The sequence below is a fragment of the Solemya velum gill symbiont genome (assembly GCF_002020255.1).
GTDB lineage: Bacteria > Pseudomonadota > Gammaproteobacteria > Chromatiales > Chromatiaceae.
In genome coordinates, this window is sequence record NZ_MPQG01000020.1 from 1 (window position 1) to 43,615 (window position 43,615).

Below are 43,615 nucleotides of genomic sequence, written 5' to 3' on the forward strand. Positions count from 1 at the left end.
TGCTCCTCTAACTTTGGTCGGTGAGAGAAGCTACCTATGCTACCGCAGCTTGCCCTCTAACCAACTCTGTTGAGTTGCACTTGGAAATTGAATTCACGGGATAAAAAACGCCTTTTATATTGTCTAACCCAGTCACAGACATATAATGGATAAAAACAGGATTATTAACCTTGGATACCTACATGACATACAAAATGATTCTTGCCGCTCTACTCTCAGCCACCATATTAACTGGCTGTACAACTGTGGCCGTTACGGGGGCTGTCGGCGGAGCTGCAACAATTCATGACAGGCGCACAACAGGTGCGGTAATGGACGACTCCCAGATTGAACTTGAAGCCATAGGCATCATGAACGACCATCCGGAAATTGATGAAGTCGCACAGATCTCACCCATCAGTCATAACAGGCGACTGCTGCTGATCGGCCAGGCCTCCAACATGGAAGCGGCCCGCCGCTATGCAAAGCTGGTCGCCGCGATTCCGAATGTACGTGCCGTTTTCAACGAAGTTGAGCAAGGCGCACATGCAAGCTTTGGTGACCGCACCTCGGATGCCTACATGACCACCAAGGTCAAACTCTCACTCACTGGCATGGATATCGAAGGCTTCGACATCACGCGCGTTAATGTCAGTACCTTCCTCGACCGTGTCTACCTAATGGGTCTCGTCACCAGGAGAGAAGCCGCAGCCGTTACCGACAGGGTACGTGGCATCAGCGGAGTCAAAAAGGTGATCGATATTTTTGAATACATCGACAGGTAATTCACCCTTGTCTCCGGATTTTCTCGAGCGCCTGTGCAAAATCGCTGGCGCTGACAATGTTCTTAGCGAAGCCGGGCAAACCTGGGCTTACGGATATGACAACAGCAGGCGCCAGGCTCAACCGGGTGCTGTTGTACATGTTCAAAACGCGGCTCAGATCGAGGAGATTGTCAGGCTCTGTCATGAAAGCGGGGTTTCGATCACGGCTCGCGGCAAAGGCACAGGCACCACCGGCGCTACCGTCCCCCTCGATCACGCCCTGGTCCTCAGCTTCGAACGCATGAACCGTATCATCGAGATCGACACCGCCAATCGCCTTGCTCGTGTCGAACCCGGGGTGACCAACGGCGAACTTCAGGCAGCACTGAAACCCCTCGGTTTTTTCTGGCCACCCGACCCCACCAGCGCAGCCGTATGCACCATCGGTGGCAACCTTGCATATAACTCTGCTGGCCCACGTGCGGTCAAGTACGGTACACCAAGGGAGAACAGCCTCGGGCTCAAGGCGGTATCCGGAAGCGGGGAGGTATTTGCAACCGGATGCAACACCACCAAGGGCGTGGTGGGCTACGACCTGACACGCTTGCTGATTGGCAGTGAAGGTACGCTGGCAATCATCACCGAGGCGACACTCAAGCTGACCCCGCTTCCCGAAGCAAAATGCACCATGCAGGCAACCTATCGAGATATAGAGTCAGCAGCCCAGGCAGTTGCCGCCATCATGGCTCAACCGGTCATCCCCTGTGCACTCGAATTCATGGATGGTACCGCTATAAAAATGGTGCGCGAGCATGCTGACCTCGGATTGGACGAGAGTGTCGGCGCACTCCTGATGATCGAAGTCGACGGAACTGAGAAGAGTATTGCCGAGGCTGCCGAAGCAGTCGCAACTGCTGCAAAATGCGGCAACTGCCTCTCTGTCGATATCGCCCAAACCGACGAGGAAGTGCAAAAACTGTGGAAGACACGCAAGGCGCTCTCCCCCGCTCTGCGCACAATTGCACCAAAGAAGATTAATGAAGATGTGGTTGTTCCAGTCTCATCGATTCCTCAACTCATCGCTGGACTGGAAAAGCTCTCTGCTAAACATGACATCATGATCGTGAACTTCGGCCACGCTGGCAATGGCAACATTCACGTCAACCTGCTGGTTAACCCGGACGATGAAGAGGAGATGAAGCGCGCCCACAAATGCCTGGATGCTGTATTCGACCTGGTGCTGTCTCTCGATGGTACATTATCCGGAGAACACGGCGTGGGGCTCGAAAAGCGTGACTTCATCGATAGGGAGATCGACCCGGTCGCACTGCGCCTGATGCATGACATCAAGAAGCAGTTCGATCCGGCCAATATTCTCAACCCCGGCAAGACCATTCCGCCACTTGAGTCAGATACAGGTAGTTAAAAACCCCTGTTTTTACACCTTGAAGTTAGCCGCTGGCAGTTCATACTTTGACTGACAGTAATACAAAACAGTAACAGACAACCAGAGGATGAGTTATGGCAACCTATGAATGTTCACAATGCGGCATGGCAGTCAATGCAACCTGTGCAAAATGCGATGCACCCCTCGTTAACGACACGCTCAAACTTGAAGACGGCAGTGAAGTGCAAGTATCCAAGTGCCCCAATGGCCACGGCATGATCAAATCCCCTCTCTGCTGTGGACAGGATATGACCTGCACAACCAGCTGAACTTAAGATTTGAAGCAACGCCGCTCCATGACATCCATGTCACCGCGGCATTCACTACGTCCTGTACATAAAAAAACCGCGTCATAAAGACGCGGTTTTTTTATTCTTTAGACTGACTCCGAATCAGGAACAGCCGCCACCAGCAGAACCACAGGTTCCACAACCAGCGCCGTCAACCGGCTTCAGGTTATTGAAGACAAAGCTGGCATCGCCGTTGCCACGATCGACAAAATCGATTTCAACGCCTTTCAGATACTCCATGGTGCCATCATCGACAATCACCTTGAATGTGTTACACGCCAAAACCATGTCGTTTGAATTCAACTGGTCAGTAAAGCTCATGCCAAAGCTGATGCCGCTACAGCCGCCAGGTGTTGCATAGACGCGAACGCCCTGAACATCATCTTCGATCTGGGTAAAAAGTTCAGCCATCTTGCCCTGTGCTGTTTCAGTCAGGCTCAGGTCGGTATCGGTTAACAGGTTTGTGCTCATCAATCTCGCTCCGGGGAGAATACTAATCCTATTATTATAGCAGTATCTGTCGATGAATGGCCTGCGTGAATTACTGCAGGAAAATATAGGTAATTTCGGTCTATAATGGTCGTGCATGTCAAAAAAATAAACAGACCCTTATGGAGAGAAACATGAAGAACGCCATCATCATGCTGAGCGCGGCACTGATTCTGCTGGTAGCACCGCTGGTTTCTGCTGAAAACAGCACAGAAATCAAAGGTTACGTAATACACCACAACGCTATTACCACAGACATACTGACGCCTGAAATCGCGCGTCACTACGGTATTATCCGCAGCCGCAATCGCGCCATGCTGAATGTCTCTGTGATGAGAAAGAAACAGGACGCACTGGATGAGGCAGTTCCGGCCGAGGTCAAGGCGTATACAACCAACCTCTACGGCCAGCAGAGGAAACTTGTTTTGAACATGGTCGAGGAAGGCAGCGCCATCTACTACATCGGTGACTTCCTGGTGCGTAACGGCGACCGCCTCAATTTTCATATCGACGTAAAACCTGAAGGCGAGAGGAATTATTCACCCGCCACTTTTACCCAGGAATTCTATACGGAGTAACTGCCAGCCGATCTCCCTGGTTCTCTGAATCACCCGGGCAGGGCCTAAAAAACGGCCCTGCTCAGGGTATAAACCCCGAAAGCAATCAACATCAAACCTGCAACTGTGCGCATACGCGGCTGTTGTACAAAGCTGACAAAGCGATTGGCGAACAAGCCGGTTGCCAGCAGGTTGGGTAGAGTCCCCACCCCAAAAGCGAGAAGCAGCAAGGCGCCATTGATCGCACTGCCGCTGGCCAGCGCCCAGATCAACATGCTGTAGACAAGTCCGCACGGAAGCCAGCCCCACAACATCCCCAGCAGCAAACCCTGCAACGGATTACGTACCGGAAGCAGACCCCTGCCAAGTGGTTCGATCAGCCGCCAGAAGTATCCGCCAACTATCTCGACATGACGCAACACCCTGCTCCAGCCGCCAATATAGAGCCCCAGCAGTAGCATCATTATGCCGGCAACGACTGCGAGAACAGACTGCATCAACTGCACCTGCTGTAGCGGCAATGAAAGTTGCCCGAGGGCACCGAACAGCCCCCCGGCAACTCCGTAGGAGAGCAGGCGCCCACTGTTGTAACTGAACAGCATTGGCAGCCTGGCCGCGGGTCTGGCGCCTGGTGACGCTATACTCAGGGCGCCAACAATACCGCCACACATACCGACACAGTGCACGCCACCGAGAAGCCCGGCACTAAATGCTCCAATCAGTGAGATTGCCTCATTCATTCGCCTGCTCTACCTCTGTATGACGGTTGGCGAGCCACACAAGGAGGAATACCGGCACACCAATCAGGGAGGCGCCAAGGAAGAATTGCTGATAGCCGATAGCATCAACAATCTGCCCCGAGTATCCACCCAGCAGTTTCGGAAACAGGGTCATCAGTGAACTGAATATCGCATACTGAATGGCAGTAAAAGAGAGACTTGTGAGACTCGACAGGTAAGCGATGAAAGCGGCACTTGCCAATCCGGCAGTCAGATTGTCCGCACCGATGACAACATAAAGCAGTGGCAAATTACCGGGCGCCTGTGCCAACAGGATAAACAACAGGTTGGTCACAACCGTGAGGACGGCACCAAGCATCAGCATGCGCATGACGCCGAATTTAAGTGTCAGAAAGCCGCCGAGGAACCCGCCAAGTATCGTCATCCAGATACCGAACACCTTGGTCACGGTGGCGATCTGCTGCTTGGAAAAACCCATATCCTGGTAGAAGACGTTGGATATAACACCAAGCACGATATCGGAAACACGGTAAAAACCGACCAGCAAGAGGATCAGCAGCGCAGCCTTGCCATAGCGATGAAAAAAGTCGGCAACCGGTGCGATATAGGTATCCCGCACCATTTCACGGCGTGCAACACCAATAACAACAACCAGCCAGGCAGCGCCCAGCGCCGCACCAAGAGAAACAGCCAGTCGCAAGGTCTCGCCTGCAAAGCCTGCCAGTGCCTTGTGTTGACCCTCGGCACCAGCCAGCGCTGCCTTGAGCCCGACTACCAGGTCACTCAGCAGCAGAAAACTGCCGATAAAGGTGCCTACAAAAATAATAAACAGCAACACGAAACGCAGGTAATCGCTGACATGATGAAAATAGGAGGATTCACCGCGTGCTACGGGCTCGCGAACCAGCAGCGTCGTCAGCACCCCGATACCCATAAAAGCTGCCATCGACAGGTAGGTCCATTTCCACGCGGAGTAGATGTAAACCTCCTTGGTGGTACCCAATCCTGCTGCTATATATAGCGCCACTGCACCGGCAACCAGCATGCCGATACGATATCCCGCGACATAGGTCGAAGCCATCAGCGCTTGCACATCCTTTTCCACCGCCTCGATACGATAGGCATCGATAACAATATCCTGGGATGCCGATGAAAAACCGAGCAACACTGCGGCAAAAGCCATCACCGAGAGGCCGGATTGGGTCGCAGGGTCACTGCTCGCCATCAGGATGATGGCAGTTATTACGGAGAACTGAGCCAGCAGCAGCCAACTGCGCCTTTGTCCGAGCAGCTTTGTCAGCGCCGGAATCGGCAGCTTATCGACCAGCGGTGCCCACACGAATTTGAAGGAGTAACCCAGTGCCGCCCAGCTGAAATAGGTGACGGCACCACGTTCGACACCGGCCTCACGCAGCCACAATGAGAGGGTGGAGAAAATCAGTAACAGCGGCAGACCGGAGGAGAAACCCAGGAACAGCATGGCGCTGACCTGTTTCCAGTTACTCCTCAGCAGATCCAGTCCGCCGCGTGTTGATGCAATCACTCAGTATGATACTGCTTGCTTAGTGAATGTACGGCCTCTACCAGTGCAGCAGCGTGCTCGGGTGGAATCGTCGGGTGAATGCCATGTCCCAGGTTGAAGACATGCCCGCTTCCCTTGCCATAGCTCTTCAGAACAGTCGCAACTTCTGCGCGAATTCGCTCAGGTGAGGAGTAGAGTACGCATGGATCGAGATTGCCCTGCAGGGCGACCTTATCGCCAACACGCTCGCGCGCATCATTGATATCAATTGTCCAGTCGAGACCCAGGGCATCAGCGCCTGATGCAGCCATATCCTCCAGCCACAGGGCACCGCCCTTGGTGAACATAATGACAGGCACTTTACGTCCATCATTCTCACGCTGGAGACCGTCGATAATCTGCGTCATGTAGTTGAGAGAGAACTCACGATAGTCACGCGGAGTCAGTACACCGCCCCAGGTATCGAACAGCATAACTGCCTGTGCTCCCGCGGCAATCTGGCCATTCAGGTAACTGGTTACCGATTGTGCCAACTTGTCGAGCAACAGATGCATGGTTTCAGGCTGCTCAAACATCATGCCCTTTGAGAGCGCGAAATTCTTGGTACTGCCACCCTCAACCATGTAGGTTGCCAGCGTCCATGGACTGCCGGAGAAGCCAATCAGCGGTACACGGCCATCGAGTTCACGCCGGATCACCCGCACTGCGTTCATAACGTAGTCGAGCTCATCTTCCGGATCGGGAATCGGCAGCGCTTCAACCTCAGCCTTAGTGCGCACCGGGCGTTCGAACAGCGGTCCCTCACCTTCACCAAAGTAGAGTCCCATGCCCATGGCATCGGGGATCGTCAAAATGTCGGAAAAGAGAATCGCTGCATCCAGCGGAAAGCGTTCGAGGGGCTGAATTGTCACTTCGCAAGCAAGTTCCGGATTCTTGCACAGCGACAGAAAGTCACCTGCCTTAGCGCGCGTTTTACGGTATTCCGGAAGATAGCGACCTGCCTGGCGCATCATCCAAACGGGGGTCATATCAACAGGTTCGCGCAGCAGCGCTCTCAGGAAGCGGTCATTTTTTAGTTCTGTCACTGGAAGATCAATCATTCATGGGTACAATGGAACGATTCTAACACGGACTGGCCAGGATTCAGCGCATGATTGAACCATTTGAGGGAGAGAATCCTGACATACAGGCTGACTGCTGGATTCATCCCAGTGCCGTCATCATCGGTGATGTCACTATCGGCAGCCAGTCAAATGTCTGGCCACTATGTGTCATACGTGGTGATGTCAATTCAATCAGCATTGGTGAACGGACCAATATCCAGGATGGCAGCGTACTGCACGTCACCTCGAAACGCGAGGATAATCCTGGTGCCGCTCTCGCTATTGGCGACGAGGTCACTGTTGGCCACAAGGTAATGCTACACGCCTGCACGATTGGCAATCACTGCCTCATCGGTATGGGCGCCATCATCATGGACAACACTGTTGTCGAGGATAATGTCATCGTCGGCGCAGGCAGCCTGGTTCCCGAAAAAAAGCGACTCGAAAGCAAGCATCTCTACATGGGCAGTCCGGTCAAAAAGATCCGCCCACTGACTGAACAGGAGCTTAGCTGGCTGAAACGCTCAGCAGCCCATTACGTCAAACTGGCAGCTCGCCACGAAAACCCGGCATCATCATGAAAAAAATTCTCTACGCATCACTCCTTCTCCTGACACTCAATGGCTGCAGTGAACTGGAACAGGTTCTCACTGAACTTGAACAGGCTATACCTGAAAACAGCAACAGTCAGAGTCTTACCTATCATGACATCCGACCGGTATTCTGGGGCCAAGTCTATAGCAATGGAGGCAACACGCTTTACTGCGAACAATCGTTCGGAAAACGACACGGCCGGAACATTAATATTGAGCACGTCTTCCCGATGAGCTGGGTCACCAAGTCGCTAAAATGCGGCACACGTAACCAGTGCCGAAACAGCAGCGACAGGTTCAATCGTATTGAAGCCGACTTGCATAACCTCTATCCGGCACTCGCAGAGATTAACGATCTCCGTGGCGCCATGTCCTTTGTCATCATCAAGGGTGAAAAGCGGGTGCGCAAAGGTTGCGATTTCGAGGTCGACAAACGCAGCTACAAGGCTGAACCCCGCCCTGAAGTGCGCGGTAATATCGCGCGTGCCATGCTCTACATGGCTGACAACTACAAGGAACTTAAACTCTTCAAAAGCCAGCGCAAACTGATGGAGAAGTGGCACCGGGAAGATCCGCCGGACAGCGAAGAAAAACGACGCAATCGCCTGATCGAGTCGATTCAGGGCAACCGCAATCCCTATATTGGCTAATTTCCTGCCTGCCAGGCAGGAATCAGCATCAATAACAGTTAAATCAGCTATAATTGCCGGCTATTTTCCCGATTGCTAGTCAGATGTCAGACAAAACCACTCTTATCAAAGAAGCCCTTTCGCAACGCATCCTGATTCTGGATGGTGCCATGGGCACCATGATCCAGCGCCACAAGCTGGAAGAAGCCGATTTTCGCGGCGAGCGTTTTGCCGACTGGCACTCAGACCTCAAGGGCAATAACGACCTGCTCGTACTGACCCAGCCGCACATCATCCGTGACATCCACGAAGCCTATCTCGAGGTAGGCGCCGATATCATCGAAACCAACAGTTTCAATGCCACGCGCACCTCGATGGCCGACTACCAGATGGAAGAGCTGGCCTACGAGATCAATCTCGAATCGGCAAAGCTGGCTCGTGAGGCAGCGGACAAATACTCTACCGATGACAAGCCACGCTTTGTCGCCGGCGGACTCGGTCCGACCAGCCGCACCCTGTCGATTTCACCAGATGTCAACGACCCGGGGTTTCGCAACGTCACCTTCAAAGAGCTGGTTGATGTCTATGTCGAGGCAGTGCGTGGACTAATTTCGGGCGGCGTCGACCTGATACTGATCGAGACCATTTTTGACACCCTTAATGCCAAGGCAGCCATTTTTGCCTGCCAGCAGGTTTTTGAAGAGGATGGTATCGAGTTGCCGGTCATGATCTCCGGCACCATCACCGATGCATCCGGCAGAACTCTCTCAGGCCAGACCACGGAAGCCTTCTACAACAGCCTGCGCCATGCAAATCCTCTGTCGATAGGACTCAATTGCGCGCTCGGTCCGGACCTGCTGCGCCAGTATGTCGAAGAGATGTCACGTGTTAGCGAGACCTGGGTCTCAGCCTATCCGAATGCCGGCCTGCCGAATGAATTTGGCGAGTATGACCTTGATCCTCAGTCAATGGCCGAACAGGTTGCAGAGTGGGCGCAATCCGGTTTCGTCAACATCGTTGGCGGTTGTTGTGGATCCAGTCCTGATCATATCAAGGCGATTGCAGATGCAGTCAACGGCCTGCCGCCGCGTAAACTGCCGGAAATTCCTGTCGAGTGCCGCCTCTCAGGTCTCGAACCACTCAACATCGGCAAAGAGTCGTTATTCGTCAATGTCGGTGAACGCGCCAATGTTACCGGCTCGGCAAAATTCAAGCGCCTCATCCTCAACGAGGAGTATGACGAGGCGCTCGACATCTGCCGTAGCCAGGTTGAGAACGGCGCACAAATCGTCGATGTCAACATGGATGAGGGCATGCTCGATGGCATAGCAGCAATGACCCGCTTCCTTAACCTGTGCGCAACCGAACCGGATATTGCCAAGGTACCCATGATGATCGACTCTTCCAAGTGGGAGATCATCGAGGCCGGTCTACAGTGTGTGCAAGGCAAGGCAGTTGTGAATTCCATCTCCATGAAGGAAGGAGAGGTCGCTTTTATAAAGCATGCAAAACTGTGTCGCCGCTATGGTGCTGCAATCATTGTCATGGCATTTGACGAGGAAGGCCAGGCCGACACACAAGAACGCAAGGTTGAGATCTGCGAACGAGCTTACAAACTGCTCACAGAGACAGTCGGCTTTCCGCCTGAAGATATCATCTTTGACCCCAACATCTTTGCCGTGGCAACCGGCATCGAGGAGCATGATAACTACGGCGTCGATTTCATCGAGGCAACACGCGAAATCAAGCAACGCCTGGCGCACACACTGGTTTCTGGTGGCGTTTCCAATGTCTCCTTCTCGTTTCGCGGTAACAACCCGGTACGCGAGGCGATTCATGCCGTCTTCCTCTACCATGCCATCAAGGCCGGTATGGATATGGGCATCGTCAATGCAGCCCAGCTTGCCGTCTATGATGAACTGCCTGCCGAATTGCGTGAAGCTGTCGAGGATGTGGTCCTCAACCGCTCATCCGATGCCGGTGAGAAGCTGGTCGAGATTGCACCAAACTACATCGACTCCGGTGACGAGCAGGAGAAGTCAGATCACGCCGAGTGGCGCGAATGGAACGTTGAGAAACGCCTTGAGCATGCGCTGGTCAAGGGTATTACAGAATTCATCGATGAAGATACCGAGGCGGCACGCCTCAAACTGGGCAAGCCTCTGCTGGTTATCGAGGGCCCGTTGATGAACGGCATGAATATTGTCGGCGACCTGTTCGGCGCAGGCAAGATGTTTCTGCCACAGGTGGTCAAGTCTGCACGCGTGATGAAAAAATCGGTGGCTTACCTGGAGCCTTTCCTCGAGGCGGAAAAGGCTGATTGTGCCCCGCAAGCCAAGGGCAAAATTCTTATGGCGACGGTAAAGGGTGATGTCCATGACATTGGCAAGAACATCGTCGGCGTGGTGCTGCAGTGTAACAACTACGAAGTCATCGATCTCGGTGTCATGGTGTCAGCAGAAACCATCCTGCAAACCGCCCGTGATGAGAATGTCGATATTATCGGTCTTTCAGGTCTGATTACACCGTCGCTTGACGAGATGGTGCATGTCGCCAATGAAATGACACGCCAGAGCTTCAACATACCCCTGATGATCGGTGGAGCGACCACCTCGATGGCACACACCGCTGTCAAGATCGAACCAAAATATGCACATGGCGCTGTTTATGTAGCTGATGCTTCGCGTGCTGTCGGTGTTGCATCACAACTGCTTTCCAGTGATCAAAAAGCTGCTTTTCTTGCCGATACGAAAGATGAGTACGAAGCTGTGCGCCAGCGTCGTGCCAGCAAGGAGAACAAGCAACAACTGCTGCCTTTCAAGCAGGCACAACAGAATCCCACCCCGATCGACTGGGAGAGTTATACACCTGTCCAGCCAAACAATACGGGCATCACTGTACTGGATGATATTCCAATCAGTGAACTGGTCGATACCATCGACTGGACCTTCTTCTTCCATGCGTGGCAGCTCAAAGGGCGTTATCCAAAAATCCTTGATGATGCCGAGAAAGGAGAAGAGGCACGCAAGCTGTTTGCCGATGCACAGAAGATGCTGCAACAGATTATTGATGAGGAGTGGCTCTCGGCAAAAGCAGTTGTCGGACTCTTCCCTGCCAACAGCCATGGGGACGACATCACCCTCGAACTGCCTGACGGCAGCCACAAGCAACTGCACTTCCTGCGTAAACAGGGCAAGCAGCCGGCTGGTCATTACAATGAGTCGCTCGCCGATTACATCGCTCCCGAATCATCCGGAAAGCAGGATTATCTGGGTGGTTTCGCCTGCACAGCCGGCATAGGTATCGATGAAAAGGTCAGGGAGTTCGACAAGGATCACGACGACTATAGCTCGCTGATGCTCAAGGCACTTGCTGACCGCCTCGCAGAATCTCTTGCCGAGTGGCTGCATCACAAGGTACGTACCGAGTTGTGGGGATACGCAAAAGATGAGTCCCTTAGTAATGATGACCTGATTGCCGAGAGGTACCAGGGCATACGCCCCGCAATCGGTTACCCTGCTTCACCGGACCACACAGAGAAAGATATCCTGTGGGAGATTCTCGATGCAGAAGCCAATACCGGTATCTGGCTGACTGAATCGAAGGCGATGGTACCCACTGCAGCTGTCAGCGGTCTCTATTTTGCACATCCACAGGCACGTTATTTTGCCGTTGGTAAACTCAATCATGATCAGGTTGCAGATTATTCGGAACGCAAACAGATGGAATTGAAAAGCATGGAACGCTGGCTTGCCCCTAATCTCGCCTACGATCCTGACGCTTAACCCGGTCTGATCGATGGAAGTCCTGTCGCTGTCACTGCCCTTCTTCGGACTCATACTCCTCGGCTGGGCATCGGCAAAGGCAACCTCCTACGGCGAGGAAGGGCTCAAGTGGATGAGCTTTTTCATCATCTATATCGCGCTGCCTGCACTCTTCTTCCAGCTCATCCGCAAAACACCACTTGAGGAACTGGCGAATCCCGGATTCATCATCGGCACCAGCGGCAGTACCCTGGCTATTTTTTTGCTCGCTTACCTGTTTGGGCGCTATTTCAGTCGCAATAACAATACCGAAAGCACCATGCAGGCGGTTGCAGGCAGCTATTCCAACATCGGATATATGGGACCGGGCCTGACCCTCGCCGCATTCGGCGAGGCTGCCGTGGTACCAACTGCCCTGGTCTTCTGTTTCGATAACGCCCTGTTGTTCACCCTGACACCATTGTTTGTCGAACTCGGAAAACAGAGTGAACATCACATCGGAGCAGTGCTCCTGCAGGCCACTAAAAAAGTTCTACTGCATCCTTTCATCATGGCAACAATTGCCGGTGTACTGGCGTCGGCTATTAACTTCGAGCCACCGCAGTTTATCGAGAATATCCTCAACCTTCTCAAGGGCGCAGCAGCACCATGCGCCCTGTTTGTTCTTGGCGTCGTCATCGCCGGGCGCAAGGCACACCTCAACAGCATTGATATTCCGGTGACTCTGCTGATCAAGCTGATACTGCATCCCCTGCTGGTTTACATACTATTAACCTGGATAGGTGATATACCTCCCATTTGGCTCTATACCGGTGTTCTGATGTCCGCCTTGCCGCCAGCGCTGAATGTATTCATTCTTGCGCAGCAATACGATGCCTTCATTGAGCAGGCATCATCAATCGTGCTGATCGGCACCATCATTGCTGTATTCACTGTCACTGCCCTGCTCTATGCTATTCAATATGGCTGGATCTGACCGCACACTTCACCTGGTTAGCGGCGACATGGCATGGTGCCATGCGCAAGCCGGGAATATTCTGGATGATCTCGATCAGCACAGGGTGCTCCTGCTATCGAACAGCCTTGACGGTCTTGCTACCAGTCACTACAGGCAGATTCTGGGGAAAGAGTTTGATTGCATTATCTATGACTGCTTCAGCGGGCTCGATGCAGATGCGCTAGGTTCAGTCTGCGGCACTGTTCGAGGTGGCGGTGCACTGATTCTGCTGACACCGCCCCTGACTGACTGGAGCAACTTCAAGGATCCTGACTACAGGCGCCACGGTTATACCGATAATGAAAAACCACAAGGCCTGTTCATTCAACGCCTGGTACATCTGCTGTTGAACTCCGATGCTGCCACCAGTCATAAGCAAAAAGAGAACAAGCAGGTCAATATCAGCCTGAAACCGGTAACAGCAACCGCAGCAACTGACGACCAGTTGCATACCATCGAGGCAATTGAGCGTGTGGCACTGGGTCATGCAAAGCGCCCACTGGTAATCAAGGCAGATCGTGGTCGCGGCAAAAGTGCCGCCATTGGAATTGCTGCTGCCAAGCTGCTTGAAAAAGACAAGCGCAACATCCTGGTTACTGCACCGTCATTTGCAGCCGTGGAAACTTTGTTCCGGCATGCGGCAGACAATCTGCCCGGCTTTGCCATGCAGCAGCAGGCATTGACCCATGCAGACGGGCGAAGACTGGCTTTCATTGCGCCGGACAAACTGGTTCATGACAAGCCGGCATGCGACCTCTTATGTGTCGATGAGGCTGCAGCAATACCGGCACAACTGCTCGAGGCGATGCTCAAACAGCAAAACCGCATCCTTTTCTCGACAACCGTACACGGCTACGAAGGTTCCGGTCGCGGTTTTGAAATCCGCTTCAGCAAGGTACTCGAGAGACTTACCCCACAGTGGAAAACAACAAGTCTGAAAGCACCAATCCGCTGGCGTGATGGGGATGCACTGGAAGCACTGCTCAATGACCTGCTGCTGTTCGATGCAGACCAAACAGCATTCGATACAGACATGCTCGACTCTTCCGACCTGGTCATCAGCTGTGTCACTCAGCAGGAACTATTCAAAGATGAGGCTGCACTGCGTGCCTTCTTCGGCCTCCTGGTCACGGCACATTACCGCACCCGCCCCTTCGACTTGCGCCACCTGCTTGATGGCAAACAACTACGCTTGTGGAGAGCTACAATCAACAACCGACTGGTCGGTGCTCTTGTGTGTGTTGAAGAGGGAAATATCGACGAACAACTCGCTCAAGGAATTCGCAGCGGCAAGCGCAGACCAAAAAACCAGCTGGTTCCGCAGACTTTGCAACAGCATCTTGGCGTGGACCAGGCACTGGAGACCAGCTATCTGCGCATCATGCGCATCGCTGTCGCCCCCGGACTGCAACGCAAAGGTATCGGCAGACGACTTCTGCAAACAGCAGCTACAGATTACAGTCAATCAACAGACCTGCTCGCCACCTCGTTCGGAGCAACTGCTGAGCTACTCGATTTCTGGCGCACAACAGGTTTCACACCAGTGCGCATCGGACTCACGCGGGATGCATCAAGCGGTTGCCATTCAGTGCTGATGCTCGCGCCACTCTCAGGTAATGGTGAAATGCTGATGCAAAACTGCCAGGAACGTTACCTTGAAACACTTCCGTACCTGCTGCGTGGAGGCTTAAGTGATCTCGAAACGAATATTATCCAAAGAGCATTTCCACACACCTCGGATGCGCTTACAAAAGAGAGCAGGAGCAGGCTTGAGCTATTCAGTACACATGCCCTGTCACTCGATGCTGTGCTGCCAGACCTGCACCAGTTAACCCGACTGCTTCTGTCCGGAGAGAGACACATCGATATCAAGCCGGAACACCTTGCCTGCCTTGTGAGTTATTCACTGCAGGAAATCGACAGCAAAGATGTTGCGACCAGGCTGGAAATAGCAGGGAAATCGGCTGCCGAAAAACTATTGCGTGACGCAACGACGGAAGGATTGCAGCGACTGCAATAACGCACCAAAACCTGGAAGCCTCTGACCCACCCCCTTACTTGATAAGGTTGAGATATTCCATACGAGTCGCCTGCGACTTGCGAAATGCTCCCAGCATCACCGAGGTCTTCATTACAGAATTCTGTTTCTCGACACCACGCATCTTCATACACAGGTGCTCAGCTTCAATAGTTACCGCCACACCTGCAGGATTAATCGCCTGCTCAATCGCGTCGGCAATCTGTATGGTCATATTTTCCTGGATCTGCAAGCGACGCGCATACATATCGACGATACGGGCGATCTTGGACAGGCCGATCACCTTGCCCTGCGGCAGGTAGGCAATATGTGCCTTGCCGATAAAAGGCAGCATATGGTGTTCGCACAGGGAGTAGAGCTCGATATCCTTGACGATAATCATGTCGTCGGCATCGCTGTCAAAGATCGCCTCGTTGACGACATCATCAAGAGACTGGCTGTAACCGCGGCACAGGAACTGCATGGCCTGCGCGGCACGTTCAGGGGTTCTTATCAGCCCATCGCGCTCGAGGTTCTCACCAACATTCTCAATAATGCCGGCATAATGGTCTGTCAGTTTATCCAGGGACATATTGGCTCCGTGCAATTGGATGAAGGACAAATTCTGCCCTATAGGCATTGATTGTATGCGACTGCACCCCGCACTCAAAGCCCGGAAAAATTCTGGAAATAGTGTTTCTGCGTTATCCTATAGGAATGTTTAGCAATTCGACTCCTAAGACAGCGTGAGATTACGCACCGTCATCCTGCTGACGCTACTGCTGTTCGCGGTCGTCCCGACACTGCTGTTTGTCGCTTTCAGCTTCCCGTTGATGTTTGACCGGATGCAGAGTGTTTATCACCAGGCGCACCTGCAGACGCTGCGTGCCGACTTTCGTGATCTCGATGAGCACCTTGCCGGACGCCGTGAAATGACTCGCGTCCTTGCAAAGTTGCCGGAACCAGGTGTCGTGATCGGTGCCAACTCGACAGACCAGGCTCGCATTAATGACAGCCGCCAGCGCTACACCGGCTGGGTTAACGCGGTTTTCGGTGAGCAGCTTGACGTGGTTGGTATCTCCTTCATCGACCGAGATGAGAAGAAAAGCTTCTGGCTCTCGCGTGAAACAAGCACCTCTCCATTTTCGCAGACCCAGGTACAACCCGATCAACCTGACAGCCGCCTGTTACAGGATGCAATGGAAGCGGGCCGATCAAGAGTACTGGTTTCACCTGTCTATACCAGTGATGATGAGCAAGGACGTCCACATCCACGCATGCACCTGGTTGCACCGATTCATGCCAATGATGAGAAAGCTGTTGCGCTTGTCATTACCACCATTGATATCGGCGGTCTTGCCAACGCCTATCGCAGCACCCTGTGGGTCGATGTAAAAGGGCGCTATATCGGCGCAACCGAGCAGGCCGGCAACAATGCCTTCGATGATTATGTCGGACTCGAAACACTGCTCACAGGCAATCGAATCAGTTTGTGGCAAGACCCGGACAAGGGACAGATCATCTGGATACCCATGTTCCGCTCCGCAGACGGTGAACCTTTGTGGGTTGGTCGCGTTGTCGGCCAATCACCGTTCACCGACCTGCTGCAAAACCTGCTGGTGCGTGGACTATTGATCAACCTTCCTGTTCTGATCGGCATCTGGTTTGTTGCACGCCGGGTCACCCGCAGCATCGATAGCATCGGTAACAGCCTGGGTCAGGGTGTACAGCGCATCGTCTCGGACAATAGCGAGGTTAACTTTAACTGGAAACGACCGATCGAGTTGAAGGAGGTTGGTGAAAACCTCAGTCGCTTGTCGGTAACCCATGCGCGCAACCAGCGTAATCTAGTCTCTCACACGCAGGAACTGGAAGAGAGCAACCGTTTCAAGTCAGAGTTTCTTGCCAATGTTTCGCATGAACTGAAGACCCCGCTCAATTCGATCCTTGTTCTGTCGAAACTACTCAAGGAGAGTGAAGAGCTGGATAGCCAGAAGCGTGAGCAGGCCGCGGTCATCAATACTGCAGGACGTGATCTCTACCGTCTCATCGAGAACATCCTCGAATTGAGCCTGCTCGAACGCATGGAGCAATCGCCCTCTCTCGAAGAGACGGATCTCAAGCAACTCATTCTAGACACGGTCGAGTTGATGCGTCCTCAGTATGAGGAGAAATCCCTCACACTGGAGACCCGCTTTGATATCGCCTCTGTGCCGATGATTGTCACCGACAACAACAAGCTCAAGCAGATTCTACGCAACCTGCTCGCCAATGCGCTCAAATTCACCGAGCAGGGCGGCGTCACCATCAGTGTCAACATCGATTACTCGGAAGTGTCTCACTCCCAGCCGGTTCATATCTCGGTACAGGATACCGGCATGGGCATTCCTGCAGAGGAGCAGAAACGCATTTTTGAAGCCTTTCGCCAGGCTGACGGCTCCATCCGGCGACGCTTCGGCGGTACTGGTCTGGGCCTCAACATAAGCCAACGCCTTGCCCATATGATCGGGGGGAAAATCAGTCTCGACAGTAAACCTGGCGAAGGTGCCCGTTTTACAATCTCCCTGCCGCTGGAGTACAGCCCCCTGATCGCACCTGACGAGGAAACAACACCTGCGGTGGAGGAACAGGCGCCTGCAGTAGTCACAGAAAAGATGCCTGATTACCAGGGAAAACATGTACTCATCATTGATGATGACGTCGACAACCTGCTGCAACTCTCGCGCATTCTTTCGCAGTGGAACATCGAGGCAATCATCGCTTCTGATGATGAGGAGATACGGGAAGCCCTTGTCGAAAACCCGGATTGCCTGCTGACATTGGTCAACCTCAAACTTTGTGAATCGAACAAGTGTGATAGCATTCATCTGATCGAGGAACAATCGTATCAGTGCACCCTGGTCGCAATCGGTGATGAAGAACACATAGATATGTCGAGCAAGCGCTTTGAACATGTTCTGACACCGCCTTTCGACGCAGAAAAACTGAAAGAGCTGATCGATCACAAATTGCAATCAATGAAGACTGATTAACAGGTATGCCAGACCACAGTAACTTTACACTCCTGATTGTCGATGACAATGCCGCCAATCTCTACAGCCTGCGTTCCCTGATCTCAAGCCATCTGCACGCCGCTGTTATCGAGGCGGATTCGGGCAAACAGGCAATTGAAATTGCATCCGAACGGGATGATATTGACCTGATTGTTCTGGACATCCAGATGCCGGAAATGGATGGTTTTGAAGCAGCAACACTGCTCAAGATGCGCAAAAAAACGCGCGACATCCCGATTATCTTTCTGACGGCGGCTTTCAAAACCGAGGAGTTCCAGCAACGCGGCTATGATCTTGGCGCGGCCGACTACCTGCTCAAACCGATTGACGACAATCAGTTGATCAACAAGCTCAGCACCTATTTTCGCCTGATCGAAAAAGAGCGCAATCTGAATCGCGTACTTGAACAGAAAGTCGCTGAGCGTACCGAACAGCTTCACCTGGCCAATCAGCACCTTGAAAAAATCCTCAATACCATGGGCGAGGCACTACTGGTGCTCAACAGGGAGGGGGTCGTCACTCGCACGAACCCGGCCGCCCTTGAGATGCTCGGGTATAATGAAGATGAACTGATCGGCATGTCGATCGGTGATATTTTTGAAGAAGAGAGCGATGAACAGGCCAAGGCGTTCTTGGGCACCTGGCTGGAGGCATTGATTCGCACCGGTGCACTCAGTGCGATTGAGGCCGCTTTCATCACCAGCACTGAAAAACGTATCCCAATCCTTTTTTCACGCACCGCTATCAATGATAATGCCGGTGAGGTTGAAGAAATAATCTGTATAGCCAAGAATATGAGTGGCTACCACAAGCTGTAAACAGCAGGAAATAAGCATGAGTGACACAGACAATACCGACACTCCGGTCAATGAAGATGCAACCCTGACCGCCAATGCACTCAAGGCAATGGCACACCCCCTGCGCTGGCGCATTCTCTGCACGCTTGGGGACCAGGAACTCTCTGTCGGCGAGATCGTAGAACAAATCGGCACATCCCAGAGCAATATCTCCCAGCACCTTGACCAGTTGCGCAACAAGCACATCCTGGTCTCGCGCAAGGAGGCCAACAGAATCTACTACCGTATTCGTAACGAGCAGCTTCTGGAACTGATCGGCACCATGCGCAATGTGCTTTGCCCGACAAATCTGAGTGACATCTAAGGATAATAAACCACATTTATTACAGGGGTATTGACATCCGCTTCATTAAAGCTTCTTATTGATCTATAGATTAATTTCTACTATATTAGATTTTTCTAATATATATGGTCCGGAGCTCACTGATGAACAAGGTAATACTGGCTGTTACCCTATTGCTGACATCCATGGTACAGGCTGCAGAGCCGAATGCAGGTTCTGCATCGCTGGAGCTTGCCAGTGCTACGCTGGAGAGCATGCCAAATCACCAGTACCTGGATGGCACGGTAGAAGCCGTCAACAGGTCAACTGTCTCGGCGCAAACCAGCGGACAGGTTAAAGAGATTCTTGTCGACGTCGATGACTTTGTCAGCAAGGATCAGGTCATTGTTCGCCTGCATGACACCCCCCAGCGTACCGCTCTCGAACAGGCAGAAGCACAGTTCAAACAAGCCAATTCAGATCATGAACGTATTGCCAGCATTTTCAAGAAAGGCGTTGCTACTGAAGCTGAAATGGAAAAGGCAGAGACGGCACTGACCAGTACAAGGGCAGCTCTCGAAAGCGCCCAGGAGCAACTCAACTACACGGTAATCAAGGCGCCCTACACAGGCATTGTCATGCAGCGGCATGTAGAACCTGGCGAAACAGCCAGCCAGGGAACACCACTGATGACCGGTGTCTCGCTGGAAAAACTGCGTGTCAGCGTGGATGTACCCCAGACTCTCATCAACAAGGTGCGTGAATTTGACACTGCCTTTATCCTCTCCGGTGAGGAGCCGCCCATTCCCGTTACAAAAATCACGGTATATCCCTTTGCAGACTCGACCTCAGGTACCTTCGAGGTGCGGCTCGAGCTGCCGGAAACAAAACAGCAACTCTACCCGGGTATGTTCGTCAAAACAGCATTCCTGACCGGTCAGCGCGAATTTCTGACCGTACCCACTTCAAGCATTGTCTACCGCTCAGAAGTAACAGGCATCTACGTCGTCAAGGAGTCTGGCGCTGTCTCCCTGAGGCACATCCGTGTCGGCAATCATTTTGGACAACGCACCGCGATTCTCGCTGGCCTCGAACCGGGTGAGCAGGTTGCCCTGGACCCTGTAGCTGCTGGCATCATGGCACGCCAGGCAGCGGGAAAAGAGTAATAGCATGAGTCAGAATCTAGGCATATCGGGCAAGACTGCAAAACGCTTTCTGACCACCGAAATCACTCCGCTGCTGGCACTGCTTGGCATTCTTCTTGGCCTGTTTGCGATCGCCGTAACACCGCGTGAGGAAGAGCCGCAAATCAATGTCACCTTTGCGAATATATTCATTCCCTTTCCCGGCGCCACTGCTGTCGAAATTGAACAACTGGTTATGACGCCTGCAGAACAGGTTCTCTCTGAAATCGAGGGAATCGAGCATGTCTATTCGACCTCTCGCCCCGGCATGGCAATGATCACCGTACAGTACCGGGTTGGCGAGGATCGTACCCAGGCGATTGTACGTCTCTACAACAAGGTTTTCTCAAACCAGGACTGGTTACCAAAAAATCTTGGTGTTGGCACCCCCATCATCAAGCCCAAGGGTATAGATGATGTTCCCATCGTCACTGCAACCCTCTGGTCAAGCAACCCGTCAGTTGGTGCATATGAACTCGGCCAGGTTGCGCACACCATAGAGGCAGAACTGAAACGCGTACCTGGTACACGTGACATCTACACAATTGGGGAACCGGAGCGCACGGTCAAGGTCACACTCAATCCGCAATCCCTGTCTGGTTACGGAATTGACCTCGACGATCTGCGCAATAGCCTGCGAGCCGCCAATTCCACGGCCGACGGCATCAGCGTCACCAGCGCAAACAGAGAGCTGTTAATTCAGGCTGGCACCTTTCTCACATCAGCATCTGAACTCGGTGGGCTGGTCATCGGTATGCATGACGGGAAACCAGTTCACCTGCAGGATATTGCAACCATCAGCGAAGGACCGGATCATCCGCAGCAGTATGTGTGGATCGGTGCAGGTCCGCAGGCAGCCTCTAACGGCCTTGACCTCAGTGGTACGCAACCGGCTGTGACAATTGCGGTGGCGAAGAAACCGGGTACCAACGCTGTGAATATTGCCAAACGAGTCATAGACCGCTTCGAAGACATGAAGGGAATCTTTATTCCTGAAGGCGTCGAGGTAACTATCACACGCAACTACGGTGAGACAGCTGATCACAAGGCACGCAAACTGATTACCAAGCTGATTTTTGCAACCCTGTCGGTCATCGGCCTGATTGTTATTGCGCTTGGCTGGCGCGAGGCACTGATTGTCGGCGGGGCAGTTGCCATTACCCTGCTGATCACCCTGTTCGCCTCATGGGCGTGGGGCTTCACCCTCAACAGGGTTTCACTCTTCGCGCTTATTTTCTCAATCGGTATTCTTGTCGATGATGCCATCGTGGTTGTAGAGAATATCCACCGCCACCTGGCGATGGGAGCAGAGAACCTTCTGGAGGCTATACCCAAGGCTGTCGATGAAGTGGGTGGGCCCACCATACTGGCTACCTTCACGGTAATCGCCGCACTGCTGCCAATGGCTTTTGTCAGTGGGCTCATGGGCCCCTACATGTCGCCGATTCCGATTAATGCCTCGATGGGCATGCTGATCTCGTTGGCCGTCGCTTTTATTATTACGCCATGGTCTGTTAACAAGGTTCTGGGTAACAGTCATCACGCTCATGCTGTTGCCGACGAGTCACAGGAACACAAGCTGACGCCCTTCTTTGCACGAATCATGTCACCTTTTCTGGATGACTCCCGCGGTCGTGCAAACCGCTGGAAACTGCTGATAGCCATCCTGCTGTTGATCGCAGCTTCTGTCTCGCTGGGCTTCTTCAAGCTCGTCGTACTGAAAATGCTGCCATTCGACAACAAGTCCGAGTTCCAGGTTGTTCTCGACATGCCGGAGGGAACTGCACTTGAACAGACCACGCGCGTTCTCAGCGAAATAGGCGACTTTATCGCTACCGTACCAGAGGTAACTAACTACCAGGTCTATGCGGGTACTGCGTCACCGATCGGTTTCAATGGACTGGTGCGCCAGTATTATCTCAGGGAGGGTGCCCACCTTGGTGACATCCAGGTCAACCTGGTCGACAAGAGTGAACGCGATCGTAAAAGCCACGAGATCGCCCGCTCGGTTCGCGAGCCTGTACAGGCTATCGCACGTCAATTTAACGGTAATGCGAAAATTGTCGAGGTACCACCCGGGCCACCGGTGATGTCACCATTGGTTGCCGAAATTTACGGTGTCGATTATGCCGGTCAGATCAGGACCGCCAAGGATGTACGCACTCATTTTGAGTCAACTGCAGATATTGTCGATGTCGACGATATGATTGAGACACCGTCTGAAAAACGCATCATTATTATCGATCGCGCCAAGGCTGCTCGCCTCGGCATTGCACAGAGCAGTGTCGCGGCAGCGCTTGCCACCGTACTTGATGGTGAAGACGTGACTTATATGCACGGCGCCAACCTCAAGTACTCTGTACCTATCCGGCTCGAGTACAGCGAGGCTGACAAGGCGAATCTTGATGAGGTGATGTCGTTGAAAGTCCGCAGCCAGAGTGGCGCCCTGGTGCCCATTTCCGAGATCACCACGGTTGTCAGTGGCGCACGCGAGTTCACCATCTACCATAAGGACCTGCTGCCGGTCGTCTATGTTACCGGTGATATGGCGGGTGATTTAGACAGCCCGCTATACGGCCTGTTTGATATTGCTGGAAAAATTGATGAGCATGACGAATTTGAACAGTGGTACCTGACGCAGCCTGACAATCCCTATAACTACAGCCTCAAGTGGGATGGGGAATGGCAGGTCACCTATGAGACTTTCCGCGACATGGGCGCTGCCTATGCTGTTGGCCTGGTTCTGATTTACCTGCTGGTGGTCGCACAGTTCCGTTCCTACCTTGTGCCACTGGTCATCATGGCGCCGATACCTCTGACCATTATCGGCATCATGCCGGGTCACGTGATAGCACAGGCACAGTTTACTGCGACCTCTATGATCGGCATGATCGCTTTGGCCGGTATCATCGTGCGCAACTCGATACTGCTGGTTGACTTTATCAATCAGCAGGTCCGGGAAGGTGAGGATTTCAGGAAAGCCGTGATTAACGCAGCTGCGGTACGTACACAACCTATCGTACTGACTGCAGTTGCAGCGATGGCAGGTGGCTTCTTTATTCTGGACGACCCGATTTTCTCTGGTCTTGCCGTGTCGCTGATCTTCGGCCTGCTGGCCTCGACCATACTCACGCTAGTGGTGATACCGGTCGTCTACTTCGCAGCGATGCAGAACAAGTTGCAGCGTCTGCGCGCCTGATTGTCAGCGTACGCCGGCGATTCCGCTGACACGCGGGTCGCTGGCAGCACTGACCTCTCCTGTCAGCTTGTCCAGCGTCACCGCCTGCATATTGCCGTAGACCGGATTCTCTTCGCCATAGGAACCCATGCGCTCAGAAAATTGATGCCCCATTATGCCGAGTTCCCAGTGTGCATCCTCGCTGATCGCATCTTCTTCATAGGTAATGGAATCGGGCAGGTACTGGTGATGAAAACGTGGTTTGCTGACGATGGCATGCGCATCACCACCTTTCATGAATTCCAGTGCACCAAGTAATACCATTGTGATAATCCTGCTACCACCTGGTGTACCCAGTATCGCCAGTCGCTGATCATTTTCAACGAATGCCGGGGACATGCTCGACAGCGGACGCTTGCCGGGAGCGATGGAATTCGCTTCAGCACCAATTAGCCCGTAGACATTGGGCGAACCGGGTAAAGCGGAAAAGTCATCCATCTCGTCATTCAGAAGTACACCGGTCCCCGCTGCCACGTAACCGGATCCGAATGGATAGTTAATGCTGAGAGTTGCAGCAACACGGTTCCCCTCTTTGTCGAGTATGGAGAAGTGTGTTGTATCACGCCCCTTTGCACTCTCGGCGGTTGCAACAGGCAGAAAATCACTGGGCGTTGCTATCTCTTCCTTGATCCACTCTTTTCTCAGCGAAGCTGCATGACTCTTGTTAATCAGCTTGCTGACAGGCACATCAACAAAATCAGAATCTCCCAGGTACTCGGCCCGGTCACGGTAGGCCAGGCGCATCGCTTCGACAATCAAATGTGTGCGCATAACCTCATCCAGACTGTCGAGGTCATACGGCTCCAGAATATTGAACATGGTTGCCAGTGCCACTCCCCCGGATGAAGGAGGCGCTACAGTGGTCACTTTCCAGCCCCTGTAATCAAAACTGATCGGCTCCCGTTCAATAACCCTATAGTTTGAGAGATCCTGCAGGCGCCAGATGCCACCATTGCGGCGTACCTCTCTGACCAGCGCAGTGGCAATCCTGCCACCATAAAATCCCGCCCTGCCCTGCTCCGCCAGCGCACCAAGCGTCTGTGCCAAATCGCGCTGTATAACCAGGTGACCAAGTGGTGGAACCTCTTTGTTATGCAGGAAAATTCTTGCGCTCTCACTATCGCGCGTCAACAGTTTGAGACGCATCGATGCCATGCGTTGATAGTGAGCATCAACCTCAAAGCCTGCTTTCGCAAAAGCGATTGCAGGAGCTAGCGTCTGCTTCAGCGGTAACTTTCCATACTCCTGTGCGAGCTTCGCAAGGGCCGCAGGGATACCAGGAATTCCAGCCGACAGCGGTCCCTCCAGCGAGTCAGATGTCGGCTTGCCATCTTCACCCAGATACATGTCACGTGTTGCTTCGAGTGGCGCTGTCTCACGCGCGTCCAGCATCACCTGACGATCATCACTCGCCCTGTGCAAGAGGTAAAAACCACCCCCGCCAAGTCCGGATGAGTAGGGTTCGACAACCGCCAGTACCGCAGTCACGGCCACTGCTGCATCAAAGGCATTGCCGCCATCACGAAGAATCTGCAGGCCCGTGGCAGTTGCATAGGGATGAGCCGAAGCGACAGCCACCGAGTTAACAATAACGGGGGGTGCAACAGGCTCTTTAGCAGAGATGCCACTGCTTACGAGAAGAACACACAACGATACAAGCAAACGCATTAGCAATCCTTTCCACACAGCGCTGTGGGAAGACGATGACGAGTAGAGAGCGCCTCGGCGACGCGTACCCTGAAGTAATAATCTGACGGCTGGTTGATCAACAGGCTGAATGGCTGCCAGCTTCCATCGCGCTTGAGAAAGCCCGCATAACAGCTAATGCCACGCAATGTACCTGTTTTTGCCAACACCTTGCCTTTATGGTTCGGAAGCAGTTCACGATAAGGCTTAAACTCCTTGACCACTTCCAGCAACTGCCTGGCACTGAGGTGATTTTCACGTGATAGTCCAGCCCCTTCAACCACCTTGAACTCCTTCCATTTAAACCGCTTCCTGATCCATTTTTGCATCCGTTGCTGGGCTTTGTTCATATCCAGCGGACCCTTGTCACCAGCCATCAGCAGGAAGAGTGAATTGGCAATGAAGTTGCTCGAATGCTCCATCATTGCAGCCACCACCGTACTCAGGGTGCGGCTGTTTTTGTGAGTATAGATCGGTTTGAGTCCATGCGGAACCTGTCCGGCAGAGAGTCTGTTTTTAACAGCAACTCCAGCGAGACGTAACTTGGCTGCCAGTAATTCTGCGAAATAGCGCGGCCCGTTCTCCTCGCTGATGAGATTGACGCGTCCGCGACTCTTCTTTTTTGCATATCGCCTGGCAATTTTTTTGCCAAGCGCCGTCATGGGTGTTTGCGGCTCTGCCGAAATGATTTTATTTGCTGATTTCTTGTAGCTTACGGTATTGAAATTGGCCGCGAGTGAAGAGATCGGTGCATCGTAGGGATTATCGCTGCTTGAGCGCCCACCAATCTTCAGGTCACTATCGAAAAGCGTTGCATCGGTACTGATGCCATCAAGCTTGTGAACGCCCTGTTCCTGCAATGCTGTAACAATCAGATCGAGCTCTTCGGAAACCAGGAAGGGATCACCGCCACCCCGAACCCAGAGGATATTATCCTGAAGATAAAAACGGGTTTCGAAACGATGCTCTTCACCCCAGTGCTCAAGTGCAGCAAGCCCTGTCAGAAGTTTCAGTGTCGAGGCTGGAATCATCTGGCGACCGGCCAGTTTGCTGGCAACTGTTTTACCATTCTCTTCGAGCAACAGGCTCGCATTCGGCATGGCCGCAAGTCTGACCAGCGGATCCTTCTGGGCAGCCTGTAGTGGCTGACATAACAAGAGCAGCAAGAAAGGAAGGAGAAGGCGTGAAAAAAGAGACAACATCAGGAGCCTGCGAGATAGTCCAGAAACAGGCCGGCAAAGACAATCGCACCGAACCAGTTGTTATTCAGGAATGCCTGGAAACAGGCTTTTGGCTCGCGCTCACGTATCAGCCACTGTTGATAGATAAACAGGGCTGTCGCCACCGAGATACCGGCAACATAAAATGCATCTCGCCCGGTAATGAGGCCGACCCACATCAGCAGAATAATCATCAGCCCCTGTAGCACGCCGATAATCAGGCGATCGTACTCGCCAAAAAGGATTGCACTCGACTTGAGGCCGATCTTTAGATCATCTTCACGATCTGCCATCGCATACATGGTGTCGTAGATCAGCGCCCACAAAACAGTAGCCAGGAAGAGCAGCCAGGCCGCCAGCGGGATCTCCTCTCGCAAGGCCATGTAGGCCATCGGAATCGCCCAGCCAAATGCGATGCCAAGCACCAGTTGCGGGAGGTTGGTGTAGCGCTTCATGAAAGGGTAAACAGCTGCTGTTACAACTGCGGCAAAGGAGAGCAGAATGGTTCCGGCATTGAGAAACAGCACCAGGAAGAAAGCAGCCAGGGAAAGGACCGCAAAGACCTTTAGCGCCTCGTTTGGCGTGATTTTACCTGCCGCCAATGGCCGCTGTTTTGTGCGCTCCACATGGCCGTCGAAATCACGATCGGCATAGTCGTTGATTGCGCAGCCGGCCGAGCGCATCAGGACAGTTCCAGCAACAAAAATCAGAACAACGAACCAGTGTGGTGAACCCTCGCCTGCAAACCACAGTGCCCACAGTGCAGGCCACAGCAACAGCAAAATACCGATTGGCCGGTTAATCCTGATCAGTTCGCCATACAGGATCAGCTTGTTGCGGATTTCGGGGTTCATGCCTTTTCACTCACGATCGTGGGAAGAAATATTTCATGTACCAACAGGGGCTGACCCGCATAACGGAAACGCGTTCTGCGCCCCCAGAGTATATCGGCCGGTTCAGCAAGCGCCTGGTTTGCGCGCCGGAACAGACGATTGTTATTACGCAACTCGGCCACCTCGAATAGCTCCCTTTGTGTCGATCTGTCATTAAAAAGGACCGCGCCGAGTGGACGATTCCCCAGCACAGTTAACCCACGAACCCGTCCCTTCATGCTACTGACGGGAATCACAGTCCTGGCAAACACCAGCGGCGTTGAATCACACCACAGCTCTACCTCGCGTACAAGTCCACGTTCACCCATCGCCATCATTAATACCTGGCGTTCGGATTCAAGCGGCCGTGTCCACTCCTGGTTCAACAGGCGCACATGAAAACGTCCACTGCAATAATCTGTCAGTCGCTGTGTCAGTGAGTCCGGATCGCTCAGCCATGCCTCGACATTCCCCGGCACTGATCTCAGGTGCAGACGCCTCATTGGCATCCACACTGCTTCACGTTTGCTCATTTATCAAACAGCCCGGGCAGTCATCGCTATATTCATGCGTACATCTTATCGCACTACGGCAATAGCAGACAGTGAAAGCAACCAGTGCACATCATGGTAAAATCACACCAGAATTTTAATTTGAAGGCTGAAAAACATGTTTAACCTGCTGAGACTGCTGCTCCTCGCCATAATTGCTCTTGCTGTCGTGATTTACCTGCGCCCTGACCTGCTTGAACAGGTCGGCATCCAACTCCCGCAACAGCAATCGACTCCGCAGCCCACTGCACCACCTGTTGCTGAAACCGAACAGGCACCAGCTCCTGCTCCAGCACCTGTTGAACCCCCTGCTCCCGCGGTTCAGGCCACAGTGACAGAAACACCGCGTGAATCTATTCCACAGGAACAACCTCAGGAGAGCGAGCCAGTCGCACCTGCCGAACCGGCTGCTTCCCAGGCAAGTGACGCAACTGCTGTTGCCGCACCGGACACCATCGAGCAAGAAGCAAGCCAGGCAGCTGATTCCGCTGTAGAAGCCACCCTGGAGCCAAATGCAATGACTGAAGTTCCTGCAAATGAAGTAATCCCACAGCAAGTACCTGCTGAGGCAACTGCTCCAGTCACGGAACCCATGACTGAGGCGGCTGAACCTGTTGTTCCGGTTTCTGAAACTGCAATCGAACAAGTGGCTGCTCCAACAGAATTTACTACGGAACCAGCCGTACAGGATGCTGTTACCGAGACCCTGACTACGGAGGTTCAGGCCACAGAAACCCGGACCACTGACACCCCGGCTGCTGAGGTCCAGGCTACTGAGCCAGAGCTTGCCACGGAAGAGCTGAAAGAAAAAGCGATGGAACAGCTGCTTGAGACATTCGGCAGCGAGCCTGAAAAGCCAGCCATGCAATTCAGACCACTCGAAGAGTGAACCCTTTGGCCCGGGCTAGCCGATCATACGCGTCAACCTGTTGACGACAGGAACATGTCGCAGGTTTTTCATCAGGCGCGAAAGGTGGCGCCTGTCGTGAACACTGAGAGTAACGATCAGTACCGAGATGCGTCCATCATAGTCATCGGTACGGATTGATTCTATATTTGATCCCGCATCGGCAATTGCCGATGCGACGGTCGCCAATACTCCGGGCTGGTTGCTCGCCTCGACGCGCAGCACGACTGGAAAACTACCCGTGATACTGGATTCCCACGCGACATCAACCCAGTTTTCCGGGTACTTGCGCATATCCGAAATATTCGGGCATGTCGCATGATGAACAACGATGCCACGCCCGGGGTGAAAAGTACCGATGATCGGATCTCCCGGAATCGGATGGCAACAACGTGCATAACTGACCACCATACCCTCAGTGCCACGTATATTGACGCGCTGTGCTGCCAAAGGCTGCGCCTCACCACCTGATCCGGCATCACCCTCTTCTACGACGCCATCAGCGAGGCGTTTTGCCACCAGGCGTGCCGGGCGATTGCCCAGCCCCACGTCAGCGAGGAGATCATCAAACTCGCTATAGCCGAGCTCTTCGCGTATCTCCTCTATTGCCTGTTGTCCGTACTTTTCCAGGGTCCCTCCATAGAGCTGCAGCTCGGCAGCAAGCAGTTGCGCACCAAGTTGTACGGCATCCTGACGCTGCAGGTTTTTCAGGTAGCTGCGAATCGAGGCACGCGCCTTGGAAGTCACTGCGAAATCAAGCCAGCGCGGGTTGGGTCGACTCTTTTCCGCAGTATGGATCTCGATGGTCTCACCATTATGCAGGCGGGTCTTTAACGGCACCATGCGCTGATCGATACGCGCTGCGACACAGTGGTTTCCGACTTGCGAATGTACTGCGTAGGCAAAATCGATTATCGTCGACCCTTTAGGCAGCACGATAATCTTGCCCTTTGGAGTGAATACGTACACCTCGCCCGGGAACAGGTCGAGCTTGACGTTTTCGAGGAACTCCATCGGATTCGCCGAATCTTTCTGCACATCGAGCAGGTTTTTCAGCCAGTCAATACTGTTGCGTGCGGTACTGCTACCCGCTTCACCACTCTTGTAATTCCAGTGTGCAGCAACCCCGCTCTCTGCGACCTGGTCCATTGCCTGGGTGCGAATCTGCACCTCGATCGGGCCACCGTGCGGACCAACCAGCACTGTGTGCAAAGCCTGGTAGCCACTCGCCTTGGGTATTGCAATATAGTCCTTGAAGCGCCCCGGTCTCGGTGCATAGACATGGTGTACGCTGCCAAGTGCCCGGTAGCAGGCATCGACGTCATCAACAATAATGCGGAAACCGACCACGTCGGCAATCTCGGAAAAGGGAACCTTGCGATCACGCATTTTCCTGTAGACACTGAAAAGATGTTTCTCGCGATAGACCACATCGGCATGAATCTTCTCACGCATCAGCTGGCCACGTATCGCGGCAAGCGTACCGCTGGTTAACTCCTTGTGGAAACCATGGTGCTTGACAACCGCCTCCCTCAGGATGCGATATCGCATCGGCCAGTGTGCCTGGAATGCCAAATCCTCAAGCTCATGGCGCAGGCGGCTAATGCCGAGACGCTGTGCAATCGGCGCATATATTTCCAGCGTTTCACTGGCGATACGCCGTGCCTTTTCGGGACGCATCACTCCCAGTGTGCGCATGTTATGCAGTCGGTCGGCCAACTTGATCAGAATGACCCGAATATCCTTGGTCATCGCGAGAATCATCTTCTGAAAACTCGCTGCCTGGGCCTCTTCGCGCGAACTGAAATCGAGTGATGTCAGCTTGGTCACACCATCGACCAGTTCTGCCACCTCTTCATCAAACTGCTCATGGAGCTGTGATTTTGCAGTCGGCGTATCCTCTATAACATCATGCAACATGGCCGCCATAATGCACTTGTGGTCCATGCGCATGGTCGCAAGGATATGTGAGACTACAATCGGGTGATAGATATATGGCTCACCGGAAAGGCGCTTCTGGTTGATGTGTGCATCTGCGCCAAACAGGTAGGCGCGGTAGATTTCACTCACCTGTTTTTGCGGGAGATATGTCTCAAGATAAGAGGTCAGATCACTGATCAGAAAGCGCAGGTCCGGCTGCCTTTTCTCATTGTGGAGAGGCATATCGAGCTGGGTATCCCCGATCGAAGGCTTGGGCTCACTCAATTGAAGCTGCCACTATGGAGTCTCGATGATCATCTATAAAGAATAACACCAGATTGCTGTTAAACAACAGCAGGTTGTGGAATGAAATACTTAAACCAGTAATATTCATCCCACTCGCCGCTCCATGACATCTGCATCATCACCAGGTAATGTACATCCTGTACATAAAAAAACCGCCACTCAAATGAGTGACGGCTTGTCAGGATTGTTACGAAAACACCCGATCTGTTACATTCCGGCAAGTTCCTCGCCAAGTGCAAAAATTAGGTCTTCCTCGTTGATCTCCTCGGTCACTTCCTCAACTGCAAGAGCAGCATCAAGTGATTCGTTAGAAACCAACCCCTCTGCGATCTCACGCAGGGCGATAACGGTTGGCTTGTCGTTCTCTTCCGGCAGCAGCGGCTCAACACCCTCTGACAACTGGCGAGCTCGCCTGGTTGCAAGAAGTACCAGGTCGAAACGGTTATCGACATGCTCAAGGCAGTCTTCTACTGTTACACGTGCCATTGGTTATTCTCCTGTGCCTTTTTCATCAGACTCTTCGGAAACGCTGAGCGCCTCCTTGATTGCCGCCTCGACTTCCTGCGCCGCAAGCGTTGTATCGACTTCAGTCTCTTCTACCACGCGGTTATCTTTGCGAGTCCTGTGATAGGAGAGGCCTGTTCCCGCAGGAACCAGGCGACCAACGATAACATTCTCCTTGAGGCCGACAAGATCATCAGATGCACCGCGAACGGCTGCTTCCGTGAGTACTCGTGTGGTCTCCTGGAAAGATGCTGCAGAGATGAAAGACTCTGTTGCCAGCGATGCCTTGGTAATACCAAGCAGTACCGGATCATAGAGTGCAGGCTGCTTACCTTCTGCAACCAGCTTCTCGTTAGCTTCAAGTACGCGTGAACGCTCTGCCTGTTCGCCCTTGATAAAGCGTGAATCTCCGGAGTCGGTAATCTCAACCTTACGCAGCATCTGGCGAATGATGACCTCGATGTGCTTGTCGTTGATTTTTACACCCTGCAGACGGTAGACGTCCTGAATCTCCTTAACCAGGTATTCAGCAAGATCTGTGACTCCACGCAGGCGCAGAATGTCGTGCGGTACGAGTTCGCCATCAGCAATAATCTCACCACGTTCAACATGCTCACCCTCGAACACATCAATACGACGCCATTTCGGGATCAGTGTCTCGGTTGTTTCACCGTTCTGATCAGTGATGACCAGGCGCTGCTTACCCTTGGTCTCCTTGCCGAAACCGATGGTTCCGGAAGACTCAGCAAGAATCGCAGGCTCTTTCGGTTTACGTGCCTCGAAGAGGTCAGCAACACGTGGAAGACCACCCGTGATATCACGAGTCTTGGAAGATTCCTGCGGGATACGTGCAAGGGTGTCACCAATCTTAACCGCGGCACCATCCTTAACGCTAACAACCGAACCTGACGGCAGGAAGTAGGAAGCCGGAATATTGGTATGTGCAATATTGACGTCCTTACCCTTGTCGTCGACCAGTTTCACCATCGGACGCAGATCTTTGCCTGCAGCCGGACGCGCTTTCGGATCGATAACTTCAAGTGACTTCAGACCGGTAATGTCGTCAGTACGGCTTGCAACTGTGACGCCTTCGACAAAATCGACGAACTGCAGAATACCGGCAACCTCGGTAATAACCGGATGCGTATGCGGATCCCATGTTGCAATCAGTGCACCGCCTTCGATTTCCAATCCATCCTTGACCAGCAAGGTGGCACCGTATGGCAGCTTGTAGCGCTCACGCTCACGACCAAGCTCGTCAAGTACGTGGACTTCACCGGAACGCGAGGTAACAACCTGGTTACCTGACTCCTGCTCAACATACTCGAGGTCACTGTAGCGAACCTTACCGCCATTCTTGGCGTCGATGCTGTTCGCAGCAGCAGCTCGTGATGCAGCACCACCGATGTGGAAGGTACGCATGGTCAGCTGGGTTCCCGGCTCACCGATACTCTGTGCAGCGATAACACCAACAGCCTCACCGGTATTGACCTGGTGTCCGCGTGCGAGGTCACGTCCATAACACTGGGAGCAGACGCCGACGCGTGCATCACAAGTGATTGCAGAACGTACCCACACCTGGTCGACACCGTTATGGTCGAGCGTATCGACCCAGCGCTCATCAAGCAGCGTGCCGGCTTCACACAACAGCTCTTCAGTTGTTGGATGATAGATATGCTGTGACACGACACGACCGAGGATACGCTCACGCAGTGGTTCGACAACGTCACCACCCTCGATGATCGGAATCATCAGGATGCCGTTTTCTGTTCCACAATCATCCTCGAGGATAACCATGTCCTGTGCAACGTCGACGAGACGACGTGTCAGGTAACCGGAGTTCGCAGTTTTCAGGGCGGTATCCGCAAGACCCTTACGAGCACCGTGAGTTGAAATAAAGTACTGCAGGATATCGAGACCTTCACGGAAGTTTGCCGTGATTGGCGTTTCAATGATTGAGCCGTCCGGCTTGGCCATCAGGCCACGCATACCGGCAAGCTGACGAATCTGAGCTGCCGAACCACGAGCACCGGAATCGGCCATCATGAAAATCGAGTTGAACGAGTTCTGTTCAACGTCTTTGCCTTCAGCATCGGTAACAGTCTCTTTACCGAGCTTGGTCATCATCGCCTTGGCAACCTGGTCGTTGGTATGTGACCAGATATCGATAACCTTGTTGTAACGCTCGCCCTGGGTAACAAGACCTGATGCGTACTGATTCTGAATCTCCTTAACCTCTGCTTCTGCAGACGCAAGAATACTCTCTTTCTCTGGCGGAACCACCATGTCGTTTGAACAGATGGAAACAGCCGCGCGGGTTGCATAACGGTAACCCGTGTACATCAGCTGGTCAGCAAAAATAACTGTCTCTTTCAGTCCGACACGACGATAGCAGGCGTTGACCAGGCCGGATATGGCGCGCTTGCCAAGCTCCTTGTTCATCAGTTCGAAAGAGAGCCCTTCAGGCAGGATTTCTGCAAGCAGTGCACGACCGACTGTTGTATCGATAATGGTCGTGGTGGTTTCGCTATCACCATCGTCATCATTAATCGTCTGGGTAATACGAACCTTGACCTTGGCCTGCAGGTCGGCATTTCCTGAATCATAAGCGCGACGCACTTCATGAATATCAGAGAAGACCATGCCTTCACCCTTGGCATTAACTCTTTCGCGGGTCATGTAATAGAGACCCAGGACCACGTCCTGTGAAGGAACGATGATCGGCTCACCATTCGCAGGCGAGAGAATGTTGTTGGTCGACATCATCAACGAGCGCGCTTCGAGCTGTGCTTCCAGCGACAGGGGTACGTGTACCGCCATCTGGTCACCGTCAAAGTCGGCGTTGAACGCGGTACAGACGAGTGGGTGCAGCTGAATCGCCTTGCCCTCGATCAGAACCGGCTCAAATGCCTGGATACCGAGACGGTGAAGTGTTGGTGCACGGTTGAGCATGACCGGGTGCTCGCGGATAACCTCTTCAAGGATATCCCAAACTTCCGGATCACCACGTTCAACCATCTTCTTGGCAGCCTTGATGGTGTTGGCAAGTCCACGCCACTGCAGCTTGCTGAAGATAAATGGCTTGAACAGTTCCAGTGCCATCTTCTTCGGAATACCACACTGGTGCAGGCGCAGTGTCGGGCCGGTTACGATAACCGAACGGCCAGAGTAGTCGACACGCTTACCAAGCAGGTTCTGACGGAAGCGACCCTGCTTGCCCTTGATCATGTCTGCAAGCGATTTCAACGGACGCTTGTTTGAACCTGTAATGGCACGGCCACGACGGCCATTGTCGAGCAGCGCGTCGACAGATTCCTGCAACATGCGCTTTTCGTTACGTACGATGATATCCGGAGCCATCAGCTCAAGCAGTCGCTTGAGACGGTTGTTACGGTTGATAACACGACGATAAAGATCGTTGAGATCAGATGTTGCGAAGCGGCCGCCATCGAGCGGTACCAGTGGACGCAGTTCAGGTGGCAGTACTGGCAGTACTTTCAGGATCATCCACTCGGGACGGTTACCTGAACTCTGCAGGGACTCAAGCAGCTTGAGACGCTTGCTGAGCTTCTTGATCTTGGTCTCGGACTTGGTCGCGCCCATCTCTTCGCGCATGCGATCGATCTCTTTGGAGATATCGATAGTGCGCAGCAGTTCGAAAACGGCCTCGGCACCCATGCGAGCGTCGAATTCGTCAGCATACTCTTCGACTGCTTCAATGTACTGCTCATCAGAGAGCATCTGGTTGCGCTCGAGCATGGTCATGCCCGGCTCGATTACCACGTATGACTCGAAGTAGAGTACGCGCTCGATATCCTTCAGCGTCATGTCCAGCAGCAGACCGATACGTGATGGCAGCGACTTCAGGAACCAGATGTGTGCACAGGGCGCAGCCAGTTCGATATGTCCCATACGCTCACGACGTACTTTTGACAGCGTGACTTCAACGCCACACTTCTCACACACCACACCGCGGTGCTTGAGACGCTTGTACTTTCCGCACAGGCACTCGTAGTCATTGACCGGGCCAAAAATCTTGGCACAGAAAAGACCGTCGCGCTCCGGCTTGAAGGTACGGTAGTTGATTGTTTCAGGTTTTTTGACCTCTCCGTATGACCACGAACGGATCATCTCCGGAGACGCCAGGCCAATGCGGATTGCATCAAACTCTTCTACCTGGTCCTGTTTCAGGACATTCAGCAAATCTTTCACAATTGATCTCCCGGCGTGATTACTCTTGTTCCAGCTCGATATTGATACCGAGTGAACGGATCTCTTTAACAAGGACATTGAAGGATTCCGGCATACCCGGCTCCATGCGATGATCGCCATCGACAATGTTCTTATAGATACGTGTACGTCCGTTGACGTCGTCCGACTTGACCGTCAGCATCTCCTGCAGTGTGTAGGATGCGCCATAGGCCTCGAGTGCCCAGACCTCCATCTCACCGAAGCGCTGGCCACCGAACTGTGCTTTACCACCAAGTGGCTGCTGGGTAACCAGGCTGTACGGACCGGTTGAACGTGCATGCATCTTGTCATCAACCAGGTGGTTGAGTTTCAGCATGTACATGTAGCCAACAGTGACCGGACGTTCAAATTCTTCACCTGTGCGACCGTCGGTGAGAGTCATCTGACCACTCTCCGGCAGACCTGCAAGTTTCAGCATGCCGCGGATCTCATCCTCGTGCGCACCGTCGAATACAGGTGTCGCCATTGGTACACCACCACGCAGGTTGCCGGCCATCTCGAAAATCTCGTCATCACTGAAGCTGTCGAGGTCTTCTTTCTTGCCACTGGTGTTGTATACCTTGTCGAGGAATCCACGTACTTCACTGGCATTCTTCTGTGCATCAAGCATCTCGCCGATTCTGTCACCAAGTCCCTTGGCAGCAAAACCGAGATGGGTCTCAAGTACCTGTCCGATATTCATTCTAGACGGTACACCCAGCGGGTTGAGTACGATATCGACAGGAGTACCATTCTCGTCGAAAGGCATATCCTCGACCGGAACAACCTTCGAAATAACACCCTTGTTACCGTGGCGTCCCGCCATCTTGTCACCTGGCTGGATACGACGCTTGACGGCTACATAGACCTTAACCATCTTCTGTACGCCTGGAGCCAGGTCATCACCGGTTGTCAGCTTGAGGCGCTTCTCTTCAAACTTTTCGCGATAGTCTTCACGCTGCTTCTTGACCTGCTCTGCAACCATCTCGAGTTGCTTGGCAGCACCTTCGTTGTGCAACCTGATTTCGAGCCACTGATCCTGCTCCAGCTCTGCGAGATACGCCTTGGTGACCTTGGTGCCCTTCTTGATCTTGTTTGGACCGCCATCAGCAACCTTTCCGATCAACATCTTCTCAACACGTGCGAAGGTGTCGAGTTCCATAATGCGCAACTGGTCGTTGAGGTTCTGGCGGACACGTTCGAGTTCGGCTTCTTCGATCTCCAGTGCACGTGCATCTTTCTCGACGCCGTCACGGGTAAAGACCTGTACATCGATAACGGTTCCGCTGATGCTTGATGGAACACGCAGTGAAGTATCTTTAACATCAGATGCCTTCTCACCGAAGATTGCACGCAGCAGTTTCTCTTCCGGAGTCAGCTGGGTTTCACCTTTCGGCGTAACCTTACCGACCAGGATGTCGCCATCCTTGACCTCGGCACCGATGAATACAATTCCTGACTCATCAAGGCGGCCGAGTGCAGACTCACCGACATTCGGGATATCCGCTGTAATCTCTTCTGAACCCAGCTTGGTATCACGCGCCATGCAGGTCAGTTCTTCGATATGAATCGTGGTAAAACGATCTTCCTCGACGACACGCTCCGAAATCAGGATGGAGTCCTCGAAGTTGTAGCCGTTCCACGGCATGAAAGCGACTCGCAGGTTCTGACCCAGTGCCAGCTCGCCCTTGTCTGTTGACGGGCCGTCGGCAAGTACGTCACCACGTGAAATCTGATCACCGGTACGTACCAGTGGACGCTGGTTGATACAGGTGTTCTGGTTTGAACGCATGTACTTGGTCAGGCTGTAGATATCAACGCCTGACTCACCAGCAATCGCCTCGTCGTCATTAACACGAATAACGATACGCATTGCATCAACTGACTCGACATGACCGCCGCGACTAGCAACCACACCAACACCCGAGTCGATGGCAACAACACGCTCGATTCCTGTACCGACCAGTGGCTTGTCTGCCTTCAGGGTTGGTACTGCCTGGCGTTGCATGTTTGAACCCATCAATGCACGGTTTGCGTCATCGTGCTCGAGGAATGGGATCAGTGCCGCAGCAACAGATACGATCTGTTTCGGCGATACGTCCATGTACTCGATTTTATCTGGTGTCGAGAGTGTAAATTCGTTCTGGAAACGGCATGAGACAAGCTCTTCCGTCAGCGCACCCTTGTCACTCAGCACGGCGTTCGCCTGTGCGATCATGTAGCGACTCTCTTCGATTGCGGAGAGATAATCAATGTCATCAGTGACCTTGCCATCCTTGACAACACGGTACGGAGTCTCGAGAAAACCATAGTCATTGGTACGCGAATAGACTGCGAGCGAGTTGATCAGACCAATGTTCGGTCCTTCAGGAGTCTCGATCGGGCATACACGACCATAGTGGGTTGGATGCACATCGCGTACCTCAAAGCCTGCACGCTCACGTGCCAGACCGCCCGGGCCCAGTGCAGAAACACGACGCTTGTGCGTGATCTCAGACAGCGGGTTGTTCTGGTCCATAAACTGTGACAGCTGGCTTGAACCGAAGAACTCCTTGATTGCAGCCGAAACCGGCTTGGAGTTAATCATCTCCTGCGGCATCAGGCCTTCACTCTCTGCGAGGCTGAGACGCTCCTTGACCGCACGCTCGACACGTACGAGGCCAACGCGGAACTGGTTTTCTGCCATCTCGCCGACACTACGGATACGACGGTTACCGAGGTGATCGATGTCATCGACCATGCCGTTGCCGTTACGAATATCGATCAGTGTCTTGAGGACTTCGACGATATCCTCATTTGAGAGAACGCCCGAACCTTCAGATTCTTCACGACCGAGACGACGGTTGAATTTCATGCGACCGACCGCTGAAAGGTCATAGCGATCAGGTGAGAAGAAGAGGTTGTCGAACAGGTTCTCGGCTGCGTCTTTTGTTGGCGGCTCGCCCGGACGCATCATGCGATAGATCTCAACCTGGGCAGCAAGCTTGCTGTCGGTTGGGTCTATACGCAAGGTATCAGACAGGAAAGGACCGTGGTCAAGATCGTTGGTGAAGAGAGTCTTGATCTCTTTAACACCATTCTCGATCATCGCCTCGACCATCTCTTCTGTAATCTCGTCATTGACGTTAACCAGGATTTCACCTGTCTCCTTGTCAACCACGTCATGCGCGATCGTACGACCGACAAGGTAGTTGAGAGGCACGTCCAGCTTGGTGATGCCTGCCTTGTCGAGTTCATTGATGTGGCGCTGGGTAATACGGCGACCGGCTTCAACCAGTACCTTGCTCTTGATCTTTATATCAAGATCGAGGGTTTCACCACGCAGACGCGCAGGAACCAGGTCGGCAGTCAGACCCTTCTTTGACAGATTGAAAGTATCTGTCTCGAAGAACATATCGATCATTTCGCTTGTTTCGTAACCGAGTGCACGCAGCAGAATGGTTGCTGGCAGCTTGCGACGACGGTCGATACGGACGAAAACACAATCCTTCGGATCAAATTCGAAATCGAGCCATGAGCCACGGTATGGAATCACGCGTGCAGAAAAGAGCAGCTTGCCCGAAGAGTGGGTCTTGCCCTTGTCATGGTCGAAGAAAACGCCAGGCGAACGGTGCAACTGGGAGACGATAACACGCTCGGTACCATTGATAACAAAGGTGCCGGTATCAGTCATCAGAGGCATTTCGCCCATGTAGATTTCCTGCTCGCGAACCTCTTTTACACGGTTCTTCTCTTTGCTTTCCTTGTCGTAGATGACGAGCTTGACGAGCACACGCAATGGTGCAGCGTAGGTCGAACCACGCAGCTGACATTCGCGCACATCGAATGGCGGCTCGCCGAGACGGTAATTGACGTACTCGAGAACAGCACTGCCTGAATAACTCTCGATTGGAAAGACAGACTTGAAAGCTGCATGAAGACCTTTGTCATCACGCTCGTCGGGATTCGCATCAAACTGAAGAAAATCACGGTATGAGTCTATCTGGGTAGCCAAAAGAAATGGCACTTGCAGAATACTTTCCTGCTTGCCAAAGTCTTTACGGATACGCTTCTTTTCTGTGAAACTGTACGCCATCTTTTCCGTCCCTCGGGATTATTCGGAACACTCCCGCATTGCGGGAAACCACTGGGCTTTCGCCCGTCATATCGCCGGCGGATCACGCCGGACTATATGCCAATTCAGAAGCGGGAAAAGGCCGGTGACCTTCCGGTCACCAGCCTGTCCGCTCAAGAGTCGGCAAACTTACCGTACAAGATCTTACTTGATCTCTACGGTAGCGCCTGCTTCTTCGAGCTGCTTCTTGAGGTCTTCTGCTTCGGCCTTCTCGACGCCTTCTTTCAGCGGAGTGGGTGCACTCTCTACTGCTTCTTTGGCTTCTTTCAGACCCAGACCGGTTACGCCGCGGACTGCCTTGATAACGGCAACTTTGTTGTCGCCGAAACCAGTCAGAACTACGTCGAATTCAGTCTGTTCTTCTGCAGCAGCGCCACCTTCGGCACCAGGTGCAGCAACAGCAACTGCTGCAGCGGCAGCAGAAACACCAAACTTCTCTTCCATTGCTTCGATGAGCTCAACAACTTCCATTACGCTCATGCTGGCAATCGCTTCGAGGATATCTTCTTTACTCACAATATTTACTCCTGAATACGCTTCAACACACTAAGGTGAATCAGCCAATTAATCGCTTAAGCCGCTTCTTTTGCGTCTTTAACCGCTGCAACGGTGCGTACCAGCTTGCCCGGGACCTCGTTCATGGTGCGTGCCAGTTTCTCAACTGGTGCTTTCATGACGGCCATCAGCATGCTGACTGCTTCGTCGTAAGTCGGCATTTTTGCCAGGGTTCCAATCTCGCTCGGATCAAGCATCTGTCCACCAATGGAAACCAGCTTGACTTCAAGTAGATCGTGCTCCTTGGCAAAGTCTTTAATGACGCGAGCAGCAGAACCAGGATCTTCCTGGGAGAATGCCAGCAGCAGCGGACCGGTAAGGCCTTCCTGCATACATTCAAAATCAGTACCTTCTACGGCACGGCGAGCCAACGTATTCTTGACAACACGAAGATAGACACCATTATCACGCGCCTGTTTGCGCAATGCTGTCATCTCGTCAACGCCAAGACCACGGTACTCGGCCGCGATCGCAGAAAATGCACTTCCTGCTACTTCAGCAACTTCGGCGACAATGGCTTTTTTCTGCTCAAGATTAAGAGCCACTAGTCACCTCCTGACTACGGTGGAATCAATGATTCCGTTAAACAAATTCAACCCGGCAAATGCCAAGTTGACGTTAACGTGACCGCTATCAGGTTTTCTGGTCGTAACCAGGGTATCCTGACATGGCCCCGTCTGCGCGGGAAATTAAGCAGCAATCGCTTGCCGCACCTGCGGTCTTTGACGGCCACGACCGGTAAACCGGTCATTGCCACAAAGTTCTTTTTTCAGTGCACGAATGCACTGGAATTCACAGCTGTTAGAGGGTTAGAGAGCCCTGGTCCAGCGTAAGACCCGGTCCCATGGTGGTGGAAACCGACATCTTCTTCAAATAAATACCCTTTGCAGCACTTGGCTTGGCCTTCTTCAGGTCAACAATCAGTGCTTCAAGGTTCTGCTGCAGCGCGCTCGGTTCGAAATCAACCTTGCCGATCGAGCAGTGAATGATGCCGTTCTTGTCGGCACGGAACTGTACCTGGCCAGACTTGGCATTCTTGACCGCTTCTGCGATGTTAGGTGTTACAGTGCCAACTTTCGGGTTAGGCATCAGGCCGCGTGGACCGAGAATCTGTCCCAGCTGACCAACAACACGCATTGCATCCGGTGAAGCAATGACAACATCAAAATCCATGTTGCCCTTTTTGACTTCTTCTGCGAGATCATCCATACCAACGATGTCCGCACCGGCTTCTTTAGCAGCATCTGCATTCGGACCCTGGGTAAATACCGCAACGCGGACATCTTTACCAGTGCCGTTTGGCAGAATGCTTGATCCACGTACAACCTGGTCAGATTTACGTGCATCGATACCGAGGTTGATTGCAACATCAACACTCTCGGAGAATTTGACTGAAGAGAGCTCTTTCAACAGGCTGAATGCTTCTTCAGCAACATAGAATTTGCCGAGCTCAATCTTCTCGTTAATCGCCTTCTGGCGCTTTGACAGCTTAGCCATTTACACACCCTCCGTGTCGAGACCCATGCTGCGCGCGCTGCCAGCAATAGTACGTACGGCTGCATCCATATCTGCAGCAGTCAGGTCAGGCATTTTCATGGTCGCAATCTCTTCGAGCTGCGCACGATTGACCTTGCCAACCTTGTTTGTGTTGGGCTCGCCACTGCCAGACTTGATACCTGCAGCCTTCTTCAGAAGAACTGCCGCTGGCGGCGTCTTCATGATGAAGGTGAATGAGCGATCAGCGTAAACCGTGATCACTACAGGTACAGGCATGCCTATCTCGATACCCTGGGTCTGTGCGTTGAACGCCTTACAGAACTCCATGATATTGACACCGTGCTGACCCAGTGCCGGACCAACAGGTGGACTTGGATTCGCTTCCTGTGCAGGAACCTGAAGCTTGATATAAGCTTCGATCTTCTTAGCCATATTTTACTCCTGCGGGTAATGACGCAAGGGACTGGTTACCTTTGCTCCCCGACAATAAATTAAACAACAGCCGTTTAAGGCTGGTTAATGATCAGCTCTTTTCGACCTGACCGAATTCGAGATCCACAGGAGTGGATCGTCCAAAAATCATGACAGAAACACGTAAACGGCTCTTGTCGTAGTCGACTTCTTCTACAACACCGCTGAAATCGTTGAACGGACCATCTGTGACACGTACAACTTCGCCCGCTTCGAACAACACCTTTGGACGCGGCTTGTCGACGCCTTCCTGCACACGCTGCAGAATCGCATCGGCTTCCTTTTCAGTGATCGGTGCAGGACGGTCTCCCGTTCCACCGATAAAGCCCATTACCTGGGGTACATTCTTCACCAGGTGCCAGGTCTCATCCGTCAGTTCCATGTTCACCAGCACATAACCGGGAAAGAACTTGCGTTCACTGCGTCGCTGTGACCCGCTGCGCATTTCGACAATCTCTTCTGTCGGGACGAGAATCTCACCAAAGAAATCCTGCATGCCTGCGCGCTCAATGGCGTCTTCCAGCGAACGTTTGACACGACCTTCATAGCCCGAAAAGGCATGTACAACATACCAATGCTTAGCCATATCAGCCCCCGGTGCCAACGATTGAACGAAGGATCCAGCCCAGTATGCCGTCAACGGCCCACAGGAACAGCCCAACCAGCAATACGACAAACAGAACGATCAGTGTCGTCTGCAAGGTTTCCTGGCGACTCGGCCATACAACCTTGCGTACCTCGGTACGCGCCGAAGTGGCAAAGCTCCAAAGCGACTTGCCTTGTGCCGATGTCAATGCAACAGCCGTAGCAACGCCCGTAATTACCAGCAAGGCAATCACGCGCAACAGGGTTGATTGCGCCTCGAACATATAAAATGCTGCGATTCCGCCAATCAGAATTGCAATAGCCGCCATCAACTTGATGGTATCCATTGCTGTAGTTTGTTGTTCTGCCTTTACGTTCATCCTGCCAACTTAAAAGTGGCAGGCCAGGAGGGACTCGAACCCCCAACCTGCGGTTTTGGAGACCGCTGCTCTACCAATTGAGCCACTGGCCTGTAATTACCCTGATCCCAGGGAATACAAACAATTTCTCTTCCATGAAGCACCGCTTCTGGCGATGCATATTTCCTATCTTGCGAAACGACGAAAGAGGTGGCGCAATGCGCCCGCCTCTTTCGCGTCACGATAGAGTATCGATTACTCGATAATCTTTGCTACAACACCGGCGCCAACAGTACGGCCACCTTCGCGAATCGCGAAACGCAGGCCTTCTTCCATTGCGATCGGTGCAATCA

35 protein-coding genes and 1 tRNA gene are annotated in these 43,615 nt (G+C 52.9%); 15 read left to right on the forward strand and 21 right to left on the reverse strand.

Translation table 11 applies throughout. The annotated features are described in order from the left end of the window. The first annotated feature begins 182 nt into the window (after positions 1 to 182). The 3 genes from BOW06_RS11355 (at position 183) to BOW06_RS11365 (ending at position 2,459) form a co-directional block, all read left to right on the forward strand. Positions 183 to 764: a BON domain-containing protein gene (locus tag BOW06_RS11355; RefSeq protein WP_043116697.1), complete on the forward strand. Its 582-nt coding sequence runs from the start codon at positions 183 to 185 to the stop codon at positions 762 to 764. After that, positions 745 to 2,169: an FAD-binding oxidoreductase gene (locus BOW06_RS11360; RefSeq protein WP_078452608.1), complete on the forward strand. Its 1,425-nt coding sequence runs from the start codon at positions 745 to 747 to the stop codon at positions 2,167 to 2,169. Before BOW06_RS11355 ends, BOW06_RS11360 begins: the two co-directional genes overlap by 20 nt. 95 nt (positions 2,170 to 2,264) lie before the next feature. Next, positions 2,265 to 2,459, forward strand: coding sequence for a hypothetical protein (locus tag BOW06_RS11365; RefSeq protein ID WP_043116016.1), 195 nt, complete (start codon positions 2,265 to 2,267; stop codon positions 2,457 to 2,459). A 123-nt stretch (positions 2,460 to 2,582) separates the two neighbouring features. On the opposite strand, the gene BOW06_RS11370 is transcribed toward BOW06_RS11365, so the two are convergent. Further along, complete coding sequence (locus tag BOW06_RS11370; protein ID WP_043116018.1) at positions 2,583 to 2,951, reverse strand: HesB/IscA family protein; 369 nt, start codon at positions 2,949 to 2,951, stop codon at positions 2,583 to 2,585. Between the two features lie 152 nt (positions 2,952 to 3,103). Here BOW06_RS11370 and BOW06_RS11375 point away from each other — a divergent pair, with 152 nt between their 5' ends. Then, positions 3,104 to 3,547: a DUF4426 domain-containing protein gene (locus BOW06_RS11375; RefSeq protein ID WP_179115171.1), complete on the forward strand. Its 444-nt coding sequence runs from the start codon at positions 3,104 to 3,106 to the stop codon at positions 3,545 to 3,547. A gap of 44 nt (positions 3,548 to 3,591) precedes the next feature. On the opposite strand, the gene BOW06_RS11380 is transcribed toward BOW06_RS11375, so the two are convergent. From BOW06_RS11380 to hemE, 3 genes are read right to left on the reverse strand one after another with little or no spacing between them, the layout of a single operon-like run. After that, positions 3,592 to 4,266, reverse strand: coding sequence for a sulfite exporter TauE/SafE family protein (locus tag BOW06_RS11380; protein WP_043116021.1), 675 nt, complete (start codon positions 4,264 to 4,266; stop codon positions 3,592 to 3,594). Then, positions 4,259 to 5,809: an AmpG family muropeptide MFS transporter gene (locus BOW06_RS11385; protein WP_078454770.1), complete on the reverse strand. Its 1,551-nt coding sequence runs from the start codon at positions 5,807 to 5,809 to the stop codon at positions 4,259 to 4,261. The genes BOW06_RS11380 and BOW06_RS11385 overlap by 8 nt, the downstream gene beginning before the upstream one ends. Then, entirely contained in the window at positions 5,806 to 6,873 is a 1,068-nt protein-coding gene (hemE, locus tag BOW06_RS11390; RefSeq protein WP_078452625.1) for a uroporphyrinogen decarboxylase, read from the reverse strand. The genes BOW06_RS11385 and hemE overlap by 4 nt, the downstream gene beginning before the upstream one ends. 65 nt (positions 6,874 to 6,938) lie before the next feature. On the opposite strand from hemE, the gene BOW06_RS11395 reads away from it, so the two are divergent. The 5 genes from BOW06_RS11395 to BOW06_RS11415 all read left to right on the forward strand — a co-directional run bounded on the left by BOW06_RS11395 (position 6,939) and on the right by BOW06_RS11415 (position 14,894). Beyond that, positions 6,939 to 7,472 (forward strand): gamma carbonic anhydrase family protein, encoded by a 534-nt coding sequence (locus tag BOW06_RS11395; RefSeq protein ID WP_043116022.1) that lies wholly within the window; start codon positions 6,939 to 6,941, stop codon positions 7,470 to 7,472. After that, positions 7,469 to 8,134, forward strand: a complete 666-nt coding sequence (locus BOW06_RS11400; RefSeq protein WP_052132021.1) for an endonuclease I family protein — start codon at positions 7,469 to 7,471, stop codon at positions 8,132 to 8,134. Before BOW06_RS11395 ends, BOW06_RS11400 begins: the two co-directional genes overlap by 4 nt. 83 nt (positions 8,135 to 8,217) lie before the next feature. Beyond that, positions 8,218 to 11,898 (forward strand): methionine synthase, encoded by a 3,681-nt coding sequence (metH, locus tag BOW06_RS11405; RefSeq protein WP_078454769.1) that lies wholly within the window; start codon positions 8,218 to 8,220, stop codon positions 11,896 to 11,898. Positions 11,899 to 11,911: 13 nt separating this feature from the next. Beyond that, complete coding sequence (locus BOW06_RS11410) at positions 11,912 to 12,853, forward strand: AEC family transporter (protein WP_043116025.1); 942 nt, start codon at positions 11,912 to 11,914, stop codon at positions 12,851 to 12,853. Further along, a complete protein-coding gene (locus BOW06_RS11415; protein ID WP_052132022.1) occupies positions 12,840 to 14,894 on the forward strand; it encodes a tRNA(Met) cytidine acetyltransferase TmcA in 2,055 nt (684 codons plus the stop codon). Before BOW06_RS11410 ends, BOW06_RS11415 begins: the two co-directional genes overlap by 14 nt. A 34-nt stretch (positions 14,895 to 14,928) precedes the next feature. Here the strand turns inward: BOW06_RS11415 and folE are convergent, their stop codons facing one another. Further along, positions 14,929 to 15,483, reverse strand: coding sequence for a GTP cyclohydrolase I FolE (gene folE / locus BOW06_RS11420; RefSeq protein WP_078452612.1), 555 nt, complete (start codon positions 15,481 to 15,483; stop codon positions 14,929 to 14,931). 154 nt (positions 15,484 to 15,637) lie between these two features. Between folE and BOW06_RS11425 the strand changes: the two genes are divergently transcribed. The 5 genes from BOW06_RS11425 to BOW06_RS11445 all read left to right on the forward strand — a co-directional run bounded on the left by BOW06_RS11425 (position 15,638) and on the right by BOW06_RS11445 (position 23,446). Continuing rightward, positions 15,638 to 17,923, forward strand: coding sequence for an ATP-binding response regulator (locus BOW06_RS11425; RefSeq protein WP_078454768.1), 2,286 nt, complete (start codon positions 15,638 to 15,640; stop codon positions 17,921 to 17,923). A gap of 5 nt (positions 17,924 to 17,928) precedes the next feature. Then, complete coding sequence (locus BOW06_RS11430; RefSeq protein ID WP_043116028.1) at positions 17,929 to 18,762, forward strand: response regulator; 834 nt, start codon at positions 17,929 to 17,931, stop codon at positions 18,760 to 18,762. Between the two features lie 16 nt (positions 18,763 to 18,778). Continuing rightward, complete coding sequence (locus tag BOW06_RS11435; RefSeq protein ID WP_043116029.1) at positions 18,779 to 19,105, forward strand: ArsR/SmtB family transcription factor; 327 nt, start codon at positions 18,779 to 18,781, stop codon at positions 19,103 to 19,105. A gap of 122 nt (positions 19,106 to 19,227) precedes the next feature. After that, positions 19,228 to 20,229 (forward strand): efflux RND transporter periplasmic adaptor subunit, encoded by a 1,002-nt coding sequence (locus BOW06_RS11440; RefSeq protein ID WP_078454767.1) that lies wholly within the window; start codon positions 19,228 to 19,230, stop codon positions 20,227 to 20,229. Between the two features lie 4 nt (positions 20,230 to 20,233). Beyond that, positions 20,234 to 23,446: an efflux RND transporter permease subunit gene (locus tag BOW06_RS11445; protein WP_078462859.1), complete on the forward strand. Its 3,213-nt coding sequence runs from the start codon at positions 20,234 to 20,236 to the stop codon at positions 23,444 to 23,446. Between the two features lie 3 nt (positions 23,447 to 23,449). On the opposite strand, the gene ggt is transcribed toward BOW06_RS11445, so the two are convergent. From ggt to BOW06_RS11465, 4 genes are read right to left on the reverse strand one after another with little or no spacing between them, the layout of a single operon-like run. Then, positions 23,450 to 25,153 carry a gamma-glutamyltransferase gene (gene ggt / locus BOW06_RS11450; RefSeq protein ID WP_078454766.1) on the reverse strand — a complete coding sequence of 568 codons (1,704 nt, stop codon included), beginning with the start codon at positions 25,151 to 25,153 and terminating at the stop codon, positions 23,450 to 23,452. Continuing rightward, a complete protein-coding gene (locus tag BOW06_RS11455; protein ID WP_052132024.1) occupies positions 25,153 to 26,373 on the reverse strand; it encodes a D-alanyl-D-alanine carboxypeptidase/D-alanyl-D-alanine-endopeptidase in 1,221 nt (406 codons plus the stop codon). Before BOW06_RS11455 ends, ggt begins: the two co-directional genes overlap by 1 nt. After that, complete coding sequence (gene ubiA / locus BOW06_RS11460; protein ID WP_043116034.1) at positions 26,373 to 27,245, reverse strand: 4-hydroxybenzoate octaprenyltransferase; 873 nt, start codon at positions 27,243 to 27,245, stop codon at positions 26,373 to 26,375. The genes BOW06_RS11455 and ubiA overlap by 1 nt, the downstream gene beginning before the upstream one ends. Then, the gene (locus BOW06_RS11465) at positions 27,242 to 27,796 is read right to left on the reverse strand and encodes a chorismate--pyruvate lyase family protein (protein WP_078452617.1); all 555 of its coding nucleotides are present in this window, start codon (positions 27,794 to 27,796) and stop codon (positions 27,242 to 27,244) included. Before BOW06_RS11465 ends, ubiA begins: the two co-directional genes overlap by 4 nt. 136 nt (positions 27,797 to 27,932) lie before the next feature. On the opposite strand from BOW06_RS11465, the gene BOW06_RS11470 reads away from it, so the two are divergent. Beyond that, on the forward strand, positions 27,933 to 28,703 hold the full coding sequence (locus BOW06_RS11470; protein WP_078454765.1) for a hypothetical protein: 771 nt from the start codon (positions 27,933 to 27,935) through the stop codon (positions 28,701 to 28,703). 15 nt (positions 28,704 to 28,718) lie between these two features. On the opposite strand, the gene BOW06_RS11475 is transcribed toward BOW06_RS11470, so the two are convergent. The 12 genes from BOW06_RS11475 to BOW06_RS11530 all read right to left on the reverse strand — a co-directional run. After that, positions 28,719 to 30,926 (reverse strand): RelA/SpoT family protein, encoded by a 2,208-nt coding sequence (locus BOW06_RS11475; RefSeq protein WP_306292329.1) that lies wholly within the window; start codon positions 30,924 to 30,926, stop codon positions 28,719 to 28,721. Between the two features lie 228 nt (positions 30,927 to 31,154). Beyond that, positions 31,155 to 31,433 carry a DNA-directed RNA polymerase subunit omega gene (gene rpoZ / locus BOW06_RS11480; RefSeq protein ID WP_043116035.1) on the reverse strand — a complete coding sequence of 93 codons (279 nt, stop codon included), beginning with the start codon at positions 31,431 to 31,433 and terminating at the stop codon, positions 31,155 to 31,157. Positions 31,434 to 31,436: 3 nt separating this feature from the next. Continuing rightward, entirely contained in the window at positions 31,437 to 35,663 is a 4,227-nt protein-coding gene (gene rpoC / locus BOW06_RS11485; protein ID WP_078459503.1) for a DNA-directed RNA polymerase subunit beta', read from the reverse strand. A 19-nt stretch (positions 35,664 to 35,682) separates the two neighbouring features. Continuing rightward, the gene (gene rpoB, locus BOW06_RS11490; protein WP_043116039.1) at positions 35,683 to 39,756 is read right to left on the reverse strand and encodes a DNA-directed RNA polymerase subunit beta; all 4,074 of its coding nucleotides are present in this window, start codon (positions 39,754 to 39,756) and stop codon (positions 35,683 to 35,685) included. A gap of 183 nt (positions 39,757 to 39,939) precedes the next feature. After that, entirely contained in the window at positions 39,940 to 40,311 is a 372-nt protein-coding gene (gene rplL / locus BOW06_RS11495; protein WP_143555820.1) for a 50S ribosomal protein L7/L12, read from the reverse strand. Between the two features lie 56 nt (positions 40,312 to 40,367). Continuing rightward, complete coding sequence (rplJ, locus tag BOW06_RS11500; RefSeq protein ID WP_078455163.1) at positions 40,368 to 40,895, reverse strand: 50S ribosomal protein L10; 528 nt, start codon at positions 40,893 to 40,895, stop codon at positions 40,368 to 40,370. 256 nt (positions 40,896 to 41,151) lie between these two features. Continuing rightward, entirely contained in the window at positions 41,152 to 41,847 is a 696-nt protein-coding gene (rplA, locus tag BOW06_RS11505; protein ID WP_043116043.1) for a 50S ribosomal protein L1, read from the reverse strand. Then, a complete protein-coding gene (gene rplK / locus BOW06_RS11510; RefSeq protein WP_078454764.1) occupies positions 41,848 to 42,279 on the reverse strand; it encodes a 50S ribosomal protein L11 in 432 nt (143 codons plus the stop codon). Positions 42,280 to 42,370: 91 nt separating this feature from the next. Beyond that, positions 42,371 to 42,904: a transcription termination/antitermination protein NusG gene (gene nusG / locus BOW06_RS11515; RefSeq protein WP_043116046.1), complete on the reverse strand. Its 534-nt coding sequence runs from the start codon at positions 42,902 to 42,904 to the stop codon at positions 42,371 to 42,373. A gap of 1 nt (position 42,905) precedes the next feature. After that, complete coding sequence (gene secE, locus BOW06_RS11520) at positions 42,906 to 43,283, reverse strand: preprotein translocase subunit SecE (RefSeq protein ID WP_078454763.1); 378 nt, start codon at positions 43,281 to 43,283, stop codon at positions 42,906 to 42,908. 16 nt (positions 43,284 to 43,299) lie between these two features. Then, positions 43,300 to 43,375: transfer RNA gene (locus BOW06_RS11525), tRNA-Trp, on the reverse strand. 142 nt (positions 43,376 to 43,517) lie between these two features. Further along, a partial coding sequence (locus tag BOW06_RS11530) for an EF-Tu C-terminal domain-related protein (protein WP_078453405.1) occupies positions 43,518 to 43,615 on the reverse strand: 98 nt, incomplete at its 5' end.

Coding starts and splice junctions, on each gene's coding strand:
- BOW06_RS11355 (WP_043116697.1), top strand. CDS start 183: ATGACATACAAAATGATTCTTGCCGCTCTACTCTCAGCCACCATATTA.
- BOW06_RS11365 (WP_043116016.1), top strand. CDS start 2,265: ATGGCAACCTATGAATGTTCACAATGCGGCATGGCAGTCAATGCAACC.
- BOW06_RS11370 (WP_043116018.1), bottom strand. CDS start 2,951: ATGAGCACAAACCTGTTAACCGATACCGACCTGAGCCTGACTGAAACA.
- BOW06_RS11375 (WP_179115171.1), top strand. CDS start 3,104: ATGAAGAACGCCATCATCATGCTGAGCGCGGCACTGATTCTGCTGGTA.
- BOW06_RS11380 (WP_043116021.1), bottom strand. CDS start 4,266: ATGAATGAGGCAATCTCACTGATTGGAGCATTTAGTGCCGGGCTTCTC.
- BOW06_RS11395 (WP_043116022.1), top strand. CDS start 6,939: ATGATTGAACCATTTGAGGGAGAGAATCCTGACATACAGGCTGACTGC.
- BOW06_RS11400 (WP_052132021.1), top strand. CDS start 7,469: ATGAAAAAAATTCTCTACGCATCACTCCTTCTCCTGACACTCAATGGC.
- metH (WP_078454769.1), top strand. CDS start 8,218: ATGTCAGACAAAACCACTCTTATCAAAGAAGCCCTTTCGCAACGCATC.
- BOW06_RS11410 (WP_043116025.1), top strand. CDS start 11,912: ATGGAAGTCCTGTCGCTGTCACTGCCCTTCTTCGGACTCATACTCCTC.
- BOW06_RS11415 (WP_052132022.1), top strand. CDS start 12,840: ATGGCTGGATCTGACCGCACACTTCACCTGGTTAGCGGCGACATGGCA.
- folE (WP_078452612.1), bottom strand. CDS start 15,483: ATGTCCCTGGATAAACTGACAGACCATTATGCCGGCATTATTGAGAAT.
- BOW06_RS11430 (WP_043116028.1), top strand. CDS start 17,929: ATGCCAGACCACAGTAACTTTACACTCCTGATTGTCGATGACAATGCC.
- BOW06_RS11435 (WP_043116029.1), top strand. CDS start 18,779: ATGAGTGACACAGACAATACCGACACTCCGGTCAATGAAGATGCAACC.
- BOW06_RS11440 (WP_078454767.1), top strand. CDS start 19,228: ATGAACAAGGTAATACTGGCTGTTACCCTATTGCTGACATCCATGGTA.
- BOW06_RS11445 (WP_078462859.1), top strand. CDS start 20,234: ATGAGTCAGAATCTAGGCATATCGGGCAAGACTGCAAAACGCTTTCTG.
- ggt (WP_078454766.1), bottom strand. CDS start 25,153: ATGCGTTTGCTTGTATCGTTGTGTGTTCTTCTCGTAAGCAGTGGCATC.
- BOW06_RS11455 (WP_052132024.1), bottom strand. CDS start 26,373: ATGTTGTCTCTTTTTTCACGCCTTCTCCTTCCTTTCTTGCTGCTCTTG.
- ubiA (WP_043116034.1), bottom strand. CDS start 27,245: ATGAACCCCGAAATCCGCAACAAGCTGATCCTGTATGGCGAACTGATC.
- BOW06_RS11465 (WP_078452617.1), bottom strand. CDS start 27,796: ATGAGCAAACGTGAAGCAGTGTGGATGCCAATGAGGCGTCTGCACCTG.
- BOW06_RS11470 (WP_078454765.1), top strand. CDS start 27,933: ATGTTTAACCTGCTGAGACTGCTGCTCCTCGCCATAATTGCTCTTGCT.
- rpoZ (WP_043116035.1), bottom strand. CDS start 31,433: ATGGCACGTGTAACAGTAGAAGACTGCCTTGAGCATGTCGATAACCGT.
- rpoB (WP_043116039.1), bottom strand. CDS start 39,756: ATGGCGTACAGTTTCACAGAAAAGAAGCGTATCCGTAAAGACTTTGGC.
- rplA (WP_043116043.1), bottom strand. CDS start 41,847: ATGGCTAAGCTGTCAAAGCGCCAGAAGGCGATTAACGAGAAGATTGAG.
- rplK (WP_078454764.1), bottom strand. CDS start 42,279: ATGGCTAAGAAGATCGAAGCTTATATCAAGCTTCAGGTTCCTGCACAG.
- nusG (WP_043116046.1), bottom strand. CDS start 42,904: ATGGCTAAGCATTGGTATGTTGTACATGCCTTTTCGGGCTATGAAGGT.
- secE (WP_078454763.1), bottom strand. CDS start 43,283: ATGAACGTAAAGGCAGAACAACAAACTACAGCAATGGATACCATCAAG.